53 protein-coding genes and 1 pseudogene (1 of these 54 running past the window's edge) are annotated in these 57671 nt (G+C 62.3%); 21 read left to right on the forward strand and 33 right to left on the reverse strand.

Annotation, left to right across the window (positions count from 1 at the left end):
• The 10 genes and pseudogenes from D618_RS17790 to D618_RS17805 form a co-directional block, all read left to right on the forward strand.
• Window positions 1-402: pseudogene (locus D618_RS17790) on the forward strand (methyl-accepting chemotaxis protein); the annotation flags it as partial.
• 27 nt (window positions 403-429) lie between these two features.
• Complete coding sequence (locus D618_RS17795; protein WP_017670593.1) at window positions 430-699, forward strand: STAS domain-containing protein; 270 nt, start codon at window positions 430-432, stop codon at window positions 697-699.
• Window positions 696-2972, forward strand: a complete 2277-nt coding sequence (locus D618_RS0106010; RefSeq protein ID WP_017670594.1) for a chemotaxis protein CheA — start codon at window positions 696-698, stop codon at window positions 2970-2972. The genes D618_RS17795 and D618_RS0106010 overlap by 4 nt, the downstream gene beginning before the upstream one ends.
• Complete coding sequence (locus D618_RS0106015) at window positions 2969-3838, forward strand: protein-glutamate O-methyltransferase (RefSeq protein ID WP_017670595.1); 870 nt, start codon at window positions 2969-2971, stop codon at window positions 3836-3838. The genes D618_RS0106010 and D618_RS0106015 overlap by 4 nt, the downstream gene beginning before the upstream one ends.
• Window positions 3835-4872 carry a chemotaxis response regulator protein-glutamate methylesterase gene (locus tag D618_RS0106020; RefSeq protein ID WP_017670596.1) on the forward strand — a complete coding sequence of 346 codons (1038 nt, stop codon included), beginning with the start codon at window positions 3835-3837 and terminating at the stop codon, window positions 4870-4872. Before D618_RS0106015 ends, D618_RS0106020 begins: the two co-directional genes overlap by 4 nt.
• Window positions 4866-5414: a chemotaxis protein CheD gene (locus D618_RS0106025; RefSeq protein ID WP_238550597.1), complete on the forward strand. Its 549-nt coding sequence runs from the start codon at window positions 4866-4868 to the stop codon at window positions 5412-5414. The genes D618_RS0106020 and D618_RS0106025 overlap by 7 nt, the downstream gene beginning before the upstream one ends.
• A gap of 16 nt (window positions 5415-5430) precedes the next feature.
• Window positions 5431-5811, forward strand: coding sequence for a response regulator (locus D618_RS0106030; RefSeq protein WP_081590430.1), 381 nt, complete (start codon window positions 5431-5433; stop codon window positions 5809-5811).
• Window positions 5812-5842: 31 nt separating this feature from the next.
• Window positions 5843-6280 carry a chemotaxis protein CheW gene (locus D618_RS0106035; RefSeq protein WP_017670599.1) on the forward strand — a complete coding sequence of 146 codons (438 nt, stop codon included), beginning with the start codon at window positions 5843-5845 and terminating at the stop codon, window positions 6278-6280.
• Between the two features lie 38 nt (window positions 6281-6318).
• Window positions 6319-7365, forward strand: coding sequence for a chemotaxis protein CheB (locus D618_RS17800; RefSeq protein ID WP_017670600.1), 1047 nt, complete (start codon window positions 6319-6321; stop codon window positions 7363-7365).
• On the forward strand, window positions 7355-7666 hold the full coding sequence (locus D618_RS17805; protein ID WP_152414567.1) for a hypothetical protein: 312 nt from the start codon (window positions 7355-7357) through the stop codon (window positions 7664-7666). Before D618_RS17800 ends, D618_RS17805 begins: the two co-directional genes overlap by 11 nt.
• A gap of 39 nt (window positions 7667-7705) precedes the next feature.
• On the opposite strand, the gene D618_RS0106050 is transcribed toward D618_RS17805, so the two are convergent.
• The gene (locus D618_RS0106050) at window positions 7706-8161 is read right to left on the reverse strand and encodes an Lrp/AsnC family transcriptional regulator (protein WP_026091357.1); all 456 of its coding nucleotides are present in this window, start codon (window positions 8159-8161) and stop codon (window positions 7706-7708) included.
• A 131-nt stretch (window positions 8162-8292) separates the two neighbouring features.
• Between D618_RS0106050 and ald the strand changes: the two genes are divergently transcribed.
• The gene (ald, locus tag D618_RS0106055; RefSeq protein ID WP_017670603.1) at window positions 8293-9408 is read left to right on the forward strand and encodes an alanine dehydrogenase; all 1116 of its coding nucleotides are present in this window, start codon (window positions 8293-8295) and stop codon (window positions 9406-9408) included.
• Window positions 9409-9449: 41 nt separating this feature from the next.
• On the opposite strand, the gene D618_RS0106060 is transcribed toward ald, so the two are convergent.
• From D618_RS0106060 to D618_RS0106090, 8 genes are all read right to left on the reverse strand, one after another.
• Entirely contained in the window at window positions 9450-10868 is a 1419-nt protein-coding gene (locus D618_RS0106060) for a dihydrolipoyl dehydrogenase (RefSeq protein WP_017670604.1), read from the reverse strand.
• Window positions 10865-12241 carry an NAD-dependent succinate-semialdehyde dehydrogenase gene (locus tag D618_RS0106065; RefSeq protein WP_026091358.1) on the reverse strand — a complete coding sequence of 459 codons (1377 nt, stop codon included), beginning with the start codon at window positions 12239-12241 and terminating at the stop codon, window positions 10865-10867. The genes D618_RS0106060 and D618_RS0106065 overlap by 4 nt, the downstream gene beginning before the upstream one ends.
• 35 nt (window positions 12242-12276) lie before the next feature.
• Window positions 12277-13038, reverse strand: coding sequence for a hypothetical protein (locus D618_RS0106070; RefSeq protein WP_017670606.1), 762 nt, complete (start codon window positions 13036-13038; stop codon window positions 12277-12279).
• A 328-nt stretch (window positions 13039-13366) separates the two neighbouring features.
• Entirely contained in the window at window positions 13367-13744 is a 378-nt protein-coding gene (locus tag D618_RS19290) for a zinc ribbon domain-containing protein (RefSeq protein WP_081590431.1), read from the reverse strand.
• Window positions 13741-14937, reverse strand: a complete 1197-nt coding sequence (locus D618_RS0106075) for a thiolase domain-containing protein (RefSeq protein ID WP_017670607.1) — start codon at window positions 14935-14937, stop codon at window positions 13741-13743. The genes D618_RS19290 and D618_RS0106075 overlap by 4 nt, the downstream gene beginning before the upstream one ends.
• Complete coding sequence (locus D618_RS0106080) at window positions 14909-16480, reverse strand: fatty acyl-CoA synthetase (RefSeq protein ID WP_040370336.1); 1572 nt, start codon at window positions 16478-16480, stop codon at window positions 14909-14911. Before D618_RS0106080 ends, D618_RS0106075 begins: the two co-directional genes overlap by 29 nt.
• A 36-nt stretch (window positions 16481-16516) precedes the next feature.
• Complete coding sequence (locus D618_RS0106085) at window positions 16517-17554, reverse strand: amidohydrolase family protein (RefSeq protein ID WP_040370326.1); 1038 nt, start codon at window positions 17552-17554, stop codon at window positions 16517-16519.
• Window positions 17555-17696: 142 nt separating this feature from the next.
• Window positions 17697-19904, reverse strand: coding sequence for a TonB-dependent receptor (locus D618_RS0106090; RefSeq protein WP_193746680.1), 2208 nt, complete (start codon window positions 19902-19904; stop codon window positions 17697-17699).
• 224 nt (window positions 19905-20128) lie between these two features.
• On the opposite strand from D618_RS0106090, the gene D618_RS17810 reads away from it, so the two are divergent.
• The 8 genes from D618_RS17810 (at window position 20129) to D618_RS0106130 (ending at window position 28593) form a co-directional block, all read left to right on the forward strand.
• Window positions 20129-21136 (forward strand): NAD(P)-dependent oxidoreductase, encoded by a 1008-nt coding sequence (locus tag D618_RS17810; RefSeq protein WP_193746681.1) that lies wholly within the window; start codon window positions 20129-20131, stop codon window positions 21134-21136.
• Between the two features lie 102 nt (window positions 21137-21238).
• Window positions 21239-22510, forward strand: a complete 1272-nt coding sequence (locus D618_RS0106100; protein ID WP_193746682.1) for an MFS transporter — start codon at window positions 21239-21241, stop codon at window positions 22508-22510.
• Between the two features lie 71 nt (window positions 22511-22581).
• Window positions 22582-23358, forward strand: coding sequence for an IclR family transcriptional regulator (locus D618_RS0106105; RefSeq protein ID WP_017670613.1), 777 nt, complete (start codon window positions 22582-22584; stop codon window positions 23356-23358).
• 48 nt (window positions 23359-23406) lie between these two features.
• Complete coding sequence (locus D618_RS17815) at window positions 23407-24768, forward strand: Rieske 2Fe-2S domain-containing protein (RefSeq protein ID WP_017670614.1); 1362 nt, start codon at window positions 23407-23409, stop codon at window positions 24766-24768.
• A complete protein-coding gene (locus D618_RS0106115; RefSeq protein ID WP_017670615.1) occupies window positions 24765-25286 on the forward strand; it encodes an aromatic-ring-hydroxylating dioxygenase subunit beta in 522 nt (173 codons plus the stop codon). Before D618_RS17815 ends, D618_RS0106115 begins: the two co-directional genes overlap by 4 nt.
• Before the next feature lie 11 nt (window positions 25287-25297).
• Window positions 25298-26113: a class II aldolase/adducin family protein gene (locus D618_RS0106120; RefSeq protein ID WP_238550599.1), complete on the forward strand. Its 816-nt coding sequence runs from the start codon at window positions 25298-25300 to the stop codon at window positions 26111-26113.
• Window positions 26114-26232: 119 nt separating this feature from the next.
• Window positions 26233-28113, forward strand: a complete 1881-nt coding sequence (locus D618_RS0106125) for an AMP-binding protein (protein WP_026091362.1) — start codon at window positions 26233-26235, stop codon at window positions 28111-28113.
• Between the two features lie 45 nt (window positions 28114-28158).
• Entirely contained in the window at window positions 28159-28593 is a 435-nt protein-coding gene (locus D618_RS0106130) for a GFA family protein (protein WP_017670618.1), read from the forward strand.
• 69 nt (window positions 28594-28662) lie between these two features.
• Here the strand turns inward: D618_RS0106130 and D618_RS0106135 are convergent, their stop codons facing one another.
• The 8 genes from D618_RS0106135 to D618_RS0106170 form a co-directional block, all read right to left on the reverse strand.
• Window positions 28663-29322 (reverse strand): RraA family protein, encoded by a 660-nt coding sequence (locus D618_RS0106135; protein ID WP_017670619.1) that lies wholly within the window; start codon window positions 29320-29322, stop codon window positions 28663-28665.
• Window positions 29319-29978, reverse strand: a complete 660-nt coding sequence (locus D618_RS0106140) for a hypothetical protein (protein ID WP_017670620.1) — start codon at window positions 29976-29978, stop codon at window positions 29319-29321. The genes D618_RS0106135 and D618_RS0106140 overlap by 4 nt, the downstream gene beginning before the upstream one ends.
• On the reverse strand, window positions 29975-31285 hold the full coding sequence (locus tag D618_RS0106145) for an aromatic ring-hydroxylating dioxygenase subunit alpha (protein WP_017670621.1): 1311 nt from the start codon (window positions 31283-31285) through the stop codon (window positions 29975-29977). Before D618_RS0106145 ends, D618_RS0106140 begins: the two co-directional genes overlap by 4 nt.
• Window positions 31286-31302: 17 nt before the next feature.
• Window positions 31303-31695: a RidA family protein gene (locus D618_RS0106150; protein ID WP_017670622.1), complete on the reverse strand. Its 393-nt coding sequence runs from the start codon at window positions 31693-31695 to the stop codon at window positions 31303-31305.
• A gap of 1 nt (window position 31696) precedes the next feature.
• On the reverse strand, window positions 31697-32683 hold the full coding sequence (locus D618_RS17820; RefSeq protein ID WP_193746683.1) for an extradiol ring-cleavage dioxygenase: 987 nt from the start codon (window positions 32681-32683) through the stop codon (window positions 31697-31699).
• A 74-nt stretch (window positions 32684-32757) separates the two neighbouring features.
• The gene (locus tag D618_RS0106160; protein ID WP_026091363.1) at window positions 32758-33396 is read right to left on the reverse strand and encodes an RraA family protein; all 639 of its coding nucleotides are present in this window, start codon (window positions 33394-33396) and stop codon (window positions 32758-32760) included.
• Between the two features lie 257 nt (window positions 33397-33653).
• The gene (locus D618_RS0106165; protein WP_193746684.1) at window positions 33654-34337 is read right to left on the reverse strand and encodes a TetR family transcriptional regulator; all 684 of its coding nucleotides are present in this window, start codon (window positions 34335-34337) and stop codon (window positions 33654-33656) included.
• 230 nt (window positions 34338-34567) lie between these two features.
• Window positions 34568-35404, reverse strand: a complete 837-nt coding sequence (locus tag D618_RS0106170) for a p-hydroxycinnamoyl CoA hydratase/lyase (protein ID WP_017670626.1) — start codon at window positions 35402-35404, stop codon at window positions 34568-34570.
• A 148-nt stretch (window positions 35405-35552) separates the two neighbouring features.
• On the opposite strand from D618_RS0106170, the gene D618_RS0106175 reads away from it, so the two are divergent.
• A complete protein-coding gene (locus D618_RS0106175; protein ID WP_017670627.1) occupies window positions 35553-35987 on the forward strand; it encodes a MarR family transcriptional regulator in 435 nt (144 codons plus the stop codon).
• 208 nt (window positions 35988-36195) lie between these two features.
• On the opposite strand, the gene D618_RS0106180 is transcribed toward D618_RS0106175, so the two are convergent.
• The 7 genes from D618_RS0106180 to D618_RS0106210 all read right to left on the reverse strand — a co-directional run bounded on the left by D618_RS0106180 (window position 36196) and on the right by D618_RS0106210 (window position 45997).
• Entirely contained in the window at window positions 36196-37650 is a 1455-nt protein-coding gene (locus D618_RS0106180) for an aldehyde dehydrogenase family protein (RefSeq protein WP_017670628.1), read from the reverse strand.
• Window positions 37651-37666: 16 nt separating this feature from the next.
• Window positions 37667-39724, reverse strand: coding sequence for a PQQ-dependent dehydrogenase, methanol/ethanol family (locus D618_RS0106185; RefSeq protein ID WP_238550600.1), 2058 nt, complete (start codon window positions 39722-39724; stop codon window positions 37667-37669).
• A gap of 32 nt (window positions 39725-39756) precedes the next feature.
• Window positions 39757-42138, reverse strand: a complete 2382-nt coding sequence (locus tag D618_RS0106190) for a TonB-dependent receptor (RefSeq protein ID WP_017670630.1) — start codon at window positions 42136-42138, stop codon at window positions 39757-39759.
• 79 nt (window positions 42139-42217) lie between these two features.
• Window positions 42218-43180 carry a helix-turn-helix domain-containing protein gene (locus D618_RS0106195; protein WP_193746685.1) on the reverse strand — a complete coding sequence of 321 codons (963 nt, stop codon included), beginning with the start codon at window positions 43178-43180 and terminating at the stop codon, window positions 42218-42220.
• A gap of 72 nt (window positions 43181-43252) precedes the next feature.
• Window positions 43253-43447, reverse strand: a complete 195-nt coding sequence (locus D618_RS0106200; RefSeq protein WP_017670632.1) for a DUF2783 domain-containing protein — start codon at window positions 43445-43447, stop codon at window positions 43253-43255.
• Window positions 43444-45027, reverse strand: a complete 1584-nt coding sequence (locus D618_RS0106205) for an FAD-dependent oxidoreductase (RefSeq protein WP_040370327.1) — start codon at window positions 45025-45027, stop codon at window positions 43444-43446. Before D618_RS0106205 ends, D618_RS0106200 begins: the two co-directional genes overlap by 4 nt.
• A gap of 10 nt (window positions 45028-45037) precedes the next feature.
• On the reverse strand, window positions 45038-45997 hold the full coding sequence (locus D618_RS0106210; protein ID WP_017670634.1) for an MBL fold metallo-hydrolase: 960 nt from the start codon (window positions 45995-45997) through the stop codon (window positions 45038-45040).
• Between the two features lie 84 nt (window positions 45998-46081).
• Here D618_RS0106210 and D618_RS0106215 point away from each other — a divergent pair, with 84 nt between their 5' ends.
• On the forward strand, window positions 46082-46828 hold the full coding sequence (locus D618_RS0106215; RefSeq protein WP_017670635.1) for a helix-turn-helix transcriptional regulator: 747 nt from the start codon (window positions 46082-46084) through the stop codon (window positions 46826-46828).
• 354 nt (window positions 46829-47182) lie between these two features.
• Here D618_RS0106215 and virB11 read toward each other — a convergent pair whose 3' ends face one another.
• From virB11 to D618_RS18965, 9 genes are all read right to left on the reverse strand, one after another.
• Window positions 47183-48202 (reverse strand): P-type DNA transfer ATPase VirB11, encoded by a 1020-nt coding sequence (gene virB11 / locus D618_RS0106220; RefSeq protein WP_040370328.1) that lies wholly within the window; start codon window positions 48200-48202, stop codon window positions 47183-47185.
• The gene (locus D618_RS18960) at window positions 48199-49383 is read right to left on the reverse strand and encodes a TrbI/VirB10 family protein (RefSeq protein WP_017670637.1); all 1185 of its coding nucleotides are present in this window, start codon (window positions 49381-49383) and stop codon (window positions 48199-48201) included. The genes virB11 and D618_RS18960 overlap by 4 nt, the downstream gene beginning before the upstream one ends.
• The gene (locus D618_RS0106230) at window positions 49380-50183 is read right to left on the reverse strand and encodes a TrbG/VirB9 family P-type conjugative transfer protein (RefSeq protein WP_017670638.1); all 804 of its coding nucleotides are present in this window, start codon (window positions 50181-50183) and stop codon (window positions 49380-49382) included. The genes D618_RS18960 and D618_RS0106230 overlap by 4 nt, the downstream gene beginning before the upstream one ends.
• Window positions 50180-50953, reverse strand: coding sequence for a type IV secretion system protein (locus D618_RS17830; protein ID WP_017670639.1), 774 nt, complete (start codon window positions 50951-50953; stop codon window positions 50180-50182). Before D618_RS17830 ends, D618_RS0106230 begins: the two co-directional genes overlap by 4 nt.
• Window positions 50950-52179, reverse strand: a complete 1230-nt coding sequence (locus D618_RS0106240) for a type IV secretion system protein (protein ID WP_017670640.1) — start codon at window positions 52177-52179, stop codon at window positions 50950-50952. The genes D618_RS17830 and D618_RS0106240 overlap by 4 nt, the downstream gene beginning before the upstream one ends.
• Window positions 52176-54551, reverse strand: coding sequence for a VirB4 family type IV secretion/conjugal transfer ATPase (locus D618_RS0106245; protein ID WP_040370329.1), 2376 nt, complete (start codon window positions 54549-54551; stop codon window positions 52176-52178). Before D618_RS0106245 ends, D618_RS0106240 begins: the two co-directional genes overlap by 4 nt.
• Window positions 54530-54814 carry a VirB3 family type IV secretion system protein gene (locus D618_RS0106250; protein ID WP_017670642.1) on the reverse strand — a complete coding sequence of 95 codons (285 nt, stop codon included), beginning with the start codon at window positions 54812-54814 and terminating at the stop codon, window positions 54530-54532. The genes D618_RS0106245 and D618_RS0106250 overlap by 22 nt, the downstream gene beginning before the upstream one ends.
• A gap of 13 nt (window positions 54815-54827) precedes the next feature.
• Entirely contained in the window at window positions 54828-55151 is a 324-nt protein-coding gene (locus tag D618_RS0106255) for a TrbC/VirB2 family protein (protein WP_040370330.1), read from the reverse strand.
• Between the two features lie 256 nt (window positions 55152-55407).
• Window positions 55408-57671, reverse strand: partial view of an AbfB domain-containing protein gene (locus tag D618_RS18965; RefSeq protein ID WP_193746686.1) — the 3' portion only. 844 nt of this gene lie beyond the right edge of the window; the window shows 2264 of its 3108 coding nt (coding positions 845-3108); its start codon lies beyond the right edge, outside the window — the gene reads right to left on this strand; it ends in the stop codon at window positions 55408-55410.

Raw genomic sequence — 57671 nt, forward strand, 5'->3', positions numbered from 1 at the left:
GATGGCGTGGCGCTGGTCGACGAGACCGGATCGGTGCTGGTGCAGATCAGCGACCGCGTCGCCGCGATCAACGTCCGCGTCGCAGAGATCTCGTCCTCCACCCAGACCCAGGCCGCGCGCCTGCAGCAGGTCAACATGGCCGTCAGCGAGATGGACAAGATGACGCAGCAGAACGCCGCGATGGTCGAGGAATCGAACGCCGCAGCGCGCAGCCTGGCCGAAGAGGCCACCGACCTCACCAACGTCGTCCAGCGCTTCAGCGCCGGGCAAGGACAGGCCGCCAAGGCGTCGCCTGCCCCCGCCCGCAGCGCCCGTCGCACGCCACCCGCCCGCATGCCGATGGTATCGGGCAACCTCGCCCTGAAGGTCGAAGAGACCCAGGACGATTGGTCCGAATTCTGATCCCAAGGAGACAGGTTGATGCGTCACATGACACTGCCCAGCCGTTGCGACCGCCCTGCGGCGATCACATTCCACCCGGAGCTGCGCAATTATCTGCTGAAGGGTCCGGTGGAAATCGATGGCACCGATGTCTCGCAACTTGGCCAGGCCATGCTGCAGCTGCTGTTGAGCGCTCGCCAGACCGCCACCAGGACCGGGCATTCGCTGACCATCATTATGTCTGAAAAAATGCGCACAACGCTCGCCGGGGCAGGAGCTGACCCGGATACGCTGAGCGGAATTGGGATGCCGTCATGACGAACGAAGAAATTCGCACGATCTTCTTTGCCGAGTGCGAAGAAGCGCTGGCCTCTGCCGAACGGGCCCTGACCGTTTGCCAGACGTCACCTGACAACATGGACGCGGTGAACGACGTTTTCCGTTCGGTCCACTCGATCAAGGGCGGAGCCGGCGCGTTCGGCTATACCGCGCTGCAGGTTTACACCCATGGCTTCGAAACGCTCCTTTCGGACGTTCGCGATGGCATCCTGCCGATGTCCGAGGACCTGTTGTCGCTGCTGTTGCGCGCGCTTGACCTTCTGGGCGACCATGTTGGCCGCGCACTGAACGGTGAACCTGCGCCTGATGACGCGGCGATGATCGCCCAGCTTGCTGCTGCGCAGGCCGGTAACGCTGCATCGGCCGAAACTGCGGCCGTGGTCGCTGCCCCGGTCGAGGCCGCACCGGTGGAACCCAGCGTTCCCGAAGCTTCGGACCCTCCGGCTGCTGAGGCCGAAAGCTACGACGATCTGGCGTTCGACCTCGATGCGATGCTGAACGACATCGCGACCGACATCGCGCCCTCCAAGCCCGCCTGGCGCATCGGCGTCACGCCGCAGCCAGCCGCGATGCTGAACGGCGGCGAGCCACTGCTGCTGCTGCGCGAACTGCGCGCGCTGGGTGACAGCACCGTCCGGCTGGACACCAGCGCCCTTCCCGATCTTGATGCCTTCGATCCGCAGGCCGCGTATCTCAGCTGGGAAGTCACGCTTCCCGGCGAAGTCGATCGCGACGCCATCGAGGACGTGTTCGGATTTTCCGGCGACGACCTGTTCGTCAACATCGACACTGGCGCTTCGGTACCCGAAGCTGCAGCGCCGGAAGCGCCGAGCGCGGCGACCGAACCGCCCGTCGCCGAAGCTGCGCCGGTCGCAGCACCGGCACCCGAACAGCCGGTGGTCGCTGCCGCGCCGCCCGCCCCTGCTGCACCGGTCGCAGCGCCCGCTGCCGCAGCCGAACCCGCCAAGCCGGTCCTCGTCGCAACGCAGCCCGCGCCTGCTGCACCGGTTGCGGCCGCGGCACCTGCCGTGCCCGCAGCGGCTGCAGCACCTGCCGCGCCCGCCGCACCTGTGTCCCAGTCGGTCCGCATCGACCTGCGCAAGCTGGATCAGTTGATCGATACCGTGGGCGAAATGATGATCGCGCAAGCGATGCTGGGCCAGCACATGGGCATGCATGGCCTGCGCAACAGCAGCGAACTGGCGATGCTCGAATCGCTGACCCGCGATGTGCAGGAACGCGCCATGGCGATCCGCGCACAGCCGATCAGCACCGTGTTCAGCCGCATTCCGCGCCTGCTGCGCGACCTGCAGGCCAGCACCGGCAAGAACATCCGGCTGGAGGTTTCGGGTGAATCGACCGAAATCGACAAGACCATCATCGAACGGTTGGGTGATCCGCTGACCCACCTCATCCGCAACGCTGCCGACCATGGCATCGAGGATGCCGAAACGCGCACTGCTGCGGGCAAGGACCCTGAAGGTACGCTGCGCATTTCGGCCGAGCAGCGTTCGGGCCGCATCCTGATCCGCATCGACGACGATGGCCGCGGCATCGACCAGGCCAAGGTTCTGAAAAAGGCCGTCGAAAAGGGCCTTGTTGCGCCCGATGCCAACCTGTCGCCTGACGAGATCAACAACCTGATCTTCGCGCCCGGCTTCTCGACCGCAGAAGTGGTCTCGAGCATCTCGGGTCGCGGCGTCGGCATGGATGTGGTGCGCCAGAACGTGAAGGATCTGGGCGGTCGCATCACCGTCAAGACCGAACCGGGTGCCGGCACCAGCTTCATCCTCACCCTGCCGCTGACGCTCGCGATTGCCGATGGCATGACCGTGACGGTCGGATCGCAGACGCTCGTGCTGCCGCTGTCGCACATCGTCGAGAACCTGCGTCCGGGCCCGTCGGACATCCAGCGGCTGGGCAACGGCCGCCTGATGCTCAAGGCGCGCGACCGGTTCATTCCGGTTGTCGATATAGCCCGCGCGCTGGGCCTCGACGGACAGGTCAGCGACCCCACCCAGGCGGTTCTGATCATCGTCGATACCGAACTTGCAGGACAAGCCGCCCTGCTGGTGGATTCGATCGTCGATCAGCGCCAGATCGTCATCAAGAGCCTCAACGCCAACTACCGCTCGGTCGAGTGCGTGGCCGGTGCGACCATCCTGGGTGACGGCCGCGTCGCGCTGATCGTCGACATTGACGGTCTGGTCGCCGCAGAGGCCGGAACGCAGAGCTACCGGGAAGTCGCGTGAACGCTCAGTCCCTCTCCTTTGAAACGCTGCCGGGGATCAGCCGCGCGGTCTACTCGCCCGAGGATTTCGCCACGGTGCAGCGGATCGCGCACGAGACTGCGGGCATCGTGCTGGTGCCGGCAAAATCGATGCTGGTCTATTCGCGCCTTGCCCCGCTGGTGCGCGAATCGCGTTTCACCACCTTTACCGACTATCTCGCCGGGCTGCGGCAGAACGAGGAGGAGCTCCGCCGCGTCATCTGCGCGCTGACCACCAACCACACCTATTTCTTCCGCGAAGAGCACCATTTCGATCATCTCAGCGAATCGGTCGCGCCCGGGCTTATCGCCAAGGCACGCCATGGCCATCCGGTGCGGATCTGGTCTGCCGGGTGTTCCAGTGGCGAGGAGACCTGGTCGATCGTCACCACGCTGCTGGGCGAGGATTCGCGCATGGCCGGAATGCTGGCAGAAACGGACCTGCGCATTCTGGCGACCGATCTGGACGACAACGTGCTGAACGCTGCCCGCGCGGCGACATACCCCACCGAAGGCATCTCTGCCATGCCGGCCGAGCTGCGCAGGCTGTGGACCCAGGCACAAGGTGCGACCACCACCATCAATCCGCAGGTCCGCCAGCTGGTCAGCTTCAATCGGCTGAACCTGTTGCATGATTGGCCCATGCGGCGGCAGTTTGATGTCATCTTCTGCCGTAACGTCATGATTTATTTCGACCAGCCAACAAAAGAACGGCTGGTGTCGCGCTTCGCTGAGCATCTCCTACCCGGCGGGCATCTTTATATTGGCCACAGCGAGCGGGTTATTGGCCCGGCGACGGCCTGTCTTACGCAAATCGGTAAGACTATTTACGTTAAGGATAGCGCATGAGTATTCGTGTCCTCATCGTCGATGATTCGCCCACCATGCGTGCGTTGCTGACCGAGGCCCTGCGCCCGGAACCAGGCATTGAGGTCGTGGGCACGGCCGTCGACGCGCGCGAGGCGCGCACCAAGATCAAGGAACTCAACCCCGACGTCGTCACGCTCGACATCGAGATGCCGGGCATGAGCGGGCTCGAGTTTCTGGAAAAGCTGATGACGCTGCGTCCCACGCCGGTGGTGATCGTGTCCGGTCTGGCCGAGAGTGGCTCGGCGATGACGGCGCGTGCGCTCGAAATCGGCGCGGTCGAATGCTATGCCAAACCCAGCGGTGCTGCCGGCAATCTGCTGGTGTCCGATCAGGGACGGCTGGCCGAAATGATCCGCAACGCAGCACAGGCCAAGGTGCAGGCGCACGACAACGCGCGCGCCGCGCCCGCTCCTCGCCAGAAAATGGGCTCCGCACGCACCAGGCTGATCGCGATCGGCGCTTCGACCGGCGGGGTGGAGGCGCTCCACGTTCTGCTCAGCCAGTTCCCCGCCGATTGCCCGCCGACCATGGTCGTCCAGCACATCAATGGCGCATTCGCCGAAGCGGTTGCCCGTCGTCTTGATACGGTGTGTGCGCCCAAGGTGATGATCGCCGAGCCGGACCTGCCGGTAAAGGCTGGCCATATCTATATCGCGCCGGGCACCGAACGTCACATGGAAGTGCGCGGCAATGCCAGCAACGGCATCTATGTGCGCGCGCGGCCCGGCCCCAAGGTCAGCGGCCATCGCCCCAGCGTCGACATGCTGTTCCATTCGGTTGCAGAAAATCTGGGCCCCGATGCGCTGGGCATTCAGCTCACCGGCATGGGCAGCGATGGCGCGCAGGGCCTGCTGGCCATGGCAGAAACCGGTGCGATGACCATCGCGCAGGACGAATCGACATCGGTGGTGTTCGGCATGCCCGGCGCGGCAATTGCCCTGGGTGCGGCCAGAATGGTCGCGCCGATCCATCGCATCGCCCAGCATGCGTTTGCAGGAAATGCGCTATGTTGATGGAAACAATAGACTTTTCAAAGCACAAGCGGGTCCGCTTGATGGTCATGCAGGGCCAGGCGCGGGTCAGCGGCGATCCTCGGCTGGAGCTGACGACAGTGCTGGGAAGCTGCATCGCCTGCTGCCTGTTCGATTCATCGAACAACGTCGGTGGTATGAACCACTTCCTGCTCGCCAGCCCCGGAAACGACGCCGGGCTCGACGAACATTACGGCGTTTACCTTATGGAAGTGCTTATCAACGAAATGCTCGCATATGGTGCCGATCGCCGGATGCTGCGGGCACATCTTTACGGGGGCGCTAACATGTCGAGCGGAATGAGCTGGATTGGCACGGCCAATGCCGAGTTTGCTCACTCGTTCCTGAAGGCGGAAGGCATTCCGCTGGTCAGCCAGTCCCTGGGGGGGCCATCGGCCAGACGTGTCGATTTCCGCCCCTACCATGGCATGGCGCGTTGCAAGATTGTCGACAACACCATGGCACCCAAAGACCTGCCGACACCAAAAATTCGTGAAGATCACGGCGATATTGAGCTGTTCTGAGAAGAGGATCGAGAAGATGACTTGCGCTCCGGATAAGACCCGCATTCTGACGGTGGATGACAGCCCCAGCATGCGGGCATTGCTGATGCATGCGCTGACAGCGGAAGGCTTTCACGTGGACCAGGCCGACGACGGCGTTTCCGCGCTGGACTGGCTCAAGGAAAACGAATGCGATGTCGTGATCACCGACATCAACATGCCCCGCATGGATGGCTTTGGCCTGATCGAGAACCTGCGTCGCGACGCCATCCATGATGGCCGCCCGATCCTGGTGCTCACCACCGAGGCTTCAGAAGAAAAGAAAGCGCAGGCGCGCCGTGCAGGTGCGACTGGCTGGATCGTCAAACCGTTTGACGCGGCCAAGCTGGCCGCAGCGGTGCGCAGGGTAACGCACTGATTTTACGATATCGTACTCTTGGGGAATCAACATGAACCGTCAGCTTATTACGTTTGAAGTCGAAGGCCAGACCTTCGGAATCGACATCATGGGCATCCGTGAAATCCGCGCCTGGTCACCAACGACCCGTCTGCCGCGTGTGCCGGACTTTGTGGCGGGCGTGGTGAATCTGCGCGGCATTGTATTGCCGGTGATCGATCTGGCTGCGCGCCTTGGATGGAACAAGTCCAATCCCGGCGAGCGTCATGTCATCATCGTCACCGAAGTGAACGGCCAGCTCAAGGGCATGATTGTCGATGCCGTGCGCGATATCGTGACGTTCGATCAGGCCGCGTTGCAGCCGCCGCCGACCACCGGCGATGAGGTGCTGCCGTTCCTGGAAGGACTGGCATCTCTCGACGATCGGATGGTTATGGTTTTGGACCTTGCCGCCCTGACCCATGAGCTGGAATACCGCGACGCAGCTTGAAATCTTAACATTCATATCAAAACTGAAGGGTTGTTACCATGACCACTGCTCGTGTCCTGATCGTCGATGACTCGATCACTATGCGCGCGCTTTTCTCCAGCGCTCTGGAGAAAGACAAGAACATCACCGTGCTCGGAGCGGCACGCGATGTCGTGGAAGCCCGCGAAATGATGGCCGAGTTGCACCCCAATGTGCTGACGCTCGACATCGAAATGCCGGGCATGAACGGTATCGACTTTCTGGCGGAGCTGATGGCCGATCGACCAATCCCGGTGGTGATGCTGTCCACGCTGACCCAGAAGGGTGCGGATGTCTCGCTGCGCGCGATCGAGCTGGGCGCGGTCGACTGCTTCCCGAAGCCGCAAAAGGCAACCGCCGAAGAGTTTGCCAAGATTTCGGGCAAATTGTGCAAGACGGTGCTGACCGCCGCGCGCACCAATCTGAATGCGCAGCGCAAGTCCAAGGACGCTGTCGATATCAGCGCATCGTTCAATTATCGCTGGAACGGCCAGGTGCTCGCCATCGCCGGCGGCATGGGCTCGATCGATCCAGCGACAATGGCGGTGACAAGCCTGCCGACCAACTGCCCGCCAACGATCGTTTCGCTGGCCATCGACGAGGCCCTGTCGGCCTCGCTGGTCGGCAATCTCAACCGCGATTGCCGGGCCAAGATCAAGATCGCCGAAGATGGTGCGCTGCTCGAGCCTGGCGTCGTCCATGTCGCCATCGATCCGTTCTACCATGTCGTGATCGACAGCTGGCCGAACGGTCGCATCCGACTGGTCGGGCGCGATCCGGTCAACGGCGCGCGTCCTTCTGCCGACCTGTTGCTCGCCTCGCTTGCCAAGACCGTGGGCGGCAAGGGCATCGGCCTGCTGCTCTCGGGCGGCGGCGAAGATGGTGCAGCCGGCATGGCGGCCCTGCGCGGGGTAGAAGGCAAATGCCTGCTGCAATCACCCGAAACCGCCATCATCCCCGAGATGATCGGTGCCGCAATCGCCAAGGGCATCATGAACTTCGTGCAGCCCAGCCAGTTCGGCCCGGCGTTGTGCCCTGTGGAAGAGGCATCGCAGAATGCTGCATGACCGAATGGCCCTGCGAGTGATAGCAGACCTGCTACGCTCGACAGGCGGCCTGACCGAGCGCGTGGGGTCTGCCCTGTGCGCCGATGCCGAAGTCATGACCCGCAACATCACGCTGCTGCAGGACATCGACCTGTTGTCACAACGCCAGATCGCCCTTGCCGACATTCTCGATTCGGACGATCTGGCGCACTCCCTGTCCACATGCCGGCTGGAATGGATTGCCAGCGCCTATCGTCCGGCCAATGAGGCGTTCGGCGAACCGGACAGCGAAGAAGACGACATCCTTTTCGGCAACGCCTGACAGACCGAAAAACCGACACGAAGGCACCGCCCCCCGCGCCTAGCCGGTCGGATACCCCCGCCACCGCTTTATGGTGCGGATGGCAAAGCTCGAGCGCATCGCGCTGACCCCCGGCAACCGCGCAAGACATTCGCGATGGATCCGGTCGAACTGCTCCAGATCATGCGCCGCGATCCTGAGAATATAGTCGGCACTTCCCGACATCAGATGACATTCAAGAATGTCCTCGAAATCCCCGACCGCCTGTTCAAAGCGATCCATTGACTCGCGGCTCTGGCTGTTGAGCGTGATCTCGACAAACGCCTGCAGCTTCAACCCCAGCCGCTGCGGATCGAGCCTGGCCGAAAAACCCATGATCAACCCGGCCGCCTCGAGCGACTTGATCCTGCGCTGACAGCCTGATGTCGATGTCCCGATTTCCTCGGCAAGATCGGCCAGCGATCGCGACGAGTCGGTCTGCAGGGCGTTCAACAGCAGCCGGTCGATACGATCCACAAAATTTCCCATATTTGGCAGTCTCTGCGGGCAGATTTATCACTTATCGCGCCGCCGTCCACCTCCTTTGGCAAGATTACCCTGAGATTCTGGTATAGCATGCGGTTCTGTTCATATCACGGAGGCTCCCCATGCGCGTCGGCACTGTCACAGAAATCAAGAACCACGAATACCGGGTTGGATTGACACCGGAGAGCGCGCGCGAACTGGTGGCGCATGGCCATGATGTGTGGGTCGAAGCCGGCGCCGGCAACGGCATTGGCGCATCCGACGAGGCCTACGAAGCCGCAGGCGCCGTCATCAAGACGAACGCCTCGGAGATCTTCGCCGAATGCGAAATGGTGGTGAAGGTCAAGGAACCGCAGCCAGTTGAACGCGCGCAGCTGCGCCAGGGCCAGATCCTGTACACCTATCTGCACCTAGCGCCCGACCCCGACCAGACCGCCGATCTGGTGAAGTCCGGCGTCACCGCGATCGCCTATGAAACCGTGACCGGCGCGGACAACTCGCTGCCGTTGCTCAAGCCGATGAGCCAGGTCGCCGGACGCATGTCGATCCAGGCTGGCGCCACCGCGCTGGAAAAGGCCCATGGCGGCCGCGGCGTGCTGCTGGGCGGTGTTCCCGGCGTGCTGCCGGCCAAGGTAGTCGTGATCGGTGGCGGCGTGGTCGGCTTCAATGCCGCGCAGATGGCGGTCGGCCTGGGTGCCAACGTCACCATTCTGGACCGCGACAACCTCGTGCTTGAACGGCTCGACAGCCACTTCGAAGGTCGCAGCCGCACGCTCTATTCGGGCAGCGCCGCGCTGGCTGCCGAAATCGCCGAGGCTGATCTGGTTATCGGTGCCGTGCTCGTCCCCGGAGCCGCCGCCCCCAAGCTCGTCACCCGCGAGATGCTGAAGACGATGAAGCCGGGCGCGGTGCTGGTCGATGTCGCGATCGACCAAGGTGGCTGCTTTGAGACCAGCAAGGCGACCACCCATGCCGATCCGACCTATATCGTCGACGGCGTGGTGCACTATTGCGTCGCCAACATGCCGGGTGCCGTGGCGCGGACCAGCACCTATGCGCTCAACAATGTCACGCTGCCGCACGCGCTGCGCATCGCCGATCTGGGTTGGAAGGGTGCGCTCAAGGCCAACCCGCATCTCGCCGCCGGACTGAACGTGCACGAAGGGCAGATCACCTACGAGGCTGTCGCGCGCGATCTGGGCCATGATTACGTTCCCGTGTCCTCGTTGCTGGGCTGAACGCAGACGGGCTCACATTCCGGAATCACGGCGGAGCGCTGTCAGGCGCCCGCCGGCGATCCGGCGTCCTGGTTTTCAGGTATCGCAATCGGCGTCGCGGCGCAGACCGTGCGCAGTGCCTGCTTCAACCCTTCCTCGATCGTCGGGTGATAAAAGGGCATTTCGAGCAGCTGTGTTGCAGTCATCTTCTGCTGGATCGCCCATGCCAGAAGGTGTCCCAGATGCTCGCCGGCAGGCGCGACAAGATCGGCACCGATCAGCACGCCATCGGGCGCGGCGGCATAGAGTGTCAGTGCGCCCTCGTTGCAAGCCTCAACCTTTGCCCGGCCCTGATCCGAGAAGTCGGCCGTGCCGCTGACCGCGCCGTCCTCTTCTGCCGCGCCGATGCTGACAACCGGGGGATCGGTGAAGGTGATGCTGAACGGCACATAGCGATCAATCCGCACCGGCGCCGGATAGGCAGCCGCGTTGCGCCCGGCGATCGCGCCGTCGTGCGACGCCTCATGCAGCAACGGAAGGTCCGCAGCCACATCGCCGGCCAGAAAGATCTGGCTGTCGCCGCAGCGCATGGTGCCGCGGTCGTGTACCGGAATGCCCTTGTCGTCGAGCTGCAACCCGGCCTTGTCGAGCGCCAGCCCGTCCAGCATGGGGGGGCGTCCCACGGCGACGAAGACATGGTCGAATGTAGCCCTGCCCTCGCCGCTCCCCGTCCAGCGCAGGACGACGTCATCGCCGTCGCGCTCGGGGGTCACCTCGACGCCGAGATGCAGCTCGATATCACGCGCAAGGATGTCTTGCAGCGCGGCGTGGACACGGGGGCAGCGCAGCTTGGCCATGGTCTTGGATGTGTCGAACAGCGTCACGTGAATGCCCAGCCGGGCAAAGGCCTGCGCCATTTCCAGCCCGATCGCACCCGATCCGACGACCGCAAGCCGTCGCGGCAAACTCGTGAGCTGAAAGACATTCTCATTCGTCAGCGCACGCTCGCCCAGCGCCGCGAACGGCTCTGGCAGCAATGGGCGCGATCCGGTGGCGATGATGATCGTCCGCGCGCTGATCGTGCGCCCATCGTCCAGCAACAGCTGACCGGGAGCGGTGAACTTCGCCCTGCCCCGTAGCCGGACGCCTTCGGGAATATCGGCGATGGTCTTGCGCGTGGATGCGACAAAGCGATCGCGCTCGTCGCGGACCCTCTGCATGACGGCTGCTTCTTCGAGGGTGACCTCGCCAACAGTTACGCCAAAAATCGCGGCACGGTCCACCGCGTGCCGCGCTTTGGCTGCAGCTATCAGCAGCTTGGACGGCATGCAGCCGACGTTGGCGCAAGTCGTCCCATTGAAGTCGGGATCGATCAGCAGCGTCGATGCGCCGTTCTTGCGCGCCGCGCGTTCGGCAGCGAGGCCGGCGGTGCCGGCCCCGATCACCGCGACATCACAGCGCAGACTGTCCCCGTTGCTCATGCAACCAGGATGGCCTTGGCGTTGACGAACTCCTTGAAGCCTTCATCACCATGCTCGCGGCCATAGCCGGAGTCCTTCACCCCGCCGAACGGCATGTCGGGCGAAGCGACGTTGAAGTTGTTGATGAACACCATGCCGGTATCGAAATGCTTCGCCGCCAGCTCCTTGGCACGTTCGACATCGCGCGAGAAGATGCCGCCGCCCAGCCCATAGCGGCTGTCGTTGGCGATCCGCATCGCATCCTCGTCGTCCCTGGCGCGAATGATCGAGGCAGCAGGGCCGAACAGCTCGTCGTCATAGGCTGGCTGGCCAGGCTCGACATCGACCAGCACGGTGGGCGGGTAGAACCAGCCCTTGCGGTCGGGCACTTGCCCGCCAGTCAGCACGCGCGCGCCCTTGGCGACGCTCTTTTCCACCTGATCGTGCAGCGAATCGCGCTGGCGCTTCGATACCAGCGGGCCGAGCTGAGAATCCTCTGCAGTAGGATCGCCCATCTTCAGGCCCTCGAACTGGTCGACATAGCCCTTCACGAAAGCATCGTAATGGGCCTCGGTGACGATGAAGCGCTTCGCATTCACGCACGTCTGTCCGTTGTTGTAGATGCGGCCCTGCACGCACGTCTTGATCGCAAGCTCCAGATCGGCATCGTCGAGCACCAGATAGGCGTCGTTTGATCCCAGCTCGAGCACGGTCTTCTTGACCACTGACGCGGCCTTGGCGCCAACAGCGCGGCCAGCCTTGTCGCTTCCGGTCAGCGTCACGCCGCGCACATGCTTGTGCTCGATCACCCGATCGGACTGGTCATGATCGATGATCAGCACGCCGAACAACCCCTTGGGCAAGCCGGCGCGCTCGTACAGGTCACGCAGGAACAGCCCGCTGCCGGTGCAGCTTTCGGCATGCTTGAGCAGCACGCCATTGCCCGCCATCAGGCTGGCAATCGAATATCGCACCGCCTGATAGGCGGGAAAGTTCCAGGGCTGGATGCCGTAGACCACCCCGATCGGCGCGTGGGTGACGTAGCCATCTCCATCCTGCGTCTGCCGCTTCTGTTCGGCGAGCGCCTTGGGACCGTTGCTTGCGGTATAATCGCAGATCCCGGCGACCAGGTCGACCTCCTGCAGGCTGTCACGCAGCAGCTTGCCAACCTCCCCGGTCATCAATTGCGCGAATTCCTGCTTCGAAGCGCGCAGTTCGTCGGCAATTCGGCCGATCACTTCGGCGCGCGCCTCAAGGCTCTGCATGCGCCAATCGAGAAACGCCGCATGGCTGGCCTCGACGACCTGCGTCGCCTCGTCGTCCGACATGTAATGGTATGTCTCGATCGGCTCTTCGGTCAGCGGGTTGATCGTCTGAAAGCTGCGGTCAGTCATGTTCATCTCCAAAGGTGGGGTAGGTTGCGGCCTGATCAGCCGTGGGTGGCGCGGTGGCTGTCGAGCTTGTCCTCGACATCATTCAGCGCCTTGAGAATTTCAGTATGCCAGCCAGTGGGGGGCAGCGACCGGACCGCTGAATGCGCGGTACAAACGGTCTTGGTGCCGGCCCAATCCTCTGCAAGCTGGCGCGCCCAGCGGGCATAATCATCGGCGGCGCCACTGCGCTGCTGCAACGCCTTGGCCAGCATCGGATGAAAGCGCAGCCGGGGTTCGGGCAGGATTACACTCAACAGGCCTGGAGGCACGAACACGTTGATCGTATCATCGACATGCACGATACCGCTGGCGCGGTGCCGCACCAGAACCGAGGCGACATGCACCTTTTCGTCCGGACTGACGAAATCCACGCCGACGGGAATGGAAAAATCGAAGTCTGCTGCGAATTCGCTCTGGGTCGCGCCATCCTCTATCATGGCCGGGTCCCAGGGCAGGTTCGGCAGCTTTTCGTGATGACGCCTGGTCCCGATCAGCCGGACGCCAGGCAGAAAATCGAGCAGCGCGGCGCAGTGCAGCGTGTGGAAGGGATGGACATTGATGATGGCATCAACCTTGCGTCCCCCATCCGTCAGACGATCCAGCTCGGCGCGATCCTTGTCATCCAGGGCATAGCTGTCGAGCACGACGAACCGACCGTTCGCCCGTCGCACGAGCGACATGTGCGTTCCGATGTCGATCAGCCTTGCGATCTTGAATGAACCACGGAAATTCCAGAAATCGTCGTGCAGCCGGTCCACCGAACCTCCGTTTTCAGCCGCTCATCATGCGACACCACCTCTACGCAGCCGCCCCCAAGGCAGTTCCGGCAGCGACCAGACAGCCCGCACCGTGCGCGGTGCCGGAACGACATTTGCTCGATACATAAAGCGATCGAGAACCCTGCAGCGGGCAAACGCTGGTCGGCAGGCCCAGACTGATCGGGCGCTCCTGGGCCTATCCAGTTCCTCGCGCGGTGCGGATCGTCAGCATTGCCTGGCGGACCAACGCCTCGCCCCGGTCATTCAGGAGCGGCTGACGAATTGTTGCCCTGATGGCCGACCCGCTCTTGGACAGCTGCGCTGATGCTCAGATGTCGTGGGCAAACCCCGGCAGACCGCTGCCTAGATTGACTCCGCAAAAACGAACCACATCCCCAATGCGAACTGTTTGTGCATCATCGCCGTCAATGATTGCTAGAACCGTTGGTCCTTCAGCCAGCTTGACGTATGCGGGCACAGTCATCCCCGCCTTGGTCCGCCAGATCGTGATGGAATATACTTCGGCGAGCCCTGTAGCCTGCCTCCATGCGGTTGCGCCGCTGCCGCAGTAAGGACAGTAGCTGCGTGGATAGTGGTGACAGGTTCCGCACGAATCGCAGCTACGCACGAGCAATTGGCCGCGCTTCAGCGCATCATGATACGCCGTGATGTCTTCGGCATCCGACCCAGGGATTACAGCGTTCACATCCGTTCCAGAATGATGGTCGATGAACCGTGATGAGCACCGATTGCACCACCCGTGCCATGCGCCAGTGCCAGATCACAATTGGGTACCTGCACTGCGGGATGGGAAGTGCCGCGGATCTGGCGAGCGGCCTCAAGCAGTTTTGTCATTCCGCCCCGATTGCCAGGATGGTTGCTGCACAGCCCGCCACCATCGGTGTTGAACGGCAACTTGCCCACGCCTGAAATGAGGTTTCCGTCGGACACAAAGGCGCCGCCCTTGCCCTTTTCGCAAAAACCGATGTCCTCGATCTGGACGAGCACCGTGATCGTGAAGCTGTCGTATAGCGAGGCGTATTTGATATCGGCGCGTTCGATACCTGCCTCCCGAAACGCCTCGTTAGCCGATCGGACGCCGGCCGTGCTGGTCAGGTCAAACCGTCCGCCATTGCGGTGGCCGACGGCACAGCCACTTCCGCGCACCCGGACGAGCGGCCTGCCGAGCGTCCGGGCGATCTCTTCTCGCGCCACAATGACGGCGCCGCCACCATCGGTCATCACGCAACAGTCCAGACGATGCAACGGATCGCAGACCAGCGGTGAGGCGAGCACGTCATCCACGGTCACGACATTGCGCAGCAATGCGTGCGGATTGTGCTGGGCATGATGCGAAGCAGCGACCTTGATCCATGCGAGCTGTTCGCTGGTGGTCCCGTATTCGTACATGTGCCGCGCAGCGACCATCGAATAGAGCGGCGTGGGGATCAGCCCCCCAAAAGCGATATCGGGTGATGACCCAACGTCGGGCCCAGTCAATCCGAACGGCCGTCTCTCGCCCATCTGGTTGTCGGCCATCGTGATCAAGGCTACGTTGCAATGCCCCGCCCGGATCGCATCCATGGCATGCTGCACGTGGAACAGATAGGACGAGCCGCCGGTCTCGGTACTGTCGGCATACCGCAGGTTGTTGAGCCCCAGATATTCACCCATGGCCAACGCACCCAGGCCGGGCGCATCCGCCGCGCAAAAATAGCCGTCCACATCGCCCAGCGACAGACCCGCGTCGGCCAGTGCCCCATGGGCGACATCTGCGTGAAGACGCGCCCGGGTCAAGCCCTCGGCCTTCCGTGTCGGATGTTCGTACAAGCCGACGATAAAGCTGTTTGCGTCCTTCACTCGCGCTGTCTCATCCGCCTGCACTGTCGCCAGCGCCATCGGCCAGTGCCCATTCGCGCAAGTTGCGCTTGAGTATCTTGCCACTGGCATTACGCGGCAGGGCATCGACGATATGGACCGCCTTGGGGGTCTTGAACCCGGCCAGCCGCGCCGAGCAGAACGCGCGGATATCGCTTTCATCGCACGACAATCCGGCACGCAGGACGACAAACGCAGTCACCGCCTCGATCCACACCGGATGCGGCAATCCGATGACTGCAACCTCTGACACCGCCGGGTGCGTGTAGAGCACCTCCTCCACTTCGCGTGATGCCACATTCTCGCCGCCCGACTTGATCATGTCCTTCTTGCGATCGACAATCGTCAGGTAACCTTCTGCATCGATCGTCGCGAGGTCTCCGCTGTGGAACCAGCCGCCGGCAAAGGCTTCGGCCGTTCGCTCAGGGTCATTCCAATAGCCGATCAGCAATTGGGGAGAGCGATGCACCACTTCGCCCACGTCTCCAGGCGCGACGTCATCCATGTTGTCATCGACCACGCGGGTTTCGACGTTGATCGTCGCACGACCGGCCGAACCGATGCGGGCGGCATGTTCTTCGGGAAACAGCACGGTGGCAACCGGCGCAATTTCAGTCTGGCCATAGAAATTCCACAGCCGCAGCCTCGGCAGGCGCCGCTGCATTTCGGCGATGACCTCGCGCGGCATGATCGAGGCGCCATAAAAGCCCCGTTCAAGGCGCGACAGGTCATGCAAATCAAACAGCGGCGATCGCAGCAGCGAGATCCACACGGTGGGCGGTGCGAAAAAGGCTGTCGCGGCGAAACGGTCCAGCAAAGGGATCACGTTTTCAGGAGCTGGGCTCGCCGTGATGACGTTGATCGCCCCGATTTGCAGCGCCGGGCCGATCATCGCATCAAGCTGCGCACAATGAAACAGCGGGAGCGCATGGACGGTGACCGTATCGCGCGTCCACTCGCCGTCGATGATGCAGCTTTGATATTCGAGGAGCACCGCATCGTGCGTGAGCATGGCCCCCTTGGGCCGGGATTCGGTGCCGCTGGTATAGATGATCTGCAGCAGGTCCTGCCGGTCGGCGACATCCTCCACCGGCGCGCCGTCGACAAGCAGCGCGCGCCAGGAGGCGACGCCCGACTTGTCGGGTTCGCCGCCATCCTCCTGTGTCAGGCCGAACACCCTCTCGACGGCATCAGGGGCCGCAGCCAACCCCGTTTCGGCTGTTGTGCAATCGACAAACAGCAACCGGGCACCGCTGTTTTCGAGGATGAAGCGGACCTCTTCGGCGATCAGCATGAAGTTGATCGGCACGAAGACCGCGCCGATACGGGCCACCGCAAAGCGCAGCGCCATGAATGCGTGACTGTTGCGCGCCAGCACCGCCACGCGGTCGCCCGGCACGATGTTCCGGGACGCCAGTCCGCGTGCGAGCTGATCGACCACCGCGTCGAAATCGGCGTAGCTCCACGCCACGTCACCGCAAATGATCGCCTGGCGATCCCGGTGGCGCAGCGCCGATCGCCTTAGCATGTGCGACAAGCTGTCCTTGCGCGCCTGTAGCGTCATCGCCCCCACCTTTCCCGACCACTTGCCGTTTGAACACTAGCCATGATTGTGGGCACCGCCCAATGCGCCAAGGCCTGGGCAGACATGGCACGCGTTATCATGGAATATCTGGACTTTCTGGGCTTCTGTCAGAAAGTCGAAGCCTCCTATCACCGGGACCAGATCATCGCCGGGTCGGCCCGTTTCCGGACGGATGGCGCCGCCCGAACCGGGCGCTTCGGTGCCGAAGCAGATGTTGTTCGGCGTCTTCTGCTTGATGGCAGCTTCCAGGAAATGCAGGTCGGGCGCGTTGGTATCGAAGAACAGGTTCTTCGACACGTCACGTTGCGACATGTGGGCCTTGTCAGCCTTGATGAACCGGTCAAGCGCGCCGCCGCAATGGCAGATGACGACCTTGAGCTCGGGAAAGCGGTCGAACACATCGCTGTGGCTGAGCAGCTGAGTTGCCAGATACTGTTCCCAGACGAAGCCGATCTGGTAATTGTGGGGAACGATGTCGATGCGCGGATCCATGCAGTTGGTGCCATGGACTATGATGGGGATGCCATGCTTCTGGCAGCGATCATAGACCGGGTACCAATAGGGCTTGTCCATGCCCGGCGAACGACGGTCTCCGGTGGGATCGGGGCTAAGATAGACAGCCTTGAAACCGAGCTCCTCAACGCAACGGTCAAGCTCCGGAATGCAATGCGACAGGTCGTCGGCATCGGCGTTCTGCGGCAGCTGGCCAGCACCAACGAACCTGCCCGGCTCGAGGCTTACGTGCTTGTAGATCATGTTGTTGACGTAGCGCGTCCAGGCCGGAAGCAGATGATGGTTCATCCAGCCCAGCATAAGGAACGGCCGCGGGCCGATCAGCTGGGCGTCGATATTGTAATCATCCAGCAGACGAACATGCGCGCCAACCGATTGCTCCCAGCCCTCCTCTGTCAAACCCAGCTTGAAATCCAGCGTGCTGCGCGGATCGATTTCGAGAGGGGTGTTCGACGCCAGCATGAAGGCCAGCATCGGCGTGCCGTGCATGGGAGCGGACACATGAGCGTGAATATCCAGAACCTTGGTTGACTTGTACATGCTGTCTCCTGGGGGAAAGGAAGTGAGCGGATTGGCTGACGGCAACGCGTTGCGCCGCCGCCAGCGACCTGGTTGAACTTGTTATTGGGCCCGACCTCATGCCGCTTGCGCACACTCAAGGTCGGCCCGCGACATTGCCGGATCAGAACCGGAAGGATGCCTGAACGCCGATAGTGCGCGGCATTTCTTCTGCCACCTGCGCAGCTCCGCTTGCTCCGGCCTGATTGAATCCGTAGTTCAATGCATAAACGTCAAAGAGATTGCGTACGATCAGCGCCACCTCGACACCGCTGGGCTCGTGCTCGACGCCTAGCCGGATGTCGGTGCGGACCCGACCCGGCACACGCGCGAGGGGAAAGGTCGTGGCGTCGCTCAAGGCCTGACTAGAACGGAACTCGGCGGTAACATCGGATTTCAGCCGCAGCTCGGAGGTCAGGCCGGTTTCATAGGCCAGATTGGCGATTCCGCTCCATTTGGGAGCAAAAGGCAGGCCGCGAATGGAATTTGCCGGGAGTGTGCCGATCTTTTTCACATCCGCATATGTTGCGGTCATGCTCGCCCGCAATCCGTCGATGATCTGCAGGTTGACCTGGGCCTCCGCGCCGCGGCTGCGGACCTGATCGTTGCGGATGACGAACCGCGTACCCAGGTTGACGCCAATCTGGTAGTCGCGCAGCCGTGTATCGAACACCGCGAAATTGATCGAGGAACCCGGCGCAAAGTTGGATTTGATACCACCTTCGATCGTCCGCGAATTTTCGGTATCGAAGAATGGATCGGTCACGACGCCGCCAGGCGAGGTGGGAGTGGCGACAAAACCGAAGCCCTTGGTGCCTGTCGAGTAGCTCGCATAGACGTTGGTGTCAGGGGTGATGAAATACTGGCCCTGCAACGAATAATCGAAATAGCTTTTGCCGCCCGTCCGCGAAAACGCCGGATAGGCGCCGTAGACGGCGATCGTCAGGCCACCTGGACGCTGGATTGTGCGGGCGCTGTAGTCGCCATCCTTGTTGAATCGTTCGGCACGGGCGCTGCCGCTGACCTGGAAACGGTCGCTGAATTTGTAGAGCAGCTGCCCGAACAGCGAGAATGTCTCGGTCGTCTGGCGGTAGGACGACTGGAATGCTCCGCCCAAAGAGGGCGCGGTCATTTGCGCGCCGTTGAAATCGAACAGATCCTCGTACGTCCATTTGTCGTGGTAATAATATCCGCCGACCAGCAGGCTGAAAGGCTTGCTGGGGTCAGTCGCAAGACGCAGTTCCTGCGAGAACGCCTTGTCGGTTTCAAAGCCTGCGCGCAGGACCGGACTGTTCACCATGTCGGCCGCGTCAATGATGAAGATGTCATCATATTCCGAATAGCCGGTCACCGAGGTCAGCGTGATGTCCCCGAAGGAATAATTAAGCGTCGAGTTCAGCCGGATGCCGTCATTCTCTCCACCAATGCGGTCGAGCCCGCGATAGCTGAATCCGGTGCGAAAGGTGTTGCGGCTGGTGAACCGTTCCAGGGTATAGCCGGTATCGCCGCCAAGCACCGCATTGCGACGGGAATTGCCCAGCGTGTCGATGCCGGTGCGGAAGAACTGCCCGTCAAGGGACATGTCGGCGTACTGGAACGACATGGTCCAGTCGAGATCGACATTGGGAGAATAGCGTGCGGTGAGGCGCACTGCGGTGCGCTCGACCGACGGGGTATCCTTGCCGCCGAATGCCGAACGCATCCATCCGCCCTCGTTACTGTAAAGACCGGCCAAGCGGATGGCGAAGGAATCGGACAGCGGGACGTTGATGGCAGCGTTAAGCGTATCGGTACCCAGCTCGAACTCGTGGTAGTAAGAGCCCTCTGCGCCAAATTCGAAATTGGGTTTGCGGGTCACGAGGGTCAGCGCGCCGACGCTGGTGTTCTTGCCCACCACCGCAGACTGCGTGCCCTTGAGCAGCTCGACACGGTCGAGGTCGAACAGCGCTGCGGAATAGTCGCGCGGGTGGCCGGCAAAAATGCCATCAATGAACAGACCGACGGTTTGTTCGAAGGAGTTGTTCGAAGGGCTGGATCCCAGGCCGCGAACTACGGGATTGACCAGGCCGCCGGGCGCCTGGTTGATACGTACGCCGGGAACCGCCGCTGTCAGCTGCTCGACCGAGGTCAGTCCCTTGCTGACGATCGCATCGCCTGAAACGATGTTGACCGTGACCGGAACCTTCTGCGCACTCACGCCGCCTTTCAGCGCGGTGACGATAATCTCGCCATCGCTCATGGCCGAGTTTCGTTCCTGCTGGGTCTCGCGGCCATCAGCACGGCTGCCGGTTTCGGGCGTCGATTGGGCATGCGCGATACCCGCTGCGGACATCAGAACCGTTGCCAGTGCCGACCATCCTGCATTCCGCACGAGACGTGCACGATTGTTGGAAAAAAACGTCATCGTCAGGTCCTCCCCTATGATAGCCGGACCATTCTGGTCTCTGCCGCTGCCCTACCACTAAACTGTCCACTAGGAATGATCAATACACTATAGACGAACCTTTCGTACAAGTTTAACCTCTGGAAAAAATGGGCCCTTCACCAATTATGGTGTTGAAAACGAACGATCTTGGAGAGGCAGAGGTGGACATCGTCGTTGTGACGCCTGGAGGAACCGGTGAAATCGTCGCGCCGTTGCTGGCCAGGCTGACCTCTCTGGGATTCGCCGTTCATGCGCATCAGGGCGCGCTGGACGACATCGTGGCGTCCCACCACTGGCAACAGGCGACGATCCTTGTCGGCACGGGATTCGATTGTGCAAAGGCGCAACTTGACCGCGCGCCGGGCTTGCGGGCCATCATTGTACTCACCATCGGCCACGAAGGCGTCGATGTGGACGAGGCCACCTCACGCAACATTCTGGTCGTGAACGGCCAGACTCCAGAGAACTACCAAAGCATGGCCGAAGCCACGCTGCTGCTGATTCTTGCCGCACTCTATGATCTAGACGGAGCGCAAAATCGCCTGAGAAACGGGCAGTGGCATGTCCAGGGGCAACGCTCGCGGATGTTGAAGGGCAAAACGCTGGGAATCATTGGCTATGGCAATATTGCCCGCAGCCTGATCAAGCGTCTGCAAGGATGGGAGGTCAGCACCCTTGTCCACACCCGCAGGCCCCCCGCCGCTACTGGCTACGGCGAGCAGTTCGTACCGCTCGAAACACTGATTGCCCAAAGCGACATCGTCGTTCCTCTCGCCAGCCTCAATTCCACCAGCGTGCACCTGCTCGATGCCGAACGGCTGGGGCGCATGAAGCCGGGTGCCATTCTGGTCAATACCGCGCGCGGCGGGCTGATCGACGAGCGTGCACTTGTCCCCTTGGTCCGCTCTGGGCGGATATCGGCCATTGCACTCGATGTCTTTGAGGCAGAACCACTTTCCTGCGACAGTCCGCTGCTCGATCTGCCCAACGCGATCCTCACCCCCCACGACATCGGCCACACGCGCGAGAGCAGCGAAGGGATGATGCGAACCGGCATCGACCATCTGGTCGCTGTCAGCTGCGGAACGATACCGGCGGCTGCGATCAATGCAGACGCGCTTGCAGAATGGTCGCTTTAAGGCGGGCGGACGACTTCACATTCCACCAAGCCCCGCGAGAGGGCATTCAGCCAGGACGAGGAACATATGGCCCAGGGGCAGCAAACCACTTCAGCGCAGGCCATGCCGCTTCAGGCGCGCGATCCCTGGGGCGTATTGGCGATCATGGCGCTGCTGATCATCATGTCGATGATCGATCGGCTGATCCTGGCATTGCTCGTCCGGCCGTTGAAGGCCGATCTGGATCTGAGCGATGTCCAGCTGGGCCTGCTGTTCGGGACCGCATTTGCGGTTTTCTACGGCATGATGGGGCTGCCGCTGGCGCGGATTGCCGACAGGTACAACCGTATCAGGCTGATCACGCTAGCGGTGACGCTGTGGAGCATCTGCACCATCCTTTCGGGCTTTGCGAATGCGTTCTGGCAGCTCCTGCTGCTGCGCGCCGGGCTGGCGATCGGCGAGGCTGCGCTGTTTCCTGCGGTGCATTCCCTGATCTACGACCTGTTCCGCGTACAGCGCCGACCGCTGGCCGCATCCATCGCCACCGCAGCTGCGCCGCTGGGTGGCGCGCTGGCGTTTATTGCCGGCGGCGCTCTGGTCGACAGCATGAGCGTCTGGGTGGACCAGGGCGGCGGTGGAGGCTTTCGCACATGGCAGATCGTGTTTTTTGCGGTCGGCATTCCAAGCCTGATGCTCGGCCTGATCTTCGGCGGAGTGGTGCGAGAGCCTGCACGGGTGGCCCGCGCGGACGAAGAACACAAGGTGGGCGCGTTGGAGGCGTTGCGCGGACGGCGGATGATGTTTCTCTGGCTGCTGCTGGCCGGTGGCATCTGCCAGGTGGTGCCCTATGCCTATCAGGCATGGGCACCGACGCTGCTGACCGAAAAATACGGTCTTTCAATGAGCCAGGCGGGAATCTCGCTGGGACTGGTCGGCGCACTGGGGGCGGTGCTGGGGACGTTTCTGGTGCCCTTGCCTGTCATGCGCTTGTACGATCGGGGAACGACCAGTGCACTGACCAGACTGCCGATGCTGATTGTCGCCGTCGGCACGGTCAGTTTTGCGCTGGGTCCGCTTTCGTCCAGTGTGTCCATGCTGCTGGCCGCCTATTTTTTAGGAGCCTTTGCGCTGATGGGCACCAACGCCACGGTGTTCGTGTCGATGCAGCGGCTCGCCCCTGACAGCGTGCGAGCGACGCTGGTGGCGGGGACGCTGCTCGTCTCGTCCAGCCTTGGTCTGGGGCTGGGGCCAATCACCGTAGCGTATCTGGCCAATGCCATCGGACCGATCCCCCGGTTCGACATTGCAATGTCTGCGCTTGCGGTCGTGACGGGTATCGGCTCGCTGGTGTTTTTCTGGCTGGCGGGGCGGCGCCTGGCCATCCCGGCTGGCTGATCAACTCGGCTCTGGTGTTGGACGGACCTTGGCGGCATGACGCTGGGCATCATCAAGACACAAGAGGCACCATGGACAATCTTCAACGCGTCCAATCCGTCGTCACCGCGCACCAGATTCTCGATGCGCTCGCCGCCCGGCCCGGCGGCTGTTCGCTGAGCGAACTGGCGCGACACCTCGACATGACGCCGTCGCGGGTGCTCCGCCACCTGGGCACCCTTGTCGAACTGGAGCTCATCGAGCGCACTGGAAACGATCCGGTCTATCGGCTGGGCATCGGGCTTGTACGACTGGCAACACAGGCCGCAAACCAGCATGAGGTCGGCAGGGTGGCGATACCGGCCCTTCGCAGATTGCATGACGACACCGGTCAGGCGGTGTATCTTGCGAGGCCGCAGCACACCAGCGCAACCGTCTGGCTGTCATTCGAAAGCGCAGGTTCGCCCCGTCTGACCATGGCGCCCGGCATGACATTCTCGCTCAGCGGATCCGCCTGCGGCCGTGCCATTCTCGCTTTTTCCGAGCCGCGGGCCGATCTGGAGCTTGCAAGCCAGCCCGACGACCGTTTTCCTGATCCGATCGCCACGCATGATGAACTGGCAGAGCGACTCGCCGCTATCCGGCAGCGGGGCTATGACCATTACGGCACGGATCTGCCGAATGCGGCGTTCAGCATTGCCGCGCCCGTGTTCGATCATCAGGGGTGCGCCGTCGGAGCCATCGGCATGCTCGGGTTTTCGCTGCATTATCATGAAAACGGGGACTTGCTGCTGCAGGCACTCGTCCGGGCGGCGCAATCCGTGTCGGCGCAGATGGGTTATACAGGCCCCCCCATCGCCCCTGCTTGACTTTATCGTATAGCGATATACTCTGTCGCTATACGATAAACGGAGCGGATGATGCTGGCAAGTTGGGATCGACTGGTCGACGATCAGGGGCAGCACGGTGCATTGCGCGTACGCCGCGATATTTTCTCGGACCCGGATGTGCACCTTGCCGAGCTTGAGACACTTTTCGAAAGCGGATGGATCTATCTGGCCCACAGCTCGCAGCTGCGTGCGGCCAATGATTATGTGACGGTCAACGCAGGCCGCAGGCCGGTGGTGATCATGCGCGGACAGGACGGCACCCTGCGCGCCTTTCACAACGCCTGCCCGCACAAGGGGGCGATGGTCTGCGCGCTGGATCGCGGCAACAGCAAGCTGCATGTCTGCCCCTATCACAGCTGGTCCTTCGGCAGCGATGGCGCCAACCGGGCTATCAAGGCAAAAAGTGACGGTGCCTATTCCGATGCGTTTCTGGCGACACGACAGGACCTTGTGCCGATCGCTCGCTTCGGGGCCTATCGCGGTTTCCTGTTTGGCAGCCTGACACCCGACGTTCCCAGCCTTGAGGACTATCTGGGCGATGCAAAGGTGTTCATCGACCTGTGCGAGGACCAAAGTCCGGACGGGCTGGAGCTGGTCCCGGGTCAATCGACCTTTACCTATGACGGCAACTGGAAGCACCAGCTCGAGAACTGCTCGGACGCCTATCATGTGACGTCGGTTCACCCCACCTATCTCAAGGTCGCGCAGGACCGGGCGCGCGAAAACATCGACAAGGAAACGGGCGGCATCTGGGAGCGCACCATGGCGATGCTGGACGAAAAGGCCAGCGCGGCGCGGGCGGGCAGCTTCAGCTTTGCCCATGGCCACACGGCCACCTGGGCGGCGGGCCTGCCCAGTCCGGGGCATCCACTATTCGACAAGCGCGAGGAGCTGGTCAAACGGCTTGGACCGGTCAGAGCGAAATGGATGTTCTATGGCCGCAATGTATCGATCTTCCCGAACCTTCAGTTTGTCGACAATTTTTCCAGCCAGATCCGGGTGTTGCGACCGCTTGCCGCGGGCAAGACCGAGATGGCGACCTGGTGCGTCGGACCGCAGGGGGAGGCTCCGCGCGCCCGCGCTCAACGCCTTCGGCAGTATGAGGACTTCTTCATGCCCAGCGGCATGGCGACGCCCGACGATCTGTGCGTCTATCAGGATTGTCAGGTGGCCGATACCGGCGCGCACGACCTGTGGCAGTCCTATGAGCGCGGGGTGACGAAGCAGCTTGACGGACCAACCGAAGAAACCGCCGAACTGGGCATAGCGCCGCTCTGGTCGACGCGGGGCGGACCTTCGATGTGGGATGAGACGCTGATGCACAATTATTATCGGGCATGGCGCGATCGGCTGACCGGCCAGACGGTACGCCAGACGGTGACGGCGTGAGCAGCCAGACTCTGACCGCAGCGCCCGGAGCCGTGATCGCCCCATCCTCCGCCGAACGCCTGATCATCGAAGAGGCAGCATGCCTGGATGAGCAGCGCTGGGATGACTGGCTGGCACTCTTCGTCGATGATGCCCGTTTCTGGGTGCCCAGCTGGGACGATTATTCCACGCCCACTACCGATCCGGAAAGCCAGTTGTCGCTGATCTTCTACGCCAGCAGGAAACGTCTTGAGGAGCGCGTCTGGCGGCTGCGTTCGGGACAGTCGCCGGCGTCCGTGCCGCTGCACCGCACCGTGCACAGCATCACCAACATCAGGGTGGATATGCAGGCCCCGCATGTCATCCATTCCAATGTGGTGGTGCACAGCTTCAATCCGCGCCGCAAGGAAACCACAGTGCTGTTCGGCACCTATCGCCACAGCCTGGTGGCGGGGCCGGATGGGCCAATGATTGCCGAGAAGAAGATATTGATCATGAACGATTATCTGCCCGCGTCGGTGGATATTTATACCATTTGAAGGAGAGCAGCATGCTGAACGAACACAGATCAGACGCCATGACCGCCAGCCCTATGCAGCAGGGCGGACAGGACCGCAGCAGCGCCGATGTGCGCAGCAGGGTCAGCGCTGAGGAATGGGAGGCGCGCGTCGAACTGGCTGCGCTCTACCGGCTGGTTGCCCATTACAAATGGACCGACACCATCTACACGCATATCTCGATGCGGGTGCCCGGCGAGCATACCTTCCTGATCAACGCCTTTGGTCTGTTGTATGAGGAAATCACCGCATCATCGCTGGTCAAGATCGATGTGCACGGCACGGTTCTGGATGACCCGACGGGCCTGGGCATCAACCGCGCCGGCTTCGTCATCCATGGCGCGATCCATGCCGCCCGTCATGATGTGGCCTGCGTGATCCACACCCACACCCGGGCCGGTGCGGGCGTTTCGGCGCAGGAGCATGGCCTTCTGCCGATCAGCCAGCACGCCGCAATCTTCATGGGGCGGCTCGCCTATCACGAGTTCGAAGGCATCGCCGTGAACGAAGCAGAGCAGGAGCGGCTGGTGGCCGATCTGGGCGACAAGCGCGTCATGATCCTGCGCAACCATGGCCTGCTCGCTGCCGGACGAAATGCCGGAGAGGCCTTTTATTATCTCAACACGCTGGAACGGGCGTGCGAGATCCAGATCGCGGCCCTGGCCGGTGGCGGACGCGTGCGGATGATTTCCGACGAATCGATCCAGGCCTGCTCGGCCGTGGTGGACTCGGTCGGATCGGATTTCTCGCGCGACTGGTCTGCGATGATGCGTCTGGCAGATCGGCTCGGACCCGATTTCAGGAACTGAGAAGCGATCTAATTATCTGACTATATGATCAGTCTTGTGCCCTTAAACTGTCCGCATGATTTAATTACTTGACACGCCTGTCCCCGCTGGCAATTTGCTGGCGAGGAGAGGCCAACGCCATGACAACGATAGCCCAGGCGGGACAGGCATGTCCCGCCGCTTTGAAGCCGGTCAACTTCATGCCGCGCGATATCGACTGCGTGCAAGAGGCGGACGGGACAATCTTTCTGCGCTCGCGCACCCCGCTCAGGCCGTGCCGCAATCATCTGCTGGATTACCTGCACCACCATGCAGACCACCGGCCAGACGCCACCTGGCTCGCCGAGCGTCGCGCCTATGGCGAAGGCTGGTCCAGCATCACATTTGCCGATGCCCGGCAGCAGGTCGATGCGCTGACCGAAGGCCTGCTGGTGCGGCTGGGTGATCATCCGGCAAATGATGCCCGCCTGGCGCTGCTGGGTGACAATTCCATCGACTATGCGCTGATCATGCTGGCGGCAATGCAGGCCAGGATCACCGTCGTCCCCCTTTCCGCAGCGTATGCCATGCCAGGCAACGACCATGCGCGGCTGCGCGGCCTGATCGAGACGGCCCAGCCGACCTTCATCTTCGCAGATAGCGTGGACCGGTTTGGTGATGCACTCCGCTCGCTGGCCGATTTCGGCATGCAGGTGTTCACCAGGACCGGCGGCGAAGCCTGGCCCCAGGCAGAGACGCTCGCCATGCTGCGCGGGAACCCGGGCGAAAGGGTATCGGCTTCGCGTCATGCCATCGACCCGCTGGCTCCTGCACGGCTGATGTTCACATCGGGATCGACCGGTCTACCCAAGGCGGTCATTCACACCCAGCGCGCCATGGTGGACGCTGCGGAATCGCTGTTGCAGGTCACCGGCGTGGATGAGACCAAGCCGATGGTCAGGCTCGACTGGGCACCGTGGAGTCATGTTTTCGGCGTCACCAACCTGATGCTGACGCTGATCGTCGGTGGCACCTTCTATATCGATGACGGCCGCCCGAGCCCCGACGGCATGGCGCGCACGATCCGCAACCTGCGCGAGGTCTTGCCGACCGGCTATGCTAATGTGCCCGCTGGCTTTGCAGCGCTGGTCAGCGCGATGGAGGCCGATGCCACGCTGGCGGCGCGGTTCTTCAACACCGTCGACTACATCAGCTACGCATCGGCGCGCTTGCCCGATGACGTGTCTGAACGTCTCCAGGCCTTGAGCGTGGCCCATTGCGGTTATCGCCTGCCGATCACCAGCGGCTTCGGGTCCACAGAAACAGCGGCTGCCGGGTCTTTTGTCCACTGGCCGACGGCATCCTCGGGCCTGATCGGACTGCCTCAGCCGGGCGTTGAGCTGAAGCTGGTGCCCGTCGGCGATGGGCGATACGAAGTGCGCCAGCGCGGTATCGGTATTTTCCCGGGCTATCACGCGAACCCTGTCGCGACCGCCGCGGCGTTCGATGATGACGGCTGGTACCGGTCAGGCGATGCCGCAAGCTTTGTCGATCCAGATGACATTCAGCAGGGGCTGGCATTTGCCGGACGTCTGACCGAAGAGTTCAAGCTTCAGACCGGCATTTTCGTGAAAGTGGGGCCGTTGCGCGCCGAGATCATGGCGCAGGCCGGCCCCCTTATCCAGGATATCGTGCTGTGCGGCGAGGGCGAGGCGTATGTGACGGCGCTGGTCTGGCTGAACCCGATGTGGTGCGGCAGGCTGGCAGCCCTCGACCCGGCCGACCGCGCTGCGATCAACGCAAACCTTCAGGTCCGCGCAGACCTTTCCGGAGCGCTGGCCAGGTTCAACGCCAGCCACACGGCATCAAGCGAGCGGCTTTGCCGGGTGATGCTGCTGGATGAGCCACCGTGCCTCGAGAGCGGCGAGATCACCGACAAGGGCACCATCAACCAGGCGCTGGTCCGTCGGCGCCGCGCAGATTCAGTGGCCGCCTTGTACGCCGCACAACCTGCATCAACGCTGCTGGTACTTGATCGCTGAGATAGCGGCTCCCCCCCCGGAACAGCATCAGAAGGGAGATAGGAAATGAGCGAGAATGATTCAGCCGCGAACTTTGAAGGCGGCTGTCTGTGCGGCGCGATACGCTATCGCTTCGACGGTCCCTTGATGGCGGTCGCGCAATGCTGCTGCCGCGATTGCCAGAAGGCGACGGGCACCGGCCATACCACGATCATCGCCATCCGCGATCACCAGCTTCAGGTGGAGGGCAGCCCGCGCACCTTCACCGTTGCAGGGGAATCGGGGCATGATGTGACCCGCCATTTCTGCGGCACGTGCGGCAGCCGCCTGTATACCGGAGGCGGCCTGCTGCCCGACGTGGTCATGGTGCAGTCCGGGACGCTGGACGACCCCAACAGCATCAGCCCGCAAAGTGTGATCTATACCAGGGACGCCGTGAGCTGGGACCGGTTCGACCCCGCCCTGCCCCGCTTCGAGACGATGCCGCCGCTGCCGGTCTGAAGTCACCGGTAATGTTCCAACCATCGGGCCGGTCTGCCGGTAAATCCGTGCAGACCGGACTGTGCTCCGTCAGGCGTTTTCGGGCGTCTGGAGAGCGTGATAGCCCAGTTCGGCGCGTGCGGTGTCCAGCCGCTTGCCCGCCTTCACCGCGGCCCGGATCTGATCCTCCACGGCTTCGATCTGTTCGGCCAGCATCAGGACCTCTAGCGCACGGTCAGCAGGAATGGCGACCACGCCATCGGCATCGCCTGCCAACCAGTCGCCGGGATCGACACGAACACCGCCGATCTGCACCGGGATGTCATAAGCAATCGCGGTGACCCTGTCCTTGCCGGTGCGCATGGTGTTACCGCGCGCAAACACCGGATAGGACAGCTCGACGCAACGATCGGAATCGCGGCAAACGCCGTCGATCACGGTCCCGGCGATGCCCTTTTCGCTGGCCACCCAGGTCAGAATATCGCCCCACACGGTCGCATCCATCCTGCCATCATTGTCGATCACGACAACCTGGCCGGGTTCGACATCATCGATATAGTCACCCACAGAGCCTCCGCTCTGCCCGACCGGCACCATGCGGATGGTGAACGCCCGCCCGGCAAAGCGCATGGTGCGGACAACCGGCATGATTCCGAGCGCCTGGCCATCGATCTTCAACCTGTCGAGCGCATCGGAAAGTGCAGTGGTTCCAGCAGCGGCCAGCCGCCGTGCCAAGTCTTCGTCGGTCATTTGCCGTCCTTCTTCAACATGTCCTCATAGTCCGCGCCGAGCACGTCGCCCAGCGGGCGGCCTGCTTCGATGTCGCGGGTCATCAGCTGCTCGCGGGCGAAAATCTGTTCCGCCACGGCAACGATTTCCTCGCCGCGGGTGTGGTCGATAAACACCACGCCGCTTGAGTCGGCCATGACGATGTCACCCGGCCTGACGGCAATCCCCGCGATCGTCACCGGTTCGTTGAACGCGTGTTCCGCAACCCGGCCACGGGCGGTGACGGGCACGGCTGCACGGCCGTAGATCGGGAAGCCCAGATCGGTGGCTTCATCGATGTCACGGAATGCGCCGTCGATGACGACACCGGCAATCTGTTTGGCGATGGCCCCGCGCGAGAGCAGGCCTCCCCAGCCCGAGACATCCGTGCGGCCGCGATGCTCGACCACGATGATCTCGCCACCTTGGGCGGACATGATGGCGCCTGCGCCCAGGTGCCGCTTGGGCAGACCGGGCATCGGCGCGCCGAGCTTGACGGTAAGCGCAGGGCCGCAGATGCGGCGGCGCACGGTCATCGGTGCGATGCCGAACACGGCGCCTGCAAGCCCGAGCTTGTCGAGCGCATCCGACACCGTGGGGGTGTCCAGCTTCAGCAGGCGGGCAATGATCGTGGTCATGCTGATTTCCTGTTGTCGAGCGCTGCGCGCAGCGAGAAGGATTCGAACGACGTGGCTTCAAGCCCCATCGCCGCCTCGAATTGCGCTTTGACATCGTCCGGTTGGCCAGCCTGGAACACATAGGTCGTGAACAGCATCCGAAGCCTGGGGTCGGCGAGGATCTGTGCCTTGGTGACGCCATCGCGCATCATGCCCAGCGTCATCATCGGCAGATCGACACCGGTATTGGCCGCCGGATCGCGGATCAGTCCCTTGGGCTCCTGGCCGTTTGACACGCGTTCAAGTTCATCGAAGAAGCGCCGCCGGACCATGACGATCCCCTTGTCGCTGAGGCCCAGATTTTCACGGGTGCGGTCGGTGATACGTCCCTGCCCCGCCCATGCCAGGAAATCCTGGTTCATCACATGCGAGGTGATCCAGTTGCCCTGCTCATCGAACACCGGACCATGCCAGGTGGGGATGTGCTCCTGCACATAGGGTTCCTGCTCGCGCGGGACGCGGGTGAACTTCCATGTAACGCTCAACGTGTTCTCGTCATCGATCGGCACCCGCCACTCGAAATGCTCGGTCAGGAAAAAGGCATTGGGCCACAGGAACACGCGGCCGATGGTCCAGTTCTCGTGGTTCTCGTCGGTGTCCTCCTTGATCCGCCGATAGACGAAGCCGTAATCGAACTCGTCAAAGTCGAGCTTGAGGTGGCGAGGGCTGTACTCGCCGTGATGGCCCTGAAGACGCATTCCCCAGTTCTCGTGCATCCACTCGAAATGCACCGGATCGATCGAGTTTTCCTGACACTGCAGCCAGTTGCAGGGCACCTGCGAAATCACCACCTGGCTGAAGCCGTTCTCCCAGCCGAATGGCGCCCAGTCCGGCACGAGCGGCGCGGGCTGCGGCCCCATATAGGCCCACAGCATGCCTGCCTTGACCTCGACCGGATAGGCCTTGGCCTTCACACTGCCCCGTCCGCCCTTGCCGCCGCGCGCAACGTCCTCGAACGGCTGCTGGGTGCATGCACCGCTGTGATCGAAGCACCAGCCGTGGTAGTTGCAGCGCAGCCCCTTCTCTTCGACCATGCCATAGGCAAGGTCCGCGCGCCGGTGGGGGCACTGGCGTTCGATCAGCCCGAACTGTCCCGACAGATCCTTGTACAGCACCAGGTCCTCGCCAAACAGCCGGACGGGCTTGACGGGCTTGTCGGCAAATTCGCTGACCCCGGCGACCGGGTGCCAATAGCGGCGCAGATAATCGCCCATCGGCGTGTCCTGCCCCACGCGCGTCAGCAGTTCATTCTGTTCCTGTGTCAGCATCGCACCCTCCTGCCTGCTCAATCACCGACGAATGCGGTCGCATCGCACTGGACCAGCATGTTGGCGGGCAGCGCTTCGTTCACCAGCGTATGACGGGCCGGTCGCGATGCCTCGTCGGGAAAGGCCACCAGCCACTGCCGGTTCACCGCCTGCCGCGCTTCGGGCACTTTGACATAAACCGTCATCCGCACGATGCTGTCCATGCTGCCGCCAGCCGCCGTCATGATGCGTTCCAGGTTCCAGAACATCAGCCGTGCCTGCTCGTCCAGGTCATCGGGAAGCGCGCGGGTTTCGGGATCGATCCCGCTGACCCCGCCCGTCATTACCAGCGGGCCGACGCGCGATGCTGCCGGGATGGGCAGGCCGCCGTGGTGATAGCCTTCTACGTCGATGCTGATCCGTTTTGCCATGTCATTTGCTCCAGTAAGCGAAGGCAACGCCAATGCCGGTGCCTGCCGGTGTCCGGCGAATGGGTTCATAGGCCGACCATTGCAGCGCCAGCCCCGATGCGACGCCTGCGGTCATGATCCAGTTGAGGATTTCGGACGAGCCTTCCAGCAGCGCCTCACGCGGGATGCTCCGCAGGATGTCGCGTCCGCCTGAAAGATTGTCCATCAGCCTGCGGTCGAGCCCTTCTTCGACCACAAAGTGGCTGAGCCCGCCCGATGCGAGAACCGCCACGCGATAATCCGAAGGCGACTGCTCGATGACCTGCCGCAGGGCTTCGCCCACATCATGGCAGCGCGCCGCCGACATCACGTTGGGCGGATAATAGGTATTGAGCAGAACCGGAATGATCGGGATCGACCGCTCGCCGAACAGGCGCTCGACCGGGAAGCCGAAGGCATGGCCGAACCCGGCGTTTTGAGGGTCCTTGACCTCGTTGCACACGGCAAGATCGACATCGCGGTCCATCAGGCCGTGGATCAGTTCCAACGCAAAGTCGGGGTGCCCCGGAAAGACGTGCGTCTCGTCCATGGCATAGCCCTTGGCGACGGTCTTCATCCAGTCCGGGATCTCGTCATCATAGCTGTGGGTGACGACATCCTGCCCCCAGTAGATGGCGATGGCAGGCATGTTGCCGGGACGATAGAGCTCGCTCTGGTCATCGCCGATGACGATCACGATGTCGGGTGCCGCCCGTTCGATCTCGGCGGCCAGCCGGTCCAGGTGCTGCTGGCACCGATAGGCGATCTGGTTGAACATGGGAACCGTGGCGACATCGCCATAGGGCTCGCCATTGCGGGCGACCAGCTCCTCGTAATTGAGGACCGTGCCATCTTCCAGCGTCAGCCGGGGATTGCGCAAGTCGGCTGCAGCCCGGTTGTGCCATTCGCTGCCAGGCAGGGTGAGGATAGGTGTGTGCGACGTTCCGATCGCCAGGACTATTTCAGCCACGCATCGGTATCCCGTGGCGCGCCGCATTGGCGCACCGCCCCAAGGCTCCTGCCTTTACCATCATCCCATTCCTCCTAGAATTTGTAGACGTCCAGCGTTGTTGCGCCGGCCCGAAGCTTGTTCATGATCTCGACCTCGGCCAGGTCGCGCTTTTCCGATGCCTCGATCACGGCAGCCGCTTCGGCAGCCGGAAAGCAGACGAGCCCGTCGGCATCCCCCACCACCAGATCGCCCTTGCGCACCACGACCTCGCCAATGCGAACCGGATCGCCGACCGCGCCATCGCCCTTGTGGTTCTTGCCCGTGCCCAGAATGGTGACCGTACGGCAGAAGGTGGGCAGTCCCATCTCCACCAGGCGCAGGCTGTCGCGGACACCGCCGGTGATGACCAGTCCGGCCACGCCGCGCACCTGCGCTGCGGTGGCCATGATCTCACCCCAATAGCCGAAATCAGTGCCCTCTGCGGTATCGACCACCAGCACATCGTCGCTGGAAGCCTCGACCAGCGCATGATGGATCCACAGATTGTCGCCCGCCGGGCACCGTATTGGCAGCGCGCGGCCTGCCATATGCATGGTGGGAGCCAGTGGCTTCAGCCAGCCCGGCAGCGCGCCTCGGCGGCCAGAGGCTTCGTGCAGGGTGGCAGAGCTCAATCGCCTGGCTCTTGCCAGCAAATCCATGGAATCAGCCTGGCCGATGTCCGGTTCCGTCACGCTATCCGCCCCTTAAATTAACCTGTCGTTCTACTTGTCAGCCTCTATACTAATCATACGGATGGTTTAGCAAGGAGTATCTTTGCCGAGATGATAGACTTGCCAGCTGGCCGCACACAACGCAGCCGATGGCGCGCACGGACGCGCGCCTGCGCCACAGGCACAGCGATGCTCGATTCATGATATTTGAAAAAACTCTGCCACTATCCGGTCGGCTGCCCGAATAGGGCCGTGCCGCTCACCGGATCACGATCCGATCAGTTCACCGGATCGCGAAAAAACAGGGCCTGGCACATCTCGACATGCTCTTCGACGAATTCGGGGGTGAAAGGCGAGCGTCCGGTCATCGCCTCGACTTCAGAGGCGAGCATGAAGATGCGGGCCGCTGCGCCGAGAAACAGATAATGCAGATGGGTTGGATCGCCCTTGATATAGCGACCTGCATCCTGAGCTGCGGTAATCAGGTCGATAAAAAGTCTGAAGCTGTCCTTGAGGACGTTTTCCAGCAACCAGTCGAGGCGCTCGCCTCCGTGTCCGGCCTCGTGTGACATCAGCCAGTGAAGCTCGGGATGCTGGGCCCCGATGCGGATAAAATCCGCCTGCAGCAGCCTCAGCTTGGTGACATCATCCACGCCGTGCAGGCCCGCAAGCCGCTGGGTAAACGCCTCCTGGTACCAGTTGATGACGTAATGCATCACCGCTTGCCAGATTCCCAGCTTGGTTTCGAAATGATAGATCACCAGCGCGTGGCGCAGACCGGCACGCTCGGCAATCGAGCGGGTGGAGGCACCGTCAAACCCGCGCTCGGCAAATTCCTGCGCCGCAGCGGCCAGGATGCGGTTGCGCTTCTCGATCGAGCGGCCCTGTCGGCGGCGCACGTGCACCACCTCGTCCTTGTCAGAGGCCTCTTCGCCCCATATTTCGCCGATTTCGCGCTTCACCAATCACCTTAACCCTATCAAACGATCCCTTTAAGGCCTGCTAACCTGCATCGCTGTTCAAAACCAGTCCCTATCGGCATTCATCGGGAATGGCCAGTTTGACACGCGAAAGCCGCCGAACGGGTCTGGAGAACCTTCGGCATTTACAGGGCTACCGGAATCATTGGGGCGATGCGGCACCACCCGACCGCCTCATGCGATCCGGGTGGCGCTGCACCGTCCGGGCAGGTTCAGACCTTTGTCTTGTTCAGGTCATAGGCCCCAAGGCCGGGCTTGTAGCTCTTTTCGTCAAGGAACTGCCGCAGACCTTCCTTGCGACCTTCGCCGTCATAATAGAACGCCGCTTCCTGCGCGCGCAGCAGATAGTCTTCCGCATTGTCGTAGGTCATCTCGCGCACGCGACGCATCGCATCCTTGGTGGCCTTCAGCGCGACCGGGTTCTTGCCGAGCAGGATGTTGGCCACCTGTGTCACCCGATCCTTCAGTTGCGCCAGCGGTGCGCTCTCGTTTACCAGGCCCCATTCGGCAGCCTTGGCGCCATCAACCATTTCGCCGGTCATGGCATGGTACATCGAACGGCGGAACGAGAGCAGCTCTGCCGCCACCTTGGTAGCGCCGCCGCCGGGCAGGATGCCCCAGTTGATTTCAGACAGGCCGAACTGAGCCTCGTTGGCTGCAAACGCCAGATCGCAGCCGAGCAATGGGCCATAGCCACCGCCAAAGCACCAGCCGTTGACCATGGCGATCGTCGGCTTCTGGTACCAGCGCAGGCGACGCCACCAGCCATAGGATTCGCGCTGCGCCTTGCGGACACCGGCAAGCCCCTCTTTCTCCACATCACGGAAATACTCCTGAAGGTCCATGCCTGCCGACCAGGAGGTGCCTTCGCCCGACAGGACGAGAACGCCGACTTCTGGGTCAAATTCGAGCCTGTCGAGCACATCCTTCATTTCGCGGTTGAGCGTGGGCGACATGCAGTTGCGCTTGTCGGGGCGGTTGAACCGCACCCATGCAATCCGGTCCACCACCTCATAGGCGACGGTGCCTTTGGGAGATACTTCCACCATAATTCGGTCCTTTCTGCTCACTTTTGACAGGCTTGCCGGTGCGGGACGCGCCCGCGGCCAGCAGCCCGTGGCCCCTTGCGACCACGTTACTATACTATATAGCATATATCATTTTGCAAAGGGCCGTTTTTTCAGCTACCGCAGCATCATGACATCGAAGACCCACCATCCTCTGGGCAATGCGCTGGGCTATTGGCTGCGCCGTGCTACAAGCGCACTGATGGCTGACCTGGGGCGGCGGCTGGGCGATGTGGAGCTTTCGATTGTGGAGGCCACGGTCGTCGTTCTGATCGGTGCCAACGAGAATATCTCGCAGAGCACGCTGGGCCGCGAGCTGGGCATCAAGAGCGCCAACATGGCGCCGATGATCGCCCGGCTCACCGCCCGGGGTCTGGTCGCTCGCGGCCGGACCGAAGGGCGCTCTCAGGGCCTTGTTCTGACGGCGGCCGGCAAACGGACAGCAAAACAAGCATTTGAGATCGTCCAGCAGTTCGAGAACGAGATCGCTGCAGACCTGCCCGAACCGCTGCTCGAACAGATGCAGGCCAAGCTCAAGCAGATCGCGCAGCGCCGAAGCGATTAGCCATCCGGCATGACGACGCGGCCAACGGCCTGCGGCAAGGGTTTCTCCAAGCAAGCTGATGTTTGGGCTTTGTCACGCGCAATATCCCGCAAATGCAGGACAGAGCAGGAAATCCATAAATGACGGATTCAACTGAAGCTGGCCGACCACCTGCCCGTGCAGGGACGGAGCCTCTGTTTTGGCATGGTCAGTCAATCGCGGGCAGGATTTAGTGCGCGATGCACACTGACTTTGTTTCAAGATAGGGATCCAGCCAGTCGACGCCGAAATCGCGACCGATTCCCGATTGCTTGTAGCCGCCAAACGGCATCGCAGGATCAATCAGCACATGCGTGTTGACCCAAACCGTGCCCGCTTCAATCCGAGGGATGGTCTGCATCGCCGTGGTGAGGTCGCTCGTCCACAGACTGGCGGCCAGGCCGGTGACGCCGGCATTGGCACGGGCCACAGCTTCATCGAGCGAGGCCACCGGCGTGATTGCCAGCACCGGCCCGAAGACCTCCTGCCTGGCCAGGTCGATATCATCAGCGGGGTCAAGAACCAGCGTCGGCTCGACATAAAATCCAGTATCGGGAACGCGCGCGCCCGCGACCAAGGTCGCGCCCTTCGCGCTGGCATCGGCCAGAAAGGCCCGGACGCGCGCCTGGTGCTGGCGACTGGCGAGCGGATTGACTGTCGCCGCCGGATTGCTGCCAGGACCAACCGGCATAGCCTGGATCATTGCCTCCAGCATTTCAGTCAGCGGACGATATAGCGTCGTATCGACAAAGATGCGCGATGCCGAGGCGCACACCTGCCCCTGATTGAGAAATGCGCCCAGCCCCATGCCCTGCACGACCTTGTCCAGATCGGCGTCAGCAGCAATGATCGCGGGGTTCTTGCCGCCCAGTTCCAGCGTTGTGCGCGCCATCCGGTCCATCGCCAGCCTGCCTATGCGCTTACCGGTGGCGATCGACCCGGTGAACGAGATTTTGGCGATATCGGGATGCACTGAGAGCGCCTGCCCGGCAACCGCGCCGCGGCCAGTGATGACATTAAACACGCCGTCCGGCACGCCGGCCTGGGTGGCAAGTTCGGCGAGGCGGAATGCGGTCAGCGGCGTGGTTTCTGATGGCTTGAGGACCAGGGTACACCCGGCGGCGAGCGCCGGTGCGATCTTCCAGATGGCGATCAGCGTGGGGAAATTCCACGGCACGATGCCGGCGACCGGCCCGATCGGCTCGCGCCGGGTGAATGTGGTCCAGTGCGTCGGACCTCCGGGTAGCGAAGTATCAAAACTGCGACCACTGATCTTGGTGGCAAGCCCGGCGGCAAACTGCATCCATTCCGCCCCAGCGCCGGCGCCCAGCATCCGCGAGACATTGATCGACTTGCCCTGTTCGCGGGTTTCCAGCTGCGCCAGCTCTTCGCCATGCTCGTCAATCAGCATCGCGAAGCGAAAAAGGATGCGCTCGCGTTCAGCTGGGCGCAGGCTGCGCCAGCGTCCGTCTCGGTGCGCACGGACGGCAGCAGCGACCACGCGGTCGACATCGGCAGCGTCGGCATCAGCAGCGCAATCGAAAGCTTCGCCGGTTGCCGGGTCGTATACCGGCAGCCGGTCTGCACTGTTAAGCGAGATATATCCACCGTCGCAATAGGCCGAGGCTTCAGTCCGTGTAGTCATTGGGTCATGTTTCCCTTCAAAATCCGTTCGCACGTTCGACAACATAGGCGCGGACGGACTCCATCTGCGCTTCGGTCAGATCCCGACTGAATGAGACCATGCCGTTCTGCATCAGTACTCCGTCGCGGACCACGGAGAGCCACGCCTGTCGGTCGCCGATCGTGCTGGACCAGCGCAGTTCGGGGAGCACGCCGCCAGAGACGACGCCATCTCCATGGCAACCCGAGCAGCTGCGGGCATAGACCGTCCGCCCGGTCGCAATCTGCGCCGCCGTGCCGAAGCGTGCAGGCGGAGACGGCGGACGGCCGGTGGTGTTGGGCAGCGCAGGCAGGCTCGCCGTGCCATCAAGCGCAAATGTCAGCACGCGGGCACGATTGGGTCGGTCGTTGCTCTTTTTCGCCAGATGACCCAGCAGCAGCGGATAGATGCCACCCCAGCCGACCACGACCGACACCATTTGCCGGTCGCCGATCGCATAAGTCACTGGCGGTGCGATGATCCCGGCCTGGGCAGGAAAGCTCCACAGTTTCTTGCCGTTCCGCGCATCATAAGCGACAAAATCACCAGCGGACGTGCCCTGGAAAACCAGATTGCCGGCGGTGGCCAGCAAACCACCGTTCCACGGGCCGACGTGTTCGACGCGCCAGCGTTCCTTGCCCGCAACCGGGTCCCAGGCGATGATCCGTCCCTTGAGGCTCGCCTTGATCTGGGCCATCGCCGCTTCATCGGTCACCGGCGGTCCCATCTTCTCAAGGTCCAGACCCAGGTTGACCGACTGTTTGCGCCAGCTGAACTGCTGATCGGGCACGTAAGGCGCGCCCACCTCCTGCGCGGGAATATAGACCAGCCCGGTCTGGGGGCTGAACGCCATGGGGTGCCAGTTATGCCCGCCAAGGAAGCCAGGCATACCCACCCAGGGCTGCTTGACGCGGTGATAGCGGGCAGCAGGATTTACCTTTGGCCGCCCGGTCTTGAGGTCAACTCCGCTCGACCAGTTGACCGGCACGTAATTGTTGGCCGACAGCAGTTTGCCAGTCTCGCGGTCGAGCACGTAGAAATAGCCGTTCTTTGGTGCCTGCATCAGCACCTTGCGCAGCTTGCCCTCGATCTTGAGGTCGGCAAGGATCATGTGCTGTGTTGCGGTGTAATCCCACTGGTCGCCGGGCGTGGTCTGGTAGTGCCAGACATATTCGCCCGTATCGGGACGCAGAGCGACGATGGATGACAGGAACAGGTTGTCGCCGCCGCCGGGAGACCGAATGGCGGGGTTCCAGGGCGATCCATTGCCGACGCCGATATAGACGAGGTTGAGATCAGGATCGTACGCCATCGAATCCCAGACCGTGCCGCCGCCGCCGACTTCATCCGGCTTGCCCGACCAGGTCTTGCCGGCCATCTTCTCGAAAATGGCATCGGATGCAGCGCCATCGCGCACACCCGCCTTGCCGGGTACGGTATAGAACCGCCACGCCAGCTTGCCGGTGGCCATGTCATAGGCGCTGACATAGCCGCGCACCCCGAATTCGCCGCCGCCGTTGCCGATCAGCACCTTGCCGGCAACAAGCCGCGGCGCGCCGGTGATGGTATAGTTGCGTTCCGGGTCAACCGTCATGGTCTCCCACAGCAATTTGCCGGTTTTCGCATCGAGAGCGAACAGACGGCCGTCGAAACTGGCCGAGAACAATGTGCCATTCTCGATAGCAACGCCGCGGTTGACGACATCGCAGCAGCCCTTGACCGCAGCTGCGCCGGGCACCTTGGGGTCATATTGCCACAGCAGCTTGCCGGTCGCGGCTTCAAACGCCTGCACCTTTGACCAGGCGGAGGTGGTGTACAGGATGCCGCCGACCATGATCGGCGTCGCTTCCTGTCCGCGATTGACATCAAGGTCGTGATACCAGGCCAGTTTCAGTCCGCTCACCGTCTTGTCGTTGATGGCGGTGAGCGGACTGAAGCGGTCTTCAGCCAGGGTACGGCCATGGCGTGCCCATTCGCCTTCGGCCCCCTCTGCCAAGACCGACTGACCGGCGGGCAGGTCACTGCAGGCCGCAGTGCCCGACAACAAGAGGCCCAACAGCGCCGCCGCAATTCCCTGCCCTGCCCTCATCAGAAATTGTATCCGATCTGCAGATACCATTCGCGCGGACGGGCATGGGTTTCATAGATGAAGCCGACACCAGGCTGGTTGAACCCGGACACGATATAGCGCTTGTCCAGCAGGTTGGTCACGCCGCCGCCCAGGTACCAGCGGTCGTCATGGCTATAACGGACCGTGGCGTTGGCAATGCCATAGTCTTCCTGCACCAACTGCGGCGTATTCACCGCGTCGTTGAAAGTGTCGTCACGCCAGCTGTAATCCAGGTGGAACGCCATGAAGCTGGTGCCGGACAGTTCCAGTCGATAATCCGCAGCCAGCGAGAAGGTGTTTTCAGGCGTGTTGACGAACTGATTGGTCAGGAAGATGCCCGCCGCATTGGCGCGTGCATCAAGCCGGGTGTATTTGGCATCGATATAGCCATAGCTGGCACTCAGCTGGAACGACGGGGTCACGGCCCATGCGAGATCGACCTCTACCCCCCTGATCTTGGAAGATCCGGCATTGGTCGTCAGCGGCGAGATGCCCCGCTGCACGACCAGCTGCAGGTTGCGATAGTCGGTCGAGAAGGCCGCGATGTTGAACCGCACCGAACGGTTTGCGAATTCCGATTTGACACCGGCTTCCCAGGAACGCGCGGTTTCCGGCTGGAACGACGGGGCGACAAGCTCGGGACCGGTCAGACGCGTATCCCATCCACCCGCCTTGAAGCCTTCGGAATAGGAGACATAGGTGAAGATGTCGTCCGTCAGCTTGTATTGCACCCCACCACGGATCGACACGTCGTTGAAGGACTGCCGGTTGACCCCGGGCGGAAAGAGGATGGTGGTGTCGCTGGGCACGGGGAAGGCCGCCAGCGGAACACCCAGCTTGAAGCTCAGATCATTGAGGTCGCGCTGGCCGCCGACAAAGCGCTTGCGCTCTGCGGTGTAGCGCACGCCGAAGTTGGCGCTCAGGCGTTCGGTGAAGTTGAACGTGCCCTCGGTAAACGCCGCATAGCTTTTGTTGCGGATGTCGTTGGGGCCGAACACCTGGAACAGCCCGCCGCCCAAAGGCACGAGATCGTTGTTCTCGCCCGCTTCGTTGAAATAGTACAGGCCGGCGAGCCATTTGAAGTTGTCGCTGTCATAGGTCAGCTGCAGCTCCTGGCTGAACTGATCCTGGTTGAGCTGGAAGCCGTGATGATCGATGACCAGTGGCGACATATCTGCGTCCTCGCCGAAGATCGAGGTCATCTTGCGATAGGCGGTGATCGATCGCAGCGAGAAGGCATCTGACAGGTCGTGGTTCACGTCGAGGCTGATGCCCCAGACGTCGAGCTTCGTCCCTGCGATCGAATTGCCGTATGTCGTGTACCGGTCCGGGGTGACAAAGCGGTTGTCATAGGGCGTGCGCGACGTGAACTGCGGGTTGATCTGCCCGCCCAGCAGGCCGTTGGTGATCGATCCGCACACCGGTAGCGGCGCGCCGGCAACACAGGCATTGTACAGGCCCGAAATGCCCTGGCCCGTGGTGGTGACCAGCGTCGATGGCGCGGCATTTTCGCGCGTGCGGGTGTAATCCGCAATCAGCCGGACCTCGGTATCACTGCCCGGCTCCCACAGCAGGTTGGCGCGGATGGTGTCCGAGTTTTCATTGCCCAGATCATTCCCGCTGGGCAGCCCGTTCAGAATGCCGTTGTCAATGCTGCGGAAGTTGGCCTGATCGGCGGGCAGCACGCCCGGAAAGGGAATGCGCTGGACGAAGCCGTCGCGGTTCTTGGTCGAGAAAGAGACCGACGCAAACAGCGTTTCGGCCAGCGGAATGTTCATCGAGCCACGAAGGTCGAGGCGGTTGTAACGGCCGGTTGTCGCTTCCAGCCGGGCACCGAAGTCCTTGCTCGGCCTCTTCGTCACCAGGCTGATCGCACCGCCGATCGTGTTGCGCCCGAACAGCGTGCCCTGCGGACCCTTGAGAATTTCGATGCGGTCAAGATCGAGCAGATCCATCACACCACCCACATTGCGGGCGATATACACTCCATCGACGTACAGGCCGACGCCTGGTTCGAAGTTCATGGCATAGTCGGACTGGCCGATGCCGCGGATGTAGGCGACCAGCGCACTGGACGATCCCGAGATCGGAGCAGACCCGTCAAGAGTGACATTGGGTGCGAAATCGGCAATCTGCGACACGTTGGTGATGCCGCGCTGCTCAAGATTTTCTGCCGAGACGGCCGTGATGGAGATCGGCACTTCCTGCAGGTTTTCGGATGTCTTGCGCGCCGTGACGACGATTTCACTCAGGCCCGATGCGCCTTGATCGGCATCCTGCGCACAGGCCGGTGCCACTATCGCTGCACAGGCCGTGCCCAGCAGTGCGCAGCGCACCGACGTCTTGAATAGACTCTTCATCTTGTCCTCCCCCGAATTTTTGGCTTGTTGATTGGGTGCTATGAAATCGCTGGCGTCATCGCTTGGAGCGACGCGCAAATCATTGTGACAGATGCGCGCAGCGGTACCGCGCAGGCGGCATGCCGAAGCGTTTTCTGAACTGGCGGGTGAAATAGCTCAGGTCATTGAAGCCGCTGTCCAGGCAGATGCCCAAAATGCTCTCGTGGCGGTAGCCAGGGTTGGTCAGCAACCGGGCGGCGCAGTCCAGCCGTTGCGCCTGGACATGACTGGTCAGCGTTTCGCCGCGCTGCGCGAACAGCGCCTGCACATAGCGCGGCGAGACCCGCATTTGATTGGCCAGCGCTGACAAGTTGAGATCGGGATGCGTCAGATGATCTTCAATGAAGCGCACCGCAGTGGTCCAGTGCCGGGCGTGCAGCGACCGGTCGGCGAGCTGCTCGGCGATCACCGGTCGATAGGCGAGCTGCAAGAGCGAGATCATCGCGTCTTCGAGGCTGTGGTCGACATCCTGCCAAGCACCCGCCTCGGCCCGGTCCCAGAACGTCTCGATGAAATTGGAAAATAGCGCTGCACCCGGATTGCGGGATGACACCGGGATTGCGACCAGATCGTCAAGGCTGCCCAGCCGGTTGACGAGACGGTCCTGCCTCAGCCGCAGCACCAGCACGTCAGTCGGCGCATCGAACTGGATCGCATAGGGGCGTCCGGTATCGCAGAAGGTGAAGTCGCCCGGCTGCAGCAGCGCCTCGCGCCCGGCCTGGATGTTGAGGCTGGTACCGCTCATCTGATAATGGATGATGAACTCGCGCTTGTCCTGTTTTACAAGATGGTCCTGGTCGTGGTTGATCCGGGCCGCGCTTGACCGGGCGTGGGCAAGCATCAGGCTTCCATCGACGGAAAAGCAGCGGATCGATGCGGTGAAATTGTCGATCTCGAGCGGTGTGAACTGCTTGCCTGCAAATTCCGTCGTCAGGACATCGGTCCATGTATCACGGTACCCACACTGGTCAGAGTGTACGTGATAGCTACGCAATTCAGCCATGCTGTTCATCAATATTTCCCTCCATTTTTATTACCGGCCGCGCTTGCTGCGCGATCTCAGTCGTGTTTTCGGCTATTTTGCATTGATGGCGATAGCCAAGGCCTCCTGGATGACTTTGGGGTCGCCGATATGATTGGCCAGCAACAGGACCAGTTTGGCGTTGATCTTCACACTTTCCGCCTCGCTCCGGCCGGCATGGGCGGCGAGCACCAGCGCATAGATATCATCCGGCGCGGCGATGTTGGGGGTCGTGACAAGCGCGCTCATACGGCAAATCCAGTCGCGCGTGCCTTCGCCGTCGCGATCCCCCGAGCGGTCGGTGCGCGAAAGCGCGCTGCTACATATTGGTCGGGGCGCATCAGCACGGCAGCGCCCGGCGTCAGGTCGTACCGCTCGATGGCCAGCGGTGAATGCGCAACATCGATCACCTCGATGTCGCTGGCTTCGACTGTTGGGAGCGCGCCGTGGCTGAGGAGCTTGAACCCCCCGCCCACCCGGTTCAGCAGCCAGCCATCGCCCATCGGAGCATCCAGACCGGGGCACCCTGCGGATATGCCCTGCCAGTTCTCGTTCGCGGCATCCGGCGTGCTCAGCGCCGATTGCGGGTAATGGACGGCGGTGGACAACCGCCCAGAATTCACAAAGGGCCGGGCAAAGGCATGTTCGGACGCCAATTCCAGCACTGCATCGCGGAACGCCATTGCGATGCTGGATGCCGGTGCCATGAAATCGGTTGAGCGGGACGAATTGAGGATATTCTCATCGGCCGTGGCAATAGCTTCGCTGTTATAGCTTTCCAGCAGGTCAGGCCCTGCGGCACCGGTCAGCACGGCATCGAGTTTCCAGCCCAGATTGTCGGCATCTGCCACACCGCCATTGCAGCCACGTGCGCCGAAGGGTGAAACAAGATGCGCGGAATCGCCTGCAAAGATCACACGGTCATGAACGAAGCGCGCCATTCTGCGGCACTGGAAGGTATAGACGCTGTACCACTCCGGCGTGAACTGAACGTCATCGCCCAGCATGGCGCGGACCAGCGGTTCGACATTTTCGGGTCTGATGCAGGCTTCGCGATCGATGTCCCAACCGAGCTGAAAATCGAGCCGCCAGACATCATCGGGTTGCTTGTGCAGCAGCGCCGATTTGCCCGGATTGAAAGGCGGGTCAAACCAGAACCATCGTTCGGAGGGCCGGGCCTGGGTCATGCGAATGTCGGCGATCAGGAAATTGTCCTCGAACACCCGTCCCTCGAAATCGAGGCCCATGCGGTCTCGCACCGTCGATCTGTGCCCGTCACACGCGACGAGCCACTCGGTGTGCAGGGTATAGGCGCCCGCATCGGTGCCCACCTCCACATCAACCGCGTCATTGCGTACGCTGAGATCGGTAACCCAGTGCCCCCAGCGGAGCTCCACATTGGGCAAGACCGCCAACGCATCGATCAGGATCATTTCGGCATGATATTGCTGCAGGTTGATGAAGCCCGGCATCTTCTGGTTCTTCACCGGCAGCATATCGAACTGGTAGACAGGTTCGCTATCCGCTCCCCAGAAGACTTTGCCTGTATCCCAGACCACGCCCTTGGCGACCATCGCTTCGCCCACGCCCAACCGGTCCCAGATATCGAGCGTGCGCTTGGCAAAACAGATTGCCTTTGATCCGCCAGCCACGAAATCCAGCCGGTTCAGCACGACGACCCTATGGCCGCGCTGGCCCAGATCCAGTGCCAGGGTCAGGCCCACCGGGCCGCCGCCGACGATCGTCACGGGGGCATCGTCGTTGGGTGATGATGGCAGGGGGCTGGCGCCGATGTCATGCCACACCGGAATATCGGTTCGATTAGCCATGATCGTGCCTTCAGCCCTGCAACTGCGCCCAGACCTCGCGGTCGCGTTCCATGGTCCAGATGCGTGGCCAGTCGATGCCGTCCATCTCGTCCCACAGACGCTGCACGTTGAACGGCAGACAATGCTCAAAGATAGGCCAATGGCCGAACTTCGGCGCCAAAGCTCTGTAGGTCGCCTCGAAAGCATCCTTCAGAGTTCCTCCGCTGCGATGCGCTGCGCCTACGTGCTCGATCATCCCCAACAGAAATCCGCGCGTCTGCTCGATCGCCGCATCGGTGGCGTCGGTGCCGATCGCCACCGGTCCGCGTCCACCGACAAGGTGTTCGGCACGATAGGCCTTGAGCCGGTCCAGCGTTCCGGTCGACCAGTCCATGTGGAAAGCATCGCCGGTATACAGCGCCGCCTGCGCCTCCACGAGGTCACCTGCGAACATCGTCTTGGTCTTGTCGTGCCAAGCGATGATATCCCCCGCAGTGTGGCCGCGACCACAAAATTGAAGGTCGATTCGCCCCCTGTTTCCGCCGAGCTCGATGACATGGCTGTCGGCAAAGGTCTGCGTCGGGCGGGTCAGCCCGGGAATCTCTTCTGGCTGCTTGAACAGACGCGGCATCCGGCCATATTCGCTGTCCCAATCCTGCATGCCGCGCTCCTCGATCAGCCTTGCGCTGGTCTGCGACATGATGATGTGCTCGGCATCAAAGGCACTGGCGCCCAGCACGCGCACAGCGTGGTAGTGGGTCAGCACCAGATAGCGCACCGGCTTGTCGGTGTGCTTGCGCAACTTGACCAGCCAATCCCGCGCGGCAGCAGGCGTTGCGCGGGCTTCGAAGCACACCAGAAAATCCTCGCCCTCGATTGCACCTACATTGGGATCGCCCTCGGCGGTAAGGGCATAAACGCCGTCCGCGATCACATTGAGCGTTTCGACCTTGGGTGCGAGGTCGGCGGATGATGCGAAGGGTTTTGCCATGACTTGCCTCTCTGTGAATTTCTGCTTTGTTGTGTCGACTGGATATCCCTGCGGCGCGATGCGCTTGTCATTAAGGTTGAGGACATGCGGCTGATCGATCCCGAAATCGCCATTTCGCTGCAGAAGGCAGCAGAGATCGAAGGTTTTGGCCTGGCATTGCTCGAAAAGGCGCAAGGCTTGGCGAGAGTGGACGAAATTTTCGGGTTCGTGCAGCGCACCGGCGAGCGGCCGATCAGCTTCGCCTCATCGAGCGCGCTCGATGGTGCCGATGATCGCGCCAACCTTTACGCAACCCGTTTCCACCATTTCGATCCTGTAACATTCGAACGGGCCAAGACCCCGATCGGCCAGGGCTCGGCCACGGTGATCCTGGCAAACGACATTGCCCTGAGCGATTATCGTCAGCTGTGCTTCGATATGCCTGCGTTCAAGGCCAAATACTTCTTCGGTTGGCACTCGGCCGAAGGGTGGTACGTGATCAATTTCTACGCGCGTATCCTCAACCGGGAGGAGGAGCGCCAGGCCCTGCTTCAGCTGTCGGGATATGGCCTCTCGATCATGATGTCGCACACCCTGCCGCTGGCCACCGGTATCGACGCCATAGCCACTTATGAAACCCGCTTGGGTCGTGTCGCCCCCGAACTGACGCCACGCGAGCAGCAGGTCTGCGCGCGCACGCTTGCCGGTCTGGATGCTCGTGCAATTGAAAGCGACCTGGGCATAGGCATCAACACTGTTCGGACGTACCGGCAAAGAGCCTACCGTCGATATGGGATATCGAGTGCAAATGAGTTTTTGCCGTATGTGATCAGCAACCGACTGTTCTCATAAGGCATTGTAAAGCCAACTCAATATCCGCACCAGCAAGCTTTGACCTTTGCCATCGGTCGCAAGGTACACGGGCTTTCAGGACATTGCGCTCACGATACCATCTTGGTGCGATCTGCGCTCGTCGGCGCTTGTGCATGGCCCGAATGACCCGGTAAAGGCAGCTTGTTCACCGTCCATATCGGCTTATGCGATCAGCAGCCTTTGTCTGGACCGGGATGTCATCACGGCTGACGGGAATGACCGACGCCGGACAGTTGCCCCCCATCGCAGGAAACGCGAGACCGTCCGCAGACAGACCGGCCAGCCGAAGCCGCTCCAAGGTCTGACGCCCGGGCCTTGCGCGCCACCTGGAAGCTAGGCTGCGATTTTCCCGGAAATGCCCACGGGGCCGGTTTTCCTGTTCCAGTAGATGTCTGCCACCTGGCGCAGGCCTGCGACCCGTTCCAGCTGAATCACGATATCGACCAGACTGCCGATCAGTGTCCGCAATTCGCTCTGATCTATGCGCGCTCCGGATTGCAGGGCCAGCATCGCCATCTGGTCGAGCGCGCGTTCGGGGGAATCGGCATGGATCGTGGTCATCGATCCAGGATGCCCGGTGTTGATCGCGCGAAGGAACGTCAAAGCCTCCTCGCCGCGGATCTCGCCCAGCAGAATACGGTCCGGACGCAATCTCAAGGCGGCCTGGAGCAGCTCGTCAGTGCTGACGCCGCTCTCTCCCAGCCGGCCGCGAGACGCAATGAGTCCCACGGCATTTCCCTGACTGAAACTGAGCTCCGCACTGTCCTCGATGGCGACAAGGCGCTCGTTGGACGGTATCTCGCGGACAAGCGCATTGACCAGTGTGGTTTTGCCGGTCGAGGTGCCGCCGGACACCACGATGGTCTTGCGGCGCTTTACCGCAGCCGCCATGAACGCCACCGGGTCCCCGTTATCATAGAGCGCATGCAGGTCTGCGTCGGGATCGCTCGCGCGCTTGAGCATGACCTTGCTGAACATCGCATGGTCATGCAGCTCATCCAGCCCATAATCAGTGGTGACCTGCCGTCGAAACGCGATCGCAAACCCTTCTCTGGTCGCTGGGGGGGCCACGATCTGGACACGGGTTCCGCACGGGAGCGTTCCCGATAACAGCGGCTCGGCGCGACTGATGCCCTGGTGCGACACGCGGGCAATCTGGCGAGAGAGATGCCAAAGCCATCCCTCATCGAGTGTTGCCTCGGTGTAACGGGCCATGGCTCCGCCGGTGCGTTCGACCCAAAGCTGGCCGCTGCCGTTGATGAACACATCGGTTACATCCGTCTGCGCCAGGAAAGGTGCAATCGGAGCAAGGAATGCAGCAAGGTAATCGTCATGCTGGGACAAGTGTGTCATCGGACCAGAGGAACTCCCGAAAAGTCGAGATCGCGAGCGGTGAAGACAGAGATCGAGGTGCCTGCCTGAACCCGCACGGTGGGCGGCAAATCGGCATTGGGTATGATGGCTTGGCTGACCATGCCGGGCATCTGGCCGGTTCCGCTGACGATCACATTGTTGCCGTTGCGGTTCGCACGATTGACACCAATCTGCAGGGCCGTTTGCAACGCGGCATTGGCGAACCTTGCCAGAAAATGGGTATCAACCTTGCCGGGGATTCCCATCGACCCGCTGGCGTCCGCTACCGGCGAGTCGAGCTTGATTGCAACGCCATCAGGCCGGATCAAACGGTTCCAGGTTGCCAGGACGCGACGTTTTCCGACCTGTTGATCGGCGCGGAATTCGCCAATCAGGCGGCTGCCCTTGGGGATCAGCACGCGGCTGCCATCGAAGCTGCGGACATCGCGGGATACGATGGCGCGGATCAGGCCAGGGCGTTCGGAGTTGACCGGGGTTTCAAGCGTTGCAGAGATGATCTCTCCTTGCGCCACCAGAGCAGGCCGGTTGCGGATGAGACTGGCGCGGACAGGTGCATTCTCGCCCGACAGCTTCTCGTCGTTTGCCCCGCCCGTCCCCGCATCGAATACGACGGAAGATCCCGGAGGCCCGGCGGTGCGCATTTGCGCGCCTGCAGGTGATCCCGGAGCGCCGGGCATGGGCTCGGAACGGAAACCGCCAGCGAAACCCGATCCTTCCGAACTAGGCCCGGCTGGCGGCATCCTTGATGCGAAAGCGCCGCCCCCGTTTGCCCCGCCGCGGGGTGGACTGGTGGGCTGGGAAAAGGCGGGCGAGCCTGCGCGATAGGGCGGCTCGACCCGGACCATCACGGGGTCAGTCCCCGGCATCGGGGAGCCAATGATGTCAAGGCCGCCTTCCAGACTGGACGGCAGCGGCGGCGCGGGGGATGCCCCATAGGATCGAGCCGAGGCGGCTGCAGCCTGATCGCCGCGCTGGCCATTGAGGGTCAGCATCACAGCACTGCCGATGGCGACAGATGCCAGCACCAACGCCCAGGTGGGAACGCCAGCCGAGGGCAATGCCACCTGGGGGCGACATTGCTCAGCCGTCGGCAGTTCAGGCACGACAGCAGCAGGGTCGCCTGACCCAGCCTGACCCGGCACATTGACAGAATCGATCATCTCTTGCCCCCATCGGAAGCACGGACGACCCTGGCATTGGCCTTGCCCAGTCGCAGCATGTATTCGGGCCAGATGCGATCGACCATCCAGCCATCTGGCACCTGGCGCAGGGTCACCAGCGTTTCCTGCTTGTGCTCGTCAATGGCGTATATCGCAGGCAGCGGCGCTGTTTCATCAAACGCGAACAGCGTCCGCATCCCATCGTCGCTGACAAAGAGCGGGCTTGCCAGCCGGTCACCCTTGATCCTGTAACTTGCTGAAACGGCGATGGCACCCTGCCCTGCCGGACTTCCACCGGGCATGGTTGTGGCTGGGGCCATGATGCTGTCAGGCTGGGCGGGCAGTTCGCCCGTGACGCCGCCCATCATGGGCGGAACACCAACCTGGCTTGGCAGCGATCCGCCAAAGGGTGCAGGCGGGCGCGTTTCCACGCCATCATCGGCAAAGCGCAGCTGGAACAGCGCCTCCGGATCGCCTTCAAACGTCGACTGCAGAACAAAGCTGTAGTGACGGCTGTCCGTCACCACCTCGACATTGGTCGAGGTGCCTGTCACCAGCGGCCGGACAAACAGATGGTCGCCGCTCTTGGAGGGGGTGACGTCCCAGGCGCTGCTGTTGCCGATTGCCACGCTCTGGATGCGATCTTGCGGGCTCAGCACCACTGTCGCGACATAACCTGGCACCACCCGCAAAGTGTAGACCGTGCCGGGACGGAACGTGACTTCGCGGATGCGCGGGTCGTTCTGCGCATGCGCAGGCACGGCGATCAGGATCGCCAGTGTGGCGGCCAGCCATCTCATGGTTCGGACCTCATGATCTGGGGTGCGTTGGCAGGTGTGGCCTGGTACGCCGCGCCTTCCGACCGGATGGCGGCGGGTGCAGGTAGCACCGGGGTTGGCGGGGGCGGTGCCTCAGCCGACACTCGATATGAAAGGACCTGAAAACCGAGCGGGTTGTTGAGCCGGTCTTCCAGTTCCATCGGCTCGCCACGAAAGGCGAACTTCATGGTTGCAACATAGGGGCGCGCGCCTTCCCGGCGTCCATCGCGGCGGATCTGCGCGACGTTGAAGCGGACCATGGCGCTGTCCGGGCCCAGCATCGAAACACTCGATATCGTGGCTTCCAGGCCGATCGACCTCCCGCCCGATGCAATCTTCGTCGCCGGGCTGTTCTGCCCCATCTCGGAAATGTAGCTGGCACGCGCCTGGCGCGCGGACCACAGCGCCACCTTGCGATAGGCCTGGCGCACGGTGATGGGGTCGTAGCTCTCCCGCGTGGTGACATATTGCGCCAGCAGCGCCTCCTGCAAGGCCACGTCGGCTGTCAACGTCTCCATCTGGTCCAGATTCACCCGTTCGACATGGCCGGTGGTCCGGTCGACCAGCACACCCACGGGGACCACTGTCTTGAGCGGCATGGCAAGGGCAAGCGCCACGGCCTCCAGCAGCGCGATCGACACAGCGACCGTCGCGATCGTCCAAGCGATGCGACGCGACCGGGCACTGGCGATATCCCGTTCATCTGCCCAGCTGCGCGCAAGGTCGAAATAGGCGGGCTTGGGTTCGTTCATGATTGCGCCTCCGGACGCTGGGAGAGAAGCCGACCTCGATCCGAGGCGGTGCGGCGGGCGCCATCGACGATCTGCGAACCGCGCCTGATGGTGCGGACGCCAACCGCCGAGGCGGCCTGGAAGACCAGCGCCGGGGCGGTCGTAGTCGGGACAGACAGGCTAGAGGCTCGCTCTCGGGCTTCGACCGCGCGCACGATTCCCGTGGTCCGCGATTGTGCCGCCGGCATGACAGTCGGCGCGTGCTGGTGCGACTGGCTATGCGTGGAGGATATGCTGGCCTGAGCAGTGACACCGGCGCCGGATTGGGTTTCTGCGATGCCCTGCTGTCCGGTCCTGGCCAATGGCAACGGCACGGTAAGGCCTCCCGCCAGCCGGTGCATGGCATATAGCAGGCCCAGAATGACCAAAGTGAAGGACCAGATGATGGCGTTCAGCCCGGCAATTTCTGTCTCGCCAGCGCGCAATGCGGCGCGCACGGGGCCTTCCAGCATCTGCAGCTCGATCGATATCGCAATCGGGATCGCCAGTCCGGCCATTGCGGTCCCTATCACCGCCCGCAGCCATCCGATGAACAAGCCAGCCGAGGCAGGAAAGAGCGACGCGGCAAAGGCGAACGGTCCCAGCGCCAGAAGCAGCGCCAGCGCCAGCCGCGCTGCCATCCACGATCCTGCGCCCGACACAACCATCACGCCGGCAGCGGCTCGCCGCTCCGTCATTGCCAGGCTTTCGGGCACCGTTGCATTTTCGGCAACGTTCGTGCCGCCAGGCTGCGCGCCATTGGGATCGGCGGCAGCTGTTGGCGAGGCTACGGCCTTTTCTGGTGGCGGCGCGATTGTGTCGTACGCGTTCTGCAGACGGGCAGGCAGATTGCCTGCATCGATTCCCGCTCCGGGGAAAAGCTCGCCCGCGATTTCCGCAGGGCCATCCATCGCGACCCGATAGATCAGCCGGTCATAGGCCTGCCAGCTGGTCGCCAATGCGATGACGACACCGATATGCAGCAGAAGAACGACGATATCGTCCGGCACCACCTGCCCGGCCATCAGCCGATAGCCCAGCCGCGCGATCGCCAGTGTGAGCAGACCGGTCAGCAGGATGTTGAACAGCGTGCTGCCCGACAGTCCCTGCCAGCCGCCCGCGCCAAGCAACCCTGCCTGGCAGTCGGTCACCCCGATCAGGCTCTGGACCCAGGCATCAGGGTTTATCGTGCCGCACGTCTCGCTCATGCCACAGCCTTCAGCAGGCGTGGCATCCACACCAGCGGTTCATCGCCCACTTCGCTGCGGATTTCATCAAGTCGGCGCACGGTTGTTTCGCGGCCCGACAGGATTGTGAGCAGATCAGGGTCCTGCGACAGATCAAGCTGGGCAACGACACTGTCGCGGCCGTGCTTGATAAGGAAAGCGCGGGAGTTGTCTGGCAGAACCCGGATGATGTCCAGTTCGTGCGCGGTGAGCCCAAAGCCTTCACAATAATGTTCGGCCTTGGCGCGCGGATTGGGCATGAATATCTGGGTCGCGGCCTGGTCCACGATGGCCGATGCGATGCGGCTTTCCAGCGCGTCTTCTGCGCTCTGCGTAGCGAACCCGACAATCCCGTTGCGCTTGCGGATCGTCTTTTCCCAGTCACGGATGCGGGCCACGAAGACATCATCATCAAGTGCCTTCCAACCTTCATCAACCACGATGATGGCCGGTGTGCCGTCCAGCCGCTCCTCGATGCGGTGGAACAGATACATCATCACCGGGGTGCGCGTGCGCGGATCATCGAGCAGCCGCGTCATGTCAAAGCCGATGACCCGCTGATCGATATCAAGGGAATCACAGGCATTGTCGAACAGCCAGGCATGCTCGCCGCCGCCGACCCAGGGTGCAAGCCGTGCCGCCAGGTCCCCCGCATGTGGACGGGCCCCGCCGCGCAGCAGCTGCACGAAATGGCGCAGCCGCCGCAGATGGGCCGGTGCTGCCATGTTGATGCCAACCGCGCTTTCGACCAGCGCCAGGTCTTCCGGAGACAGTTCACTGCCTGCCAGCCGCCCGATCCATTCAATCAGGAAGCGTCTGTTCTCGCTGGTGTCAGGCAGCAGCAACGGGTTGAGCCCCGAAGGCAGGCCTGGCCGAAGCACGTCATAAACGCCCCCCATGGCGCGGAGGAACAGTTCAGCGCCCCGGTCCTTGTCGAAGAAAACCACGCGAGGACGTATGCGTTGCGCCTGGGCGATCAGGAAGTTCAGCACCACGGTCTTGCCCGATCCTGAGGGGCCGATGATGGTGAAGTTCCCCAGATCGCCTTGGTGGAAATTGAAGTGATAGGGACCAGCAGCGGTTGTCTCGAGCAGCGTAATCGGCACGCCCCAGTGGTTGCCCTGGGACTGGCCGACGGCAAAGCTGTGCCAGCTTGCAAGGCTGGCAAAGTTGCGTGTGGAGACCAGCGCCTTGCGCGCGATGAAATCCTCATTACCCGGAAACTGCGCCCAGAAGGCCGGTTCAAGCCCGATGTCCTCGCGCACGGCGATCATCGACAAATCGGTGAGCGCCGCCTGAACTTCGGCAATGCCCGCATCAACAAGCGCGGGCGTATCGCCGTGAACTGCAATCGTCAGATGATGCTCGCCAAATCCTGCGCGCCCCGACGCTACGGAATCGCGCGCTTCGGTCAGCTCGTCGCGCAGCCCCATGGCCTCATCGTCGGCAGCCTTCATGCGCCGCAATGTCAGGTTGAGCCGGGCCAGGGCAGCCGCGCGATCAACAAAGGCAAAGCTCTGCGTCACTGTCATCTCCACAGGCAGGCGCAAAAGCCCGTCGAGCATGCCAGGCGAGGTCATGCCCGGATAATCCTTGATGGAGACGATGCCGGAAAACCGGCGTGGGGCATGACCCGTCGGTGCAAGCTCCAGGGCCTGGGCACCGAAGCTGACCCGGCGACCCGGTATGTGTTCTCCTGCATCGCCGAAGGGCAGCAGCACCTGCTGCGGATGGCCGTTGTACAGAGAGGAGAGATATTCGAGCGGCTCTGACAGCACGCCAGACGGCGATTCGCGTGTGCCCAACAGCGTTGGACGATAGGCACTGAGCGCCGCCAGAACCGCATCGCGCGCCGCATCAAGGGCATGGATTTCTGCAATCCGGCTGGCGGCACGTTCCGACTGACGCGACACCATCCGGGCCAGCGCGCTGCCAAGACCACGCGCGCCACTTTCGGGTCGGCGGATGATGGCAAGATAAAGCTCGTTTGCGTAAAGGGCCCGCTTCTGTCGCCGTTCGCGCCAGATGGCATCGAGGCTGGACGAGAAATGGTCCGGAAAATCGCCCGGAATATCGGAGTCGACCCGACGCCGGATGATGTGATGATACAATGAAAAGCGCGACGAGCCGATCGCCTGCAGCAGGGCATCGCGCAGCTCCAGACGGTAGTTTATCTCATCACTGTCAGCGGTTTCGAACAGAAGTCCGTCAATGCGGATAACCTGCATCAGCCGCCCATCGCGCAGCATGATGGTGTGATCGTCCAGCTGCAATGCATAGGGCAGCATGCTCCCCGCAGACTGCTCGCGCTCCATGGCAAGTCGCCCCTGTTTCATGGGCGGTACGAATTGCATTGCCAGTAGCGGCGGTTCTTGACGCGAGGACATTTGCGCGCGCGGACCAGCCACAGGTCGACCAGCCTGGGTTCACGCAGACAACCCAGCCAGCACAGCGCATGGCCCAGCAGGCCTGCGACGATTACCCAGGGGGTGCGAAAAATCAGGAATAGCTCGAGAACGACGATGACATTGCCGATCACAAAGCCATAGGGAACACCCGCCAGGGTCACCGGGCGCGTCATGGCTACGAAGAGGGGGTCGCTGCGCAGCGGGTCCATGACGGGCCGCCCCTCAATATCCAGACTGCGCCGCAGTCTGGATCCCAGCGACGATACTCGCCGCGCCAAACAGGATAAAGCAGCCCACGATGACCGCTGCACCGTGACGCCAGTTCATGCGCCCGGTCAGCATCATCAAGCCGACAAAGGCAACCGCAATGACCGCGATGGTGGTCGCTACCGTGCCCAGCAGCGTTCCCTGCAGCCAACTGACAGCGCCAACGATTGCACCGGAGCCCGCAGGATCGCCTGCCATCTGGGCGAAGGCGGAACCAGGGGCCAGGCTGACAGCAGAAAGCGCCAAAGCGGACCCTTTGCGCCAAACATTGCTCAACATCGTCAGCCCCCTCACCACCAGAATTCAGTCATCGCTCTAAAGCGCCATCAGACCTAGTTCAGCAGTTTTAAAAACAGGTTAAGCATGTTCCAGTCACACTGGCCTGACATGTTGGCGCTTGTGCAAGCCATGCTAAAGCAACAGACCGTGCCACCATTGTCATGGTGCACGGTCTGCTTGCTCGTAACCGGCCTGTCAGCCAGCCGGAGCAGTATACTGCCAGGGCTTGCCAAGTCACGCCATGGATCACACAGGATCAGCGACGGAACATGATGCCTGCAGGGTTGCTGAAGATAAGCGTATTGGCGTTCGGCGTGGCCAATTCGACCGCCGTGCCGTCCAACCTGGTCCAGTTGGCGCGAGTATCGTTCGACGATTTGCGCCAGATGCTGCCATCGGTGCTGACCACCGTGACGGTTCCGTCACTTGATGCGGTCAGCTCAGTGGTGTTGTCACCAAAGCGGACGGGTGCCTGCCGCAGATCCGAACGCCACACACCGTTATCCGTCCCGATCATGAAGACCGAATTGCGATTGATCATGGCAACCTTCTTGGCACCGGCTCTGGGAACCTGTGTCCAGCTTTCGTTGTTGTCATCGGCCCGTTTGACCCAGACCGATCCATTGTTCGAGTTCACAACTGCGACACCTCCGTCGGCGCTTGCAGCAATGGATTGGCTATCCCGGCCAACCCGAACCCAGCGGCTGCTGTCCCAACGATAGACCATACGGTCCGTGCCAATCGCGTAATAGCGCCCTGCCCCGATCACGGCCACATCGATAAAGCTGCCAGGCAGACGCTGCCATCCCCCATTGCGAACATTGACCCAGAACTCATTCTGCCTGTTGACCGTTGCAACCGTGCCATCAGCACCGGCGGCGATCGTCAGCGTGCTGTGCCCGATCTCGGTAGCAACATTACCAGGCAGATCGGGGCTTGCCGGCGGAGACGGCGGAGGCGGCGGTGGGGGCGGCGGAGGCGGCGGCGGCGGTGGAGGCGGCGGTGGCGGCGGTGGCGGCGGCGGCGTCACGACGGGCGGCGGCGGAGGTGCAACTGCCTGGTCGACCGGAGCACTGCCCGCCCGAAAGGTCGAACCTGCCCGGAAAGCGGCAGAGCCATCTGCCCTGTCCATCCAGACCTCGAAGTTGCGGTGACGGATGAAGAATCCAGGCCAATCCTGCGATTCCAGCGAAACATCCGAGGCATTGGCGCTGCTGTTCTGCGGAACGCGTGCACAGAATGTCGATCCGTTGCGAGAGACCGCGCTGTCCTGCGCCCTGATAATCCGGATGCGGAAGTTTTCGTGCTGCAGATAATGTCCAGGATAATTCGTTGATTCAAATGAGAAACAGGCAGGATCGCCGCGGCCACGACGAACCACGAAGGAGGCGTCTGCGCGAGACACCGCGTCACTGTTCGTGTCGATCCGAGAGATGAACCCGTTAAAGCCAGCGTGACGGATCAGATGGCTGGGCCAGTCCGATGCCTCCAGGCTGATTGTGGAATCGACCACAAGCTGGCGCGCATCGCCGCCTTGCGCCGGAGGTGGAGCAGACGGCTGCCCGGAGGGCCCGGAGGGGGCCGGAGGTGCTGCCGCCGCGATGGCGATGATGACGCCGCGAGAGGGAACACCTGCAGCATTCACAACCGACAGCTGATAATAGCCCGGAGGCGCAAGATTTGCAGATCCCGGCATGGTAACCGAAAGCCCGCTGGCCGTCCGCTGAAAGGCGGCGCGCAGTCGCCGCTGATTGGAATCAAAGCTGTGCGTCACCGAACCCAGTGCAATCAGCGAAACCTCTGTGACCTCGTCGCCGGCTGCGGTTTGGACCTCAATATTCTGGCCATAGTTCGACGAAACGGTAGACAGGCTGATGATCTGTGGACGGCTTGCCAGGACCGACCGGCCACCTTCCTGCCGGAAGAGATATGGGGGATAGAAAATCTCAGCGTTCAGGTTCTGCAGCGGGCCCGGCGCGCCGCCACCGGCGATCAGCACCGTACCATTCAGGGTCAAAAGCGCTGACGAATGGTAGCCTCGATAAATCCCTGTTGCTGCGGCCGCCGTCCAGCGGGCCGTTGCAGGGTTCCAGATTTCAGATGGCAGAACGGCATTTCCGCCCGCCTCGTCCGCATAGCGCGATCCCCCCGTGACCAGAACATGCCCATTGGGCAGAACGGTGGCGTTTGGCCATTGCCTGGGATTGATCATTGGCGCGGTCTCGTTGACGGCCAGTTGGCCAGACCCGAGGCCATTGATGTCAAACACCGTGGCTGCGCCACTCGAAGGCGTAGGAAAGCCATTGAAATAGCCGTTGCCACCAACCTGCAGGATCCTGCCGGTGTCAAACATGACTGCGGTCGATGTTGGTCCGATATTCGGGCGTGTGACGCTGTCGGCACGCGTCTTGAAATCACGCAGCGTCCGGATCGACCCGGAGCCCTCCAGCCGCATCTCCCAGATCTTCTCGCTCGAAATGCCGAACAACGTGCCAGCAGGCGAAACCCATTGGCGCGGAT

The sequence above is a fragment of the Blastomonas sp. AAP53 genome, assembly GCF_000331245.1.
Classification (GTDB): domain Bacteria; phylum Pseudomonadota; class Alphaproteobacteria; order Sphingomonadales; family Sphingomonadaceae; genus Blastomonas.

Bases quoted from the DNA above. Each gene is read 5' to 3' on its own strand.
- D618_RS17795 (WP_017670593.1), top strand. From the start codon at position 430: ATGACACTGCCCAGCCGTTGCGACCGCCCTGCGGCGATCACATTCCAC.
- D618_RS0106010 (WP_017670594.1), top strand. From the start codon at position 696: ATGACGAACGAAGAAATTCGCACGATCTTCTTTGCCGAGTGCGAAGAA.
- D618_RS0106020 (WP_017670596.1), top strand. From the start codon at position 3,835: ATGAGTATTCGTGTCCTCATCGTCGATGATTCGCCCACCATGCGTGCG.
- D618_RS0106025 (WP_238550597.1), top strand. From the start codon at position 4,866: ATGTTGATGGAAACAATAGACTTTTCAAAGCACAAGCGGGTCCGCTTG.
- D618_RS0106030 (WP_081590430.1), top strand. From the start codon at position 5,431: ATGACTTGCGCTCCGGATAAGACCCGCATTCTGACGGTGGATGACAGC.
- D618_RS0106035 (WP_017670599.1), top strand. From the start codon at position 5,843: ATGAACCGTCAGCTTATTACGTTTGAAGTCGAAGGCCAGACCTTCGGA.
- D618_RS17800 (WP_017670600.1), top strand. From the start codon at position 6,319: ATGACCACTGCTCGTGTCCTGATCGTCGATGACTCGATCACTATGCGC.
- D618_RS17805 (WP_152414567.1), top strand. From the start codon at position 7,355: ATGCTGCATGACCGAATGGCCCTGCGAGTGATAGCAGACCTGCTACGC.
- ald (WP_017670603.1), top strand. From the start codon at position 8,293: ATGCGCGTCGGCACTGTCACAGAAATCAAGAACCACGAATACCGGGTT.
- D618_RS0106060 (WP_017670604.1), bottom strand. From the start codon at position 10,868: ATGAGCAACGGGGACAGTCTGCGCTGTGATGTCGCGGTGATCGGGGCC.
- D618_RS0106065 (WP_026091358.1), bottom strand. From the start codon at position 12,241: ATGACTGACCGCAGCTTTCAGACGATCAACCCGCTGACCGAAGAGCCG.
- D618_RS0106075 (WP_017670607.1), bottom strand. From the start codon at position 14,937: ATGGCGCTGGCGACAGTGCAGGCGGATGAGACAGCGCGAGTGAAGGAC.
- D618_RS0106080 (WP_040370336.1), bottom strand. From the start codon at position 16,480: ATGACGCTACAGGCGCGCAAGGACAGCTTGTCGCACATGCTAAGGCGA.
- D618_RS0106085 (WP_040370326.1), bottom strand. From the start codon at position 17,554: ATGTACAAGTCAACCAAGGTTCTGGATATTCACGCTCATGTGTCCGCT.
- D618_RS0106090 (WP_193746680.1), bottom strand. From the start codon at position 19,904: ATGTCCGCAGCGGGTATCGCGCATGCCCAATCGACGCCCGAAACCGGC.
- D618_RS0106100 (WP_193746682.1), top strand. From the start codon at position 21,239: ATGCCGCTTCAGGCGCGCGATCCCTGGGGCGTATTGGCGATCATGGCG.
- D618_RS0106105 (WP_017670613.1), top strand. From the start codon at position 22,582: ATGGACAATCTTCAACGCGTCCAATCCGTCGTCACCGCGCACCAGATT.
- D618_RS17815 (WP_017670614.1), top strand. From the start codon at position 23,407: ATGATGCTGGCAAGTTGGGATCGACTGGTCGACGATCAGGGGCAGCAC.
- D618_RS0106120 (WP_238550599.1), top strand. From the start codon at position 25,298: ATGCTGAACGAACACAGATCAGACGCCATGACCGCCAGCCCTATGCAG.
- D618_RS0106125 (WP_026091362.1), top strand. From the start codon at position 26,233: ATGACAACGATAGCCCAGGCGGGACAGGCATGTCCCGCCGCTTTGAAG.
- D618_RS0106130 (WP_017670618.1), top strand. From the start codon at position 28,159: ATGAGCGAGAATGATTCAGCCGCGAACTTTGAAGGCGGCTGTCTGTGC.
- D618_RS0106135 (WP_017670619.1), bottom strand. From the start codon at position 29,322: ATGACCGACGAAGACTTGGCACGGCGGCTGGCCGCTGCTGGAACCACT.
- D618_RS0106140 (WP_017670620.1), bottom strand. From the start codon at position 29,978: ATGACCACGATCATTGCCCGCCTGCTGAAGCTGGACACCCCCACGGTG.
- D618_RS0106145 (WP_017670621.1), bottom strand. From the start codon at position 31,285: ATGCTGACACAGGAACAGAATGAACTGCTGACGCGCGTGGGGCAGGAC.
- D618_RS0106150 (WP_017670622.1), bottom strand. From the start codon at position 31,695: ATGGCAAAACGGATCAGCATCGACGTAGAAGGCTATCACCACGGCGGC.
- D618_RS0106170 (WP_017670626.1), bottom strand. From the start codon at position 35,404: ATGGTGGAAGTATCTCCCAAAGGCACCGTCGCCTATGAGGTGGTGGAC.
- D618_RS0106175 (WP_017670627.1), top strand. From the start codon at position 35,553: ATGACATCGAAGACCCACCATCCTCTGGGCAATGCGCTGGGCTATTGG.
- D618_RS0106180 (WP_017670628.1), bottom strand. From the start codon at position 37,650: ATGACTACACGGACTGAAGCCTCGGCCTATTGCGACGGTGGATATATC.
- D618_RS0106190 (WP_017670630.1), bottom strand. From the start codon at position 42,138: ATGAAGAGTCTATTCAAGACGTCGGTGCGCTGCGCACTGCTGGGCACG.
- D618_RS0106195 (WP_193746685.1), bottom strand. From the start codon at position 43,180: ATGGCTGAATTGCGTAGCTATCACGTACACTCTGACCAGTGTGGGTAC.
- D618_RS0106200 (WP_017670632.1), bottom strand. From the start codon at position 43,447: ATGAGCGCGCTTGTCACGACCCCCAACATCGCCGCGCCGGATGATATC.
- D618_RS0106205 (WP_040370327.1), bottom strand. From the start codon at position 45,027: ATGGCTAATCGAACCGATATTCCGGTGTGGCATGACATCGGCGCCAGC.
- D618_RS0106210 (WP_017670634.1), bottom strand. From the start codon at position 45,997: ATGGCAAAACCCTTCGCATCATCCGCCGACCTCGCACCCAAGGTCGAA.
- D618_RS0106215 (WP_017670635.1), top strand. From the start codon at position 46,082: ATGCGGCTGATCGATCCCGAAATCGCCATTTCGCTGCAGAAGGCAGCA.
- virB11 (WP_040370328.1), bottom strand. From the start codon at position 48,202: ATGACACACTTGTCCCAGCATGACGATTACCTTGCTGCATTCCTTGCT.
- D618_RS18960 (WP_017670637.1), bottom strand. From the start codon at position 49,383: ATGATCGATTCTGTCAATGTGCCGGGTCAGGCTGGGTCAGGCGACCCT.
- D618_RS0106230 (WP_017670638.1), bottom strand. From the start codon at position 50,183: ATGAGATGGCTGGCCGCCACACTGGCGATCCTGATCGCCGTGCCTGCG.
- D618_RS17830 (WP_017670639.1), bottom strand. From the start codon at position 50,953: ATGAACGAACCCAAGCCCGCCTATTTCGACCTTGCGCGCAGCTGGGCA.
- D618_RS0106240 (WP_017670640.1), bottom strand. From the start codon at position 52,179: ATGAGCGAGACGTGCGGCACGATAAACCCTGATGCCTGGGTCCAGAGC.
- D618_RS0106245 (WP_040370329.1), bottom strand. From the start codon at position 54,551: ATGCAATTCGTACCGCCCATGAAACAGGGGCGACTTGCCATGGAGCGC.
- D618_RS0106250 (WP_017670642.1), bottom strand. From the start codon at position 54,814: ATGGACCCGCTGCGCAGCGACCCCCTCTTCGTAGCCATGACGCGCCCG.
- D618_RS0106255 (WP_040370330.1), bottom strand. From the start codon at position 55,151: ATGTTGAGCAATGTTTGGCGCAAAGGGTCCGCTTTGGCGCTTTCTGCT.